Genomic DNA, 54,851 nt, shown 5'->3' on the forward strand with positions numbered 1-54,851 from the left:
TTGTTTCTTTGCGTGAAAAAAAAAAAAAAGGAAGAGATATGCGTCGAGCCCGTCAGGCACCTTACAACAAACCCCCCCCCCCCCCCCCCCCCCAGCCCCCCCCCCCCCCCCCCCCCCCCCGCGGCGGCCCTAGGCCGCCGTGGACACCATGTTGTGCGGGTCGAGCACGTACTTGCGCGCGGCACCCTCGTCGAACTCGTGGTAACCCTGCGGCGCCTGGTCGAGCGAGATGGGCGTGGCGTTGACCGCCTTCGCGATCTGCACCCGGTCGTGCAGGATCGCCATCATCAGCTCTCGGTTGTACCTCATGACCGGGCACTGGCCGGTGACGAAGCTGTGCGACTTGGCCCAGCCGAGACCGATCTTGATCGACAACGATCCGTGCTTGGCGGCCTCGTCGGCCGCACCAGGGTCTCCGGTCACGTACAGGCCGGGGATGCCCAGCGCACCGCCCGCCCGCGTGACGTCCATGAGCGTGTTGAGCACCGTGGCCGGATGCTCCTCCTCCGACTCGCGCCCATGGCCGCGGGCCTCGAAACCCACGGCGTCGACGGCGCAGTCGACCTCCGGCGCGCCGAGGATCTGCTCGATCTGGTCCTTGGGCTCGCCGGCGGACACGTCAATGGTCTCGCAGCCGAAGCTGCGCGCCTGGTCCAGGCGCTCCTTGTTCAGGTCGCCGACGAACACCACGGCGGCGCCGAGCAGGAACGCCGACGCGGCGGCGGCCAGCCCCACCGGGCCGGCGCCGGCGATGTAGACGGTCGATCCCGGACCCACGCCCGCGCTCACGCAACCGTGGAAACCCGTCGGGAAGATGTCCGCGAGCATGGCCAGGTCAAGGATCTTGGCCATGGCCTGGTCCTTGTCCGGGAACTTGAGCAGATTCCAGTCCGCGTAGGGAACCAGCGCGTACTCCGCCTGTCCTCCGACCCAGCCGCCCATGTCGACGTAGCCGTACGCCGATCCGGGACGGTCGGGGTTGACGTTCTCGCAGACGCCCGTCTTGCGCTCCTTGCAGTTGCGGCAGCGCCCGCAGGAGATGTTGAACGGCACGGACACGAGGTCGCCGGTCTTGATGAACTCGACGTCCGGCCCGGTCTCCACGACCTCGCCGGTGATCTCGTGGCCCAGCACGAGGCCCGGCGGAGCCGTGGTGCGGCCGCGGACCATGTGCTGGTCGCTGCCGCAGATGTTGGTCGCGACGGTCTTCAGGATCGCGGCGTGCGGCAGTTTGCGCCCCACGTTGGCCTGGTTCACCCCCGGACCGTCCTTGAGCTCGAACTCGGGGTAGTCGGTCTCGTGTACCTCGACCTTGCCTGGACCTTCGTAGACGACGGCTTTGTTGCCAGGCATGACGTTCCTTCCCTCGCGCAGTGGAGTGACGGTCTTCTCGGAGAGAGGGCATCACCTCCAGCCGCCGCGGCTGTGCCGCGATCTGCGGAATTCATACCTCAATGCCCGATTCTACCCGTCACGACGGGAGTCACCCAGGCGCCGGACAGGGCCGGCCTCGGCGGCACGGGCGGGCCGCCGGTTTCGCCGAGCCGGCACGCATGCCTTTTCCCACTGTCTGGGCTATGGTCGGCCTTATGACGGGACCGTGGAGAACACCACGCGGGCCCATCGCGTTCACCAGCGTGATGGGCCTGGTCCTGCTGTCCCTGTTGCTGGTCGGATCCACCTACAACTGGCACGGCGGCGGCCGTGCGTACCAACCCGGCCTCGGCGCCACGCAGACGTGGACACCGGAGGCATGGGACGCGCAACTGTCGAGCATGCCGCCGCAGACGGCGACCGGCGAGCGGCAGGTGCTGCCGTTGTGGCCGCCCCTGCGCGGTGAACGCCGCCACGAGGCCGGCCGGCTCGCGATGTCGCCCGCGCCCGGGCTCGACCCGGGCGGGATCCGCGATCCCCAGCAACTCGCGCACCGCACCGCCGGGTCGCGCAGCCCGCCGCTGATCTAGCGCTCCTGTTCTCCTGCCGCTCGCGCGGCGCCGGGCCCGGTCACGCATGCCCGGGCCCGCTCGCGAGCGCTCCTTCGGCCACCCCGGAGGTGTGCCGTTTCCCGCAAGCAAGGAGCCGAACATCGACATGGCCGACGTCAGATCAGTCCACACGCACCTGCAGCACTACGAGCGGCACCTGGCGCGGCTGGAAGAACTCCGTGAGCTGCTGCAGGACCAGCTCGCGGCCGCCCTGTCCCGCCCCCGGCCGGCGGATGCCACCCCTGGCGTCACGGCCGATCCGCGCACGTCCGAGATCGAGGCCGCGCTCGACCGCATGGACCGGGGCATCTACGGCACCTGCCGGTGCTGCGGGACTTTCATCGCCTACGAACAGCTCCTGCGGAGGCCGTACCGGAGCATCTGCGACCGGTGCGCGCTCCAGAGAGGACATCAGCATGACTGACACCAACGGAACGACCCACCTCAGCAGCGTGCAGGCCGAGACGCTGCGTCAGGAGCTCCAGGAGCAACTGTCCCGGCGCAGCAACCAGCTGACCGGTCTGCAGGCGGCGGCGCGCGAGGGCAGTGGTGCCGACGACACGTGGCAGGAACTGCTCGTCAACATCGCCGCCGCCGACCGTGCCATCGCCGAGCTCGGCCAGGCCCTGGAACGACTGTCCGAGGGCACCTACGGGCGCTGCTCGCACTGCGAGGCGGGCATCCCGTTCGAGCGGCTCAAGATCCGGCCGCTGGCCCGCTACTGCATCGGCTGCCAGCGTCGGCACGAAGCCGCCTGACGGCGCCGGGCCGGGAAGAGCGGAGTCAGCCCCGCTCTTCCCTGCGCGACCATCGGGGCGCCGGCCGGCCGTACGGTTCGGCGCGCGGGAAGTACGCGTGCCACGCGCCCGGCCGGGCCCCTGGCAGCCGCCCCTTCTCCCATTCCAGGAGGAACGGCGCGGGAACCGGCCGGCCCTTGTCGACGGCCACCACCCGCTTGCCCGCGTCCTGGGCGTCGCGCACGGCGGACGGCGTCTCGTCGCCGCGCGGCCAGTCCAGCACGGTGTGCCCGTCGCAGCCCAGCCGGTAGGCGATGATCACCGCGTGCTCGCCGTACACCAGGCACGGGCCGTGTACACCGGCGGCCCGCAGGGCGCCGGCCACCTCGACGTCGGCCTGCCGTTTGGTCACCCGGAGGGCCACGACCTTGTCGAGCGTGAGCCCCTGCATCGTGAACTGGGCGAGCAGACCGGCGGCGACGAGGCCGAACCCGGCCCGCCGCGACCTCTCCAGCGCCCGGACCGCACCGTACGCGATGGGCAGGGCCAGCAGCGCGTACGCGGGAAGCAGGAACCGGGGCGCCGCGTAACCGACGAGGAAGACGTACGGCACGGCCAGCGCCAGCCCGGTGGCGGCAGGCAGCGCGCACTCGGCCAGGAGGGCCGAGCGCCGCGCCGCGTACAGGCCGAGCAGGACGAGGACCGGGATCGTGCTCCACCACACCAGCCAGGGCAGTACGACGGGCCCGCAGTGGGCGGGCGGCCGGCACAGCAGCGGCCCGTTGAGTGCCCGGGCGTGCTCGTACAGGGAGACGTGCAGGCCCGTCTCGTTCGCCGCGCCTGCGGCCTGCCAGCGTGCGGCGAGCCCGCCGAAGCGCACGTACGCCTCCACGATCCAGTCGGCCCAGCCCGCGGCCAGGCCCGTTCCGAGCGCGATCACGGCCTTGACCCGCCGCCGGCCCGGTGTGATCAGCAGCGCCACAGCCAGCGGAAGGGCGAGCCAGACGCTGTCCGGCGGGCGCAGCAGCCCCACCGCGGCCACACTCGCCGCCAGCCCCAGCAGCGGGCCGAGCCCGCCATCCTGGCGCAGGCAGCGCACGCACCACCCGGTCGCCGCGACCGCCGAGAACGCCACCCACAGGTTCGGCATGGCCTCGTTGCCGTAGAACAGCGACGACCACAAGGACGCGAACAGCAGGGCCGCCATCGGCACGACCGGTCCTGGGCGCACCCGCAGCCAGGTGCCGAACGACACGGCCAGCGCCAGCGCCGACAGCACGCACAGGTAGATTCGCAACGCCTCCGTCGACGACGTGACCAGCACGAGGGGGGCGACGATCAGGGTGATGCCGCGGGCGCGCGGCGCGATGAACTCAGCCGCGGGCACACGCGGGTCGACCTGGCTGACGTAGACGACCTCGTCCCAGCCCAGTCCCATTCCCGGGCCGACCAGGAGCAGTTGGGCGATCCCGTAGGAGGCGGCCACCAGAACGAGCAGCACGCGCCACGGGTCGGCGCGCAGCCGTGAACGCAACGATGAACTCACCGGCATGTTCTTAGCGCGCGACGCGGGCGCGGGACGGCCGTAACGGCAGGACTTTTCCGAACGTATGCCCGCCGGTGACGCTCATCCTCGATGGGCGCGCATGTCGAGATGGAGATGCGAGCGGTGCAACCGCCGCGTCCGCAGCAGCCGCCTGATGTCCCCGGCGGACTGGTGGCTGAGCTGCCAGTGGAAATAGTTCACGTACTCGGCCACCGCCAGCAGGTAGAACAGGAACCCCGGCGCCGACCCGAACCCCGGCGCCTCGCGCGCCACGGACACCGCGAGGATGACGAGCCCGGCGATCAGGCCGGCCTCGCACAACCGGCGCAACCACCCGAAGGCGCCGATGAACGGCGGCTCCGGCAGCCGCGCGCGCAGTTGCCGGACCTTGATCGCCCAGTAGCCGCCGCCGATCAGCAGGTGCACGGCCACCAGGACGAACCCCGTCACGTTGACCGCGTTCAGCGGCGCGGGCAGGAGCACGAACGCCACCACGCCGAAGATCACGATGTTCATCGGCTCGAGCACCGCCAGGTTGCGCAAGCGGCGGACGAGCATGGTGCGGGGGATGCTCCTGGACGTCACCCTTGAGAGGATGCCTCACGCCGCCACGCGGCGCATCACTGGCCGGTCGCCCCAACGGCCGCTCTAGCGGTCACGGGCCGCCTCGACCAGCGGCGTGTCCACGAGGTGCTCGATGAGGAACCACGTCTGCAGCTCTCCCGTGCGGATGACGTCGGAGACGAGCAGGTCGTTGGTGCCGTCGTCGCCCATCTCGGCGGCGCGGGCGGCCGCGTCGTGCGCCGCCACCAGGATCGCCTCGTGCGCCTCGATCAGCCGCGACAACATCGCGGGCACCTCCTCCGCGCCGTCCGGCGGGCGCGGGATGACGGTGATCTCGGAGACGTGCCGCGGATCGCCGACGGCCACGCCGCCGAGGGTCTGCACCCGCTCGGCGAGCGCGTCGACGAGCTCGAGCTGCTCCGCGGCATGCTTGTCGAGCAGCAGGTGGAGCTGGTAGAAGGTCGGGCCGCGCATCAGCCAGTGGTGCTTCTTGTACAGGCTGTAGAGGATCTGGGTGTCCGCGAGCACCTGGTTGAGGCGCTGGCAGGAGTACATCCGCGCTTCGTACGTGAGCCCGAGCGGGAACATGCGGACCGTGCCGAACTCCTGGATCTCCACGCCGTCCTGGTGAATCCACGGCTGGCTGGACCCTTTCCGGCGAGACTTGGCGGTGCGTTTGATGGTGGCCACGGTCCGATCCTTCCTGTACGGGTCACGTCGGACCGAACATTCCCCTGGACCAGGGCGTACGAGCACCACGTTCGCCCATCAATCGGAAAAGACCCGTGCGCCCGCTACAGCAGGTCGCCGGCGCCGGAGCGGGTGAGCTCGGCGAACGCGTCGTCGACGGAGTCCACCTGGTCCAGGGCGCCCAGCTCGAGGCGCTGCGCCCCGCCGCCACCCGCGACGATCATGCGTCCGCCCGACGCCCGTGCGTGCCGGTCGGCCGAGCGCAGCGTCTCGCGCCCCGAGTCGTCGGTCTCGGTGAGGCCCTCGACGTTCACGATGAACAGCGGCGGTATCCGGGCGACCAGCACCTTGACGAGGTATTGCTGGAGGACGAGCGATGCCACCCCGGCGAGACGGCCCTTCAGGTGCAGGAGCGCGATGCGGCCGTGGCGGTCGAACCCGATGTCGAAGTCAGGATGAGCCCCGTAGGCGCCTGGTTCCATCGGGTTCATGGCATCCGTCCAGGTGGGGGGAGCGTGTTGTGCGAGCCCACCCTAGCAGTCCGTTGCTTCGCGCAACGGACTGTCGCCGCATTCCGGCCCAACGCCTCGCGCCTTTTCGGCCCGCCACCTGAACGCTTCTCGCGGACGCCGCGTATCCCGTAGTGACCCGGCGCAGCCCATGCAGGGGCCGAGCCCTGAAACCCGGAGGGGATGACGGCACATGCGACTCCGACGCAGCCGTCCGGTTATCGTCGTCTGCGGCCTGGCCGCGATGGTCCCGCTCGGCGCGTGCGCCCCGTCGTTCCCCGCGCAGAGCGCCGGCCTGCCGGATGTCGCCGCCGTGCAGACCACCGCCCCGCTGCCGACGGACACGGCGTTCCCCGAGGAGACGCGGGACGCCGCGGAGACCCCCAAGGCGGATCAGGAGGGCGATTCGGGCACGTGGCTCACCAAGTGGGGGCCGCTGTCGGAGACGGACCGCTCGCTGATCAAGAAGGTCCGGCTCGCCACCCTGTGGGAGATGGTCATCGCCCAGGAGGCGGTCCAGAAGGCGAGCACGGCCAAGGTCCGCAAGATCAGCTCCGAGATCGCGTCGCAGCACCACGAGCTCGACGAGGCGGCGCGCGACCTCGCGACCAAGCTGAACGTGGAGCTGCCCGTCAGGCCCACCGACGACCAGCAGAGCTGGATGTCCGACATTTCCGGGCGCACGGGGATCGACTACGACACCACGTACGTGAAATGGCTGCGCCTGGCCCATGGCCAGATCTTCGGCCTCATCGGCACGGTCCGCGGCAGCACGCAGAACACCCTGGTCAGGACGTTCTCCGAGCAGTGCAACGCGGCCGTGCTCAACCACCAGCGCCTGCTCGAGAGCACCGGACTCACCACGCCGGAGAGCTTCCCGACCCCGAGCGACTGACGCCGGGCAGCCCCTGTCACAGCGACCCCTCCCTGGGCGACATGACCGGGCGGCCGTCCGGCACCAGGCCCAGCGAGATGGACAGCTGGCGCGCGGCCTCACCGACGGCGGCGCCGATCTCGTGCAGCCGGGCCGCCGTGTGCGTCCGGGTCACCGACACGCTGAGCGCCGCCGTGATCAGCCCCCGGTGATCGCGTACGGGCGCCGACACCCCGGCCTTGCTGTCCTCCAGCTCGACGTCCGTCACGGCGTAGCCACACGACCGTACGTGGGCCAGGTCGGCCAGCCACTCCTCCGTGCCGCTGACCGCCGAGTCGAGCCCGGAGGGCAGGGTGGTGGCGCGCAGCAGCTCGCGTATCCGCTGGTCGTCCCAGTCGGCGACCAGGGAGCGGCCCGCGGCGGCCATGAGCAGCGGCACGGAGATGCCCTCCCAGACCCGGTGGTAGACCCGCGACGACGGCACCGACATCAGCGTCAGCACCAGGTTGCCGCGCAACACGCACAGGTAGGCGTCCTCGTCGAAGGCGGTGGCCAGGCCCCGCAGGTAGGGGGCGGCGACCTGGACCAGCCTGGCGTGCTGGGTGCGTGCGGCCAGCGCGAACAGCCGCCACCCGAGGCGGTAGCGCCGGGTGATCGGGTCGCGTTCGACCATGCCTTCGAGTTCGAGCGCGCGCAGCGCTCTGGACACCTGGCTCTTCTCCCGGCCCAGCCGCTGCGCGATCCAGCTGACACCGAACCCGTCGGCATCGCGGCCATCCCCGTGACCTGCGAGAAGTTCGAGGATCTCCATGTCCCGGCGTAGACCTGCCGAGGGCACCATCGGCTTGTCCGTCATCCCTATCCGTTCATAACAGAACCATTGCACTACTGTTGCGCTAGTTGCACCTAGTTTTGCGCTCACCGCAACTAATCGCATACGTTTGCGAACCCATGCAAGCGTAAAGGAAGCCGGTACCCCCATGAATTTCAGCGAGTACGTGGTCTCACGCTGGGACACCCTCTCGCTGGCTGCAGCCGAGCACGCCCTCGTCGTGGGGATCGCCATAGCGATCGCCACCGTGGCCGGCGTCGGGATCGGGCTCCTCGCCTATGACGCCCCGAAAGTGCGGAGCACCTCGGTGGCGATCTCCGCCGGGATCCTGACGGTCCCGTCGCTCGCGCTGCTCACCCTCCTCATCCCCATCGTCGGACTGGGCTGGGGATCCACGCTGGTCTCGCTGACCGCCTACGCGTTCCTGCCGATCATCCGCAACACCGTCACCGGGATGCGCGGCCTCGACGCGGCCACCGTCGAGGCGGGCCGCGGGATGGGCCTGAGCCGCACCCGGCTGCTGCTGCGGGTCCAGCTTCCGCTGGCCTGGCCGCTGATCCTGACCGGCGTGCGCATCTCGACGCAGATGCTGATCGGGATCGCCGCCATCGCCGCCGTCGTCGACGGCCCTGGCCTGGGCACGCAGATCTTCGAGGGCCTGTCCAGGCTCGGCTCGGTGAACTCGCTCAACGCCACCCTCGCGGGAACGCTGGGCATCGTGGTCATCGCCATCCTGTTCGACCTGTTCTTCTTCGCCGTTCGCTACATCACCACCCCGAGGGGGCTTCGTGTTCGACCGTGACACCGAAGGCGTGCGCATCGAGCTGCGCTCGCTGACCAAGCACTATCCGGGCCAGCCCGCCCCAGCGGTCGACAACGTCACCCTCGACATCCCGGCCGGCGAGCTGGTCGTCTTCGTCGGCCCCTCGGGCTGCGGCAAGACGACCACCATGAAGATGATCAACCGCCTGGTCGAGCCGACGTCCGGCGAGATCCGCATCGGCGGGCAGGACGTGCTGAGCCTCGACCCCGACCAGCTGCGCCGCCACATCGGGTACGCCATCCAGCAGGTGGGCCTGTTCCCCCACCAGACCATCGCGCAGAACATCGGGCTGGTCCCCAACCTGCTCGGCTGGACGGCCGACCGGATCTCCGCCCGCGTCGACGAGCTGCTGTCGCTGGTGAACCTGGAGCCGTCGGCCTTCCGCGACCGCTACCCCCGCCAGCTCTCCGGAGGCCAGCAGCAGCGCGTGGGCGTGGCCAGGGCGCTGGCCGCCGACCCGCCCGTGATGCTCATGGACGAGCCGTTCGGCGCCACCGACCCCATCACGCGCGAGCACCTGCAGAACGAGTTCGTCAAACTGCAGAAGCAGCTGCGCAAGACGATCATCTTCGTCACGCACGACTTCGAGGAGGCCATCAAGCTGGGCGACCGCATCGCCGTGCTGCGCGAGGGCTCGCACATCGCGCAGTACGACACGCCCGCCGCCATCCTCGCCGACCCCGCCGACGACTACGTCGCGAGCTTCATCGGGCAGGACGCCACGCTCAAGCGGCTCGCGCTGATGCGCGTGTCGGACGTGCCCGCCACGGGCTCGCCGGCCGGCCCGGGCCTGCCGCGGGTGTCCGCCGACGCCAGCCTCCGCGAGGCGCTGGACACCATGATCGCCCATGGGGCCGACAGCTGCGCCACACCGGCCGGGGTGCTCACCTACTCCGCCCTGTGCGAGGCCGTGGGCACCCGGTCCGGCGCGCAGGAAGACGTGGTGTCCAGTGACCGCTGAGACCCTGGCCGTCGGGCGGTCCCGGAAGCTCGGCCGTACGTTCGGCGCGCGCCACCTGTTCACGCCCGTCGCCCTCTGCGCCGTCCTGGTCGCCCTGTACGCCTGGGTCAGCACGCTCGAACTCGACTCGATCGAGCAGCGCAGCCTCAACCAGGCGGTGATCCTGGCCAAAGCCGTCGAGCACATCCAGATGACGGTGGCCGCCACCACGCTCGTGGTGATCATCGCGATCCCGCTGGGCATCGCCGCCTCGCGGTCCAGGAACCGGCTGATCACCCCGATCATCCTCACCGTGGGCAACCTGGGCCAGGCGGTCCCGTCCATCGGCCTGCTCGTCCTGGCCACGTTCCTCATGGGCGTCGGCTTCCAGACCGCGCTGGTCGGCCTCGTCGCCTACGCCGTGCTGCCCGTCCTGCGCAACACCATGGTCGGGGTCCAGCAGGTCGACCCGGCGCTCATCGAGGCCGCCCGCGGCATGGGCATGACCAGGGGCCAGATCCTGCGCCGGGTCGAGCTCAAGCTGGCCGTGCCCGCCATCCTGGCCGGCCTGCGCACCGCGCTGGTGCTGACCGTGGGCGTCGCCACGCTCGGCGCCTTCGTCGCCGCCGGCGGCTTCGGCGAGCTGATCGTCAACGGCCTCAAGCTCAACCGCATGCCCGTGACCATCGTCGGAGGCGTGCTCACCGCGTGCATCGCCTTCTTCATCGACTGGCTCGGCGGGCTCGCCGAGGACCTGCTCAAGCCACGCGGCATGTGACCACGCTTTCGGTAATCACCCGATCACATAGCAAGAAGGTGCTTCGAATGTTCTCCCGCCCGCTTCGACGGACGTTCACCCTGCTCGCAGCCGCCGCACTCTCGATCACGACCCTGAGCGCCTGCGGTTCCTCCGACGCCGTCGAGGCCGGCAGCGCGGGCGACGAGCTCAAGGGGACCAAGTACATCGTCGGTTCCAAGGACTTCACCGAGAACATCGTCCTCGGCAAGATCGCCGTGCACCTGCTCAAGGCGCATGGGGCCGAGATCGTCGACAAGACCAACCTCGGCGGTACGGTCCCCAACCGCAAGGCCCTGGAGTCCAAAGAGATCGACATGTACTGGGACTACTCCGGCACGGGCTGGATCGAGTTCCTGAAGAACACCAAGCCGATCCAGGACTCCGCCGAGCAGTTCAAGGCCACCGCGGAGGCCGACCTCCAGAAGAACAAGATCCACTGGATCGGCCCCACCCCGCTGAACAACACCTACGCCCTGGCCATCCGCTCCGAGAAGGCCAAGGAGCTGGGCGTCAAGACGGTCTCCGACGTGGCCGAGCTGGCCAAGACCAACCCCAAGGAAGTCACGATCTGCATCGAGACGGAGTTCTCGACCCGTGACGACGGGCTGCCCGGCCTGAGCAAGGCGTACGACATGACCATCCCCAAGGACAACATCTCCCTGCTCGACACCGGCGTCGTCTACACCGAGACCGACAAGGGCGAGACCTGCAACTTCGGCGAGGTGTTCACCACCGACGGCCGCATCGCCGCTCTCGACCTCACCGTGCTGGAGGACGACAAGAAGTTCTTCCCGATCTACAACGCGGCCATGACCCTGCGGGAGGAGACCTACCAGAAGAACCCGGCGATCGAGAAGGTGCTCCAGCCCGTGATCGCCAAGCTGGACGACGCGACCATGCAGCAGCTCAACGCGCAGGTCGACGTCGAGGGCATGGAGCCGGGCAAGGTCGCCGCCGACTGGCTGGACAAGCAGGGTTTCCTCGGCAGCGCGGCCTGACCCCCCTGATCGCGCGGTCCGTCACCTGGGGTCCATCAGGTGACGGACCGCCGGACCTGGTGGCTCGCGTCCCCGGCGCTCGCCCAGGTTGCGGGCCCGTCGGGCCGGGGGGCACGTGGCGTGCCCGCTCAGGCGTCGGGCCAGCCGAGCGGGTGGCTGCCGGCTCCCAGGGCCGGCGCCGCCGGCTCGCCGCCCGCCTCGTTGAAGGCCGTCATCGCCGAGACCAGCGCCTGGCGCTCCGCCGGCGACATGCGCGAGACGATCGCCGCGATCTCGTCCCGGCGGCGGGCTGTCACCTGGCCCACGATGCGTCTGCCCTCATCGGTCAGGCGCATCAGGCTCTCCCGCCGGTTCATCGGATTGACCTCGCGGACCACCAGTCCCGCGGCGGCGAGCCGGTCGGCCATCCGCATGGCGGTGGAGGAATTGACGTCGAGCAGCTCCGCCATGGTGACGAGTTTGGTCTCGCCGTGTCCCGAGAGCACCACGAGCATCCGGAACTGCGGCAACGTCACCCGGTCGGCGACGGCGCCGAGCGAGCGCGCCGCGATCGCGACCAGCAGCCGCGAGCCCGCCAGCACCGCCGAGATGACAGCGGCCTGATCCTCACCGTTCATCTGGGCGGATTGACGCTCTGGCATAGAACTGTTCTACACGGTCGGGGCCGTGGATCCGCAGGGCGACCCGGCTGCCGATTCCGTGGATCCGCAGGTCGCCTGATCGCGGGCCGGCCTCGACGACCACGGGGAACCCCCGCGCCACGCGCGCGGGGACGGATCCCGGAACTCCGCCCGCGGTGACAGCGGAGTCACTAATGTTGCATACTGCAAGAATGTGGAGAGCCACGTTGGGAGTCCCTCAGGTGCATGTGCCCCCTCTCCAGACCGGCCGCCGTTCCCGTCATGTGGAGACGGCCTGAGACATGGCGATGTCCAGAGACGAGCGGCGAGCGCTCGCGGAGATCGAGGAGCGGCTGGCGCACGAGGATCCCGTGCTCGACAAGCTGCTGGCGGGGCCGCGCGGCAAGGGCGTCGAGCCCGATCCGCCCCGCGGGCTCGACGCCCTGAGCACTCCGGCGGTCGTGTTGTGGGCGCTGGCCGCGGCCACCAGCGTCGTCCTGGTGCTCGCGGTGGCCATCCTGCTGTCCTACCAGGACTGGTCGGGCACGCTGCGGCCGTCTCCGACCGCGATCCCCTTCAACGGCCCCTTCCCCGGCCCCGGCGCCACCGAGCTCAACGACCAGATGAGCTGACGCCGCTCCAGGGAGCGGCGGTGGAGGCGCGTTCGACCAGGTCGGGCTGGTAGACGACCTGGCGATGTTCGTGACCGGCCGGCTGGTTGGCCTCCTCCAGCAGCATCAGCGCGGCGGTGTGGCCGAGTTGCTCGCGCGGCTGCCGGATCGACGACAGCGGCACGGCAGCCGCGGCGGCGAAGTCGATGTCGTCATAGCCGAGGATCGCCACGTCGGCCGGCACCCGCAGGCCCCGCTGGGTCATCTCCTGCAACGCCCCGATCGCGACCAGGTCGTTGGCGCAGAAGAGCGCGGTGGGGCGTTCGTCGGGAGGGAGCCCGGCGATCTCCGCGCCGGCCGTGCGCCCGGTGACCACCGTGAGGTCGGGCAGCGGGATGACGGTCAGCGCGTCGGCCGGGCCCAGCACGCTCGCCAGACCGTGGTGCCGCTCGCGCACCTGGCGGACGGTGAACGGCCCGCCGGCGAAGGCGATGCGGTGATGCCCCCGCTCGCGCAGGTGCAGCCCGGCCAGGCGCCCGCCGAGCACGTCGTCCACGGCGACGGCACAGCCGTGGCTGTGCGGGGCGGAGCTGTCGAAGCGCACCACCGGGATGCCGCGGGAGAGGAGCCGGCTCAACCGCTCCTCCTCGCCGCTGTCGTTGACCGGCGTGATCAGCACGCCCAGCGGTCGCTGCTCCTCGAACGTCTGCAGCAGCCCCGCCTCGCGGGCGGCGTCCTTGTTGCTGTTGAAGACCATGACGTTGACGTCGAGCGGCTGTGCCGCGGTCTCCACGCCCCTGAGCACGTCGATGAAGAACGGGTTGGCCAGATCGAGGGCGACGACGCCGAGGGTCCGGCTGCGACCGGCCCGTAACTGCCGGGCGGAGCCGTTGCGGACGTAGCCGAGCCTGGCGATCGCCGCCTGCACCCGCAGCCGCGTCTCGGGGGCCACCATCTCGGGCCGGTTGAGCACGTTGCTCACGGTGCCGACGGAGACCCCGGCGAGCCGGGCGACCTCTTTGATGCTCGACATCGTTCCTCGTGTCCGGTGGTCACCGCTGATCCTACCGCTTCTTCGCACGGTTGTTCCTGGACGCTGCGCCGACCCGCGTCACTGCGTGGACGTGCCTTTTGTGGGTACGTGGAGCGGACACTCGTACCGTGGGGAGGGCGGATGCGCTCATCCATCAGTCTCGGCCGGATCGGGGGGATACCGGTCGGGCTCAACGCCAGCGTGCTGGTCATCGTGGTGATCCTGCTCGTCGGGCTCGCCTTCGGCCGGTTCCCCGCGGTCTTCCCCGGCTACTCTCCCGTGGTGTACCTGCTGGCCGGGCTGGCCACGGCCCTGTTGTTCCTGGCCTCGCTGCTGGCCCACGAGCTCTCCCACGCGCTCATGGCCAAGCGCCATGGCATCGACGTGGCGCACATCACGTTGTGGCTGCTCGGAGGGGTGGCGGAGCTGCGCGGCGAGCCGCGCTCGCCGGGCGCCGACCTGAAGATCGCGGCGGTGGGCCCGCTCACCAGCCTCGTGTGCGGCGTGATCTTCGGGGCCATCGCGCTCCTCGCCGCCGCCGCCGACGGGGTGCCGCTGCTGGCCGGGATGTTCGTCTACCTCGCCGCGGTCAACGTGATCCTGGCCGTGTTCAACCTGATCCCGGCCGCGCCGCTGGACGGAGGGCGCGTGCTGCGCGCCGCCCTGTGGTCGCGGTGGGGCGACCGCACCAGGGCGGCGGTGACCGCCGCCCGCGCCGGCCGGGCCTTCGGCTACGTCCTCATCGTTCTGGGCTTCCTGCAGATCGTCACCGGCAGCGGGTTCCAGGGGCTGTGGCTGGCCCTGATCGGCCTGTTCCTCGTCAACGCCGCCAGCGCCGAGGAGCAGCAGGCGCAGCTCGGCTCCGCGCTGCACGGCGTCAGGGTCGGGGACGTCATGTCGGACCGGCTGGTCGTCGCCCACCCGGACGAGACCGTGGCCGAGCTCGTCGACCGGGTCGTCATGCGCGAGCGGCTGTCGACGTATCCGCTGGTGGAGCACGACATGCGCTTCCTCGGGCTGGTCACGCTCAACCGCGTCCGGCAGGTGCCGCCGGACGCGCGGCCGGTGACGCGGCTGCGCGACATCGCCTGCCCTCCCGGCCAGGTGCCCGCCGCCCGGCCGGACGAGGCGCTGACCGACCTGCTGACCAGGATGGGCGGGTGCGCCGACGGCCGCGCCGTGGTGCTCGACCCGGACGGGCGGCTGATCGGGCTGCTCACGCCCAGCGACATCAGCCGCGTGATCCAGACCGCCGGGCTGCACGCCGGCGACCCGTACCACGCCCCCCGGGGCGCCGACCTGACGACGCGTCATCCGGACCGGCCCCTCGACCGCTCCGGCCGCTGACCCGCCGCCGCGCAGGATAGGGCAGCCGGGTGCGCGTTCCCGCACGGGGAAACGCGCACCCGCCGGGCTTACGGTTGCCTCGCAACGCACGCCGAGAGGACGGGGAGAGTAACGTGCGAGCGAGGACTGCGGCCGTCGCGGCCGCACTTTCACTGACAGGGACCCTGGTCGCGGCGAGCCCCGCGGCGGGGTCGGCGTCGTCCACCTTCTCCTTCAGGCCCGCGGTCACCACCCATGAGGCTGGCACCGACAAGTGCCCGGGCACCGACCAGTGGTTCAGGGACTCCGCCGAAGGCAAGGGGATCGCCTGGACGTGGACCAACGGCAGGCATGTCTGCGTCCAGGTCGCCTACATGGTCAGGTACACCTGGACGACGTGCGACTTCTTCTTCTACGTCCCGCCGAAGCTCGCGACGGCGGTCGTACGGTTCCACATCCGTGGGGACGGTGACTTCCGCCCGGCACGCAGTGTCGTGCGAGGGCCGGGCATCCCGGTGAATGAGGAACCGGTCAGTGGCTGGGTGCGGATCGGAAGCGGGACCCGGGTCAGGTCGATCCACTTCACCGACGCCAACAGGCAGGACTACCGGGCGGCGCGCATCGGCTGGGGCATGGAGGCCGACAACGGGATCAAGCAGGTGTGCGGCCCTGAGCACCGCCGCCCGCTCTAGCGGACGCGGCGCCGGACAGGCGGAGCCGGCCGCGGATGTCGCCGAGGCGCTCGGCGGCGTGCGCGGCCAGCACCGGGTCGATGGTGCCCCGGTGCCGGCGCAGGCGTTCCTCCGCGGCCCGTACGTCACGTTCGACCAGCTCGAACACCTCGGCCCGCCCTCGCGCGTGGCCCTCGCGCTCGGCGGCCCGTCGGCGGCGGGCGATGAGGGCGTCCAGGTCGGCGGAGTCCTGGCGCAACATCGTCCGCACGCCCGTCGCCCCCACGGCGAAGATGGCCGGCCACACCAGGATCACGAGGTCCCGCGGCTGCGGCGGCGCGGGCAGCAGCGCCGTCCCGGCCGCGACGATGGCCGCGGACGCGGCGACGGCCGCCCACCGGTGCTCGCGGCGCAGGTCCGGCCAGGAGAAGACGACGAGCGGGATGACGAAGTCCAGGAAGTAGAGGAACGGCGCGCGGATCAGGCCGCCGCTGGCCACGTTGCTCATCAGCAGCGTGCTGGTGATCGCGTCCACGGCGCCGAAGAGCAGGGCGGCCGCGACGACGCCGGGCCGCGCCGCCGCTTTCCCCGCGCGTACGGCGAGGTGCGCGCGCCAGGCCAGCAGGAGCCCGGCGCAGGCGAGGGCGACGCCCGCGGGCCACGGCACCGCCTCGAACGACGGAAGGCAATGGGCGAGCGAGCCCAGCGTGCTCAGCCCGATGATGAGCGGGCCCAGATCGTACGGCCCGGCCACGCGTCCCGGGTCGGCCGCCAGCCGCACCGGCCGGCCGTCGACGACGAGCCGGCGCTCCTGCCCCAGCGGGCCCGTGCCACGCGCCGACACGGTGACCCGGCCGCGCGGCCGCAACTCCGTCAGCACGTGACCGAGCAGCTCGACCTGGCTGGGGACGAGCAGCAGCGTGCCGTCTCCCTCCCTGACCCTGAACTCGACGTCGTGGGTGAGGTCGGGATCGGCGCTGTTGTGCAGGACCTGCCAGTTGCGCAGGGCCGTGTCCAGGAACTCGGCGTGGTCGCCGATGCTCTCCGCCAGCCGCTGCCGCCAGGCCGCCAGCGGGGAGCGCGGCACGGGTCCCGTTCCCGCCAGCAGCGGCCATACGCGGGTGGCGGCGTCCACCACGGTGTCCCGTCCGAACGCGACGCTGCCCTGCCCGGCCAGCCGAGCCCGGCTCGCGGTCGCCTCCCGCTCGGCGTCCGCCTCCCGCAGCCGCTGGGCGAGCTGCCGGTCCAGGTAGCGGCTGATGACCACCCCGCCGAGCACGCCCGCGGCCGGCCAGAGGAACGGCGCGACGGCGGGCTGCGAACCCGCCACCACCAGGGCGACGCCGGCCGACCCGCCCACGAGCAGGGTGACGAGGACCCCTCGCCGCCAGTTGCGCAGCGCGGTCTCGAAGGCCAGCGGGCAGGCAGGCAGCGCGGCCGGGTCCAGCGGCCCGCCCACCAGCACGCACCATCCGGCGACGTCGGCGCAGTCAAGCGGCAGGCGTAACCCGAGCGGCAGGCGGCGCCGCCGCAGCAGCGCGGCCAGCGCCAGGTCGTACAGGATGAAGGCCGTCGCGAGGGCGGCGGCCTGCTCCGGCGGGAGCCGCCCCGTCGCGGCCACCGTGGCGGCCGCCATGACCCGGCTGGCGACCCGGATGTTGACGAAGAACCTCGTGGCCGCCACCCCGATGGCCGCCGGGGCGGCCATCGGTCTCACGGCCGCCGCTTGATCCGGGTGGCCCATGTCAGGAACCGCTCGATCTGCCGTAAGGAGGGCAGGTCCTGCTCGCGGTCGGGCGGCAGCCCGTCGGCGTTGACCGTGGCGATCCTGGCCACCCGGCCGAACTCCGCGCGGACCCGCTCCCATGCTCTCCCCCGCGGGTTGGCCCGCTCGGCCAGCCGCCCGGGCAGGTCCTCGGCCAGCGCGTACGCCACGGCCGCGTTCACGCGGGTCAGGCGGGAGATCCCCAGCCGCTCCTCGTCCCTGGTGCGCCCCTCCTGCCGTGGCGGGCCGGCCCCGGGCACCCGGCCGGGACGCAGCACGGCCGCCAGCATGGCCGGCGGGTCCAGCACGTCACGGCGGTCGTAGAGGAAGTCGGCCCCCGCCTCGCGCATCCGGCGGCGCACCGCCTCGTCGTAGGCGTGGCCGGTCACCACCACCACGCGCGGCCGGCCCCGCCCGCACCGCCGGCGGATCTCCTCGACCACGGCCACGCCGGGGAACTGGTCGTCGGCGCGCCGGTCGTCGGCGGCGTCGACGAGGGCTACGTCGACCTCCCGCCACCCGTCGCCGAACGCGAGGGCGCCGGGGTGGTCGAGCGCTGTCACGGCGCCGATCTCCGCGCGGTCGCGGAGGAAGGTGGTGACGCCGAGCCGGACGTAATAATCGTCGTCGACGACCGCCACCCGATGCATACCGCCTCCCCACGCGATGCTAGGCGTAACCGCCCGATCTGGCCACGCCGCCCGCGATGAGCGCCGGGGTCAGCCGGCCGCGGCTCCGGGCAGGACCAACCGGCGCCCGCTGGGATGGCGGCCCACGAGCCTGGCCTGACCCGTGGTCGTGTCGACCGCGTACATGATGGTCTGTCCCTCCACGCCGTCGAAAGCCAGCGTGACCTCCTTCCTGTTCACCCACACCGAGGTCTCGACGATCATGCCGCTCTTCGGCAGGCCGCGGATGTCGACCTTGCGCAGGGCCCGCCCGGTCTTCGTGTCGAGCAGGCTGAGCGTGCGCTTCACAAGGTCCGACGTGGGATGCTTGCCCTTCTTGGTGTCGGGGAAATGGAAGGCTGTCACCGTGCGGCCATCGGGGGCGAGCTCGCTGAACATGATGTACGCGCCGTCGAAGCGCACCGGCTTGCCTCCGCCGGTGACGGGCATCAGCCACAGGTCGGTCTTGCGGTACCGGACCAGCTCGGCGACGCCGTCCTTGATGGTGACCACCTCGTACTGGCCGGGCACCGAGACCGTCCTGCCGGTCCGCACGTCGATCAGCAGCCCCGGCTTCTTGCTGCCCTCGCGCGGGTCGAAGATCAGGTGGCGGCCGTCGTCGGAGACCGCCAGCATGGAGCCGATGTCGATCTGCTCCTCCTCCACCGGAACGGGCGAGGTCGTCTCGGAGCCGGTCACCAGGTCCCTGACCACGTGCGCCTGCGCCTCGCGGCTGTAGTAGGCGAGCATGCGGCCGTCCCTGCTGACCGCCACGGGCGCAGGTCTTTCTTCCCCGGTGACAGCGAGCGCCGCGGGCACGCGATAGGTCGTGCCCGCGCTGGTGACCACCCGCCACTCGGCCATGCTGCAGTCGGACTCCTTCCGTACGGCGTCGTACTCGCAGGGAACCAGGTGTGCGCTGCCGAGCTTGCCCACGCGGCCGTCGGGCAGGTCGAGCACCGGTTCGGCACGCCGCGGCGTGGCCGCCTCGCCGCCCCGCTGTCCCGGCACCACCACCCCCGCGGACACCGCGCCCATCACCGTGCCCATCACCGTGGCGGTCGCGACCGCGGCCAGCCCCCAGCCGGCGCGCCGCCTGCGCCTGCGGCCCGCGACGGCCGTGTCCACGAGATGCGTCAGGTCCACCATCGGCGCCTCGGCCGCGATGTCGTCCAGCGCCTTCCGCAACCGGGTCATCGGTTCACCTCCACGATCTCCGGGTCCCACAGCAGGTGCCCGAGTTCGGGCGCCAGCGAGCGCAGGCGGGCCAGCGCGTGATGGCACTGGCTCTTGACGTTGCCGACCGAGCAGCGCATCACCTCAGCGGTCTGCGCCTCGGTGAGGTCCTCCCAGAAGCGCAGCACGATCACCGCGCGCTGCTTGGGCGTCAGCTTGGCCAGCGCCTGGCGCAGCACGATCCGGTCGAGCGCGGCCTCGTCGTGCGAGGCGCCGTGCTCCGGCACACTGGAGCTCAGCAGCTCTGGACGCGGCCTGCGCCTCCACGAGATGTACTGGTTGACCAGCGCCCTTCGGGTGTACGCCTCGGGATTGCCGTCCCTGGACACCCTGTGCCAGTGGCCCACGACCTTGGCCAGCACGGTCTGCAACAGGTCCTCCGCGAGATGGGCGTCTCCCGTGAGCAGGTACGCCGTCCGCATCAGCGACTGTTGCCGGGTGAGCACGAACTCGCGGAAGCCGTCATCAGCATCCAATGTGATCTCCTCTCGCCCGTCACAACGCGACCGGCCGGGCGAAAGGTTGCAGGCTCGCGCGGGGTCAGGCCTGGCGCCACTCCGCGACGCCGCCGGGCTCGTGCAGCGTGAGGTCCGGCGCGGCCTCCAGTGCCTGCTCCTCTCCCCCGGGCGTGTACGTGACGATCAGCCGCAACGGCCGCCAGGTGGTGTTGTACGTCGAGTGGTAGACGCCCGCGGGGATGTGCACCGTGTCGCCCTCCTTGATGGTGAACTCCTCGCCGTCGTCCACCATCTGGCGGCCCTCGCCCGAGATGACGTAGATGATCTCCTCGGCGCCGGGGTGGTGGTGGCGGGCGTGTCCGCGGCCCGGGTTGACGATGACCTCGCCCAGGGTGCTGCTCGCCCCCTCGACGGCCGACGGGGTGACGAACCACTTGATCGATCCCCAGTCGAAGGCCATCGTCGGCACGCTGTCGGGGCTGACGTGCATGTCGGGTTCCTCGCTTTCAGAACGTGAGGGACTTGAAGGCCCGTACCTGCTCGGTGATGGCGCGCTCGGTCGGCAGCCGCTCGACGGACGAGGCGCCGAAGAAGCCGACCACGCCCTTGGTCCGCGACAGGACGTAAGCGGCGTCGTCCGGCTCGGCGATCGGGCCGCCGTGACAGAGCACGAGCACGTCGGGCCGGACGGCGACGGCCGCGTCACGCATGGCCTGCACGCGCTCGGCGGCCTCGTCGAGGGTCAGCGCGGTGCCGGCGCCGATGCTGCCCTTGGTGGTCAGCCCCACGTGCGGCACCAGCACGTCGGCGCCCGCCTCGGCCATGGCCCGCGCCTGGGTCTCGTCGAAGACGTAGGGGGCGGTGACGAGGTCGCGTTCGCGGGCCTGGCGCACCATCTGCACCTCCAGGTCGTAGCCCATGCCGGTCTCCTCCAGGTTCTGGCGGAAGGTCCCGTCGTACAGGCCCACGGTCGGGAAGTTCTGCACGCCGGCGAACCCCATCGCCTTGAGCTGGTCGAGGAAGAGCGGCATGACGCGGAACGGGTCGGTGCCGCACACGCCGGCGAGCACCGGCGTGTCACGCACGACCGGCAGCACTTCGGCGGCCATCTCGACGACGATCTGGTTGGCGTCGCCGTACGGCAGCAGCCCGGCCAGCGAGCCGCGCCCGGCCATGCGGTAGCGGCCCGAGTTGTAGATGATGATCAGGTCGACGCCGCCGGCCTCGGCGCACTTGGCCGACAGGCCGGTGCCGGCTCCCGCGCCGACGATCGGCTGCCCGGCCGCGACCGTGCTTCGCAGCCTGTCGAGCACGTCCTGCCTGTTCACGTGGCACCTCCGGAGATCATGTGGTGCAGCCGCTCCGCCATGGCGCGGCCGAAGGCGGGGTCGTTGACGTGCAGGTCGAGCTCCTCGACGGGCACTCCGGAGCCGCGCAGCCCTTCGGCCATGGCCTCGAAGCAGGCCTCGTCGGCCTTCGGGTCGGCGAAGGCGCCGCCGGGCGCGTCCAGGGCGGACACGCCCCGGCGGGGCACGAACAGCACGGTGGGACCGCTCGCGTCGCGGAGCTTGGCGGCCACCCGGCGGCCCAGCTCGGCCATCTCCCCTGCCGTGGTGCGCATCAGCGTCACGGTGGGGTTGTGCACGTACAGCAGGCGCTCCTCGAACTCGGCGGGCACGCTGTCGCGGGGACCGAAGTTGACCATGTCGAGCGCGCCGGGCGCGACCACCTGCGGCACGCCGTGCGCGCCGGCCGCGGTGAGCCGGTCGGGCCCCGCGGACAGGACGCCGCCCACGAGGTCGTCGGCCAGCTCGGTGGTGGTCAGGTCGAGCACGCCGGCCAGCATCCGGCTCGCCGCGAGCCCTTCGAGCGCCCGCCCGCCCGCGCCGGTCGCGTGGAAGACGAGCACCTCGTAGCCGAGCTCGGCGAGCCGTTCGCGCGCGGCGTCGACGGCCGGAGTGGTCACCCCGAACATCGACGCGCCGACCAGCGGCCGGTCGGATCCGCCCGCGGTCAGCCGGGCCCTGGCGAGCTGGTGCGAGCGGGCCATCCCCGCGGCCGCGGCGGCGGCGTTGCCGAGGACGGCTCGGGAGAGCCGGTTGATGCCCGCGATGTCGACCACGCTGTACATCATCGCGACGTCCTTCGCCCCGACGTACGGCGAGACGTCTCCCGACGCCATCGTGGACACGATCAGCTTGGGCAGGCCGATGGGCAGGTCGCGCACGGCCCGCGCGGCGATCGACGAGCCGCCGCTGCCGCCCAGCGCCAGCACGGCGTCGGCGCGGCCGTCGGCGTGCAGCCGGGCCAGGATCTCCGCCGCGCCCTGGCCCATGGTGGTCACGGCGGCGCCCCGGTCGCCGGCGTCGCGCAGCGCCCGCAGGTCGCCTCCTCCCGCCTCGGCGACCTGCTCGTTGGAGACGTCGGCGAGCAGTGTCTGGCTGGGGACGCCGACGCCGGCGTCCACCACGACCACGTCGCTGCCCAGCTCCACGAGCCGGTTGCGCAGCCACGCGTACTCCTCGCCCTTGGTGTCGAGTGTGCCGATCAGCACGACGGACGGCATGTCCTGCCACACCCCTCTGTTCGGAGACCTCCTGGATGTTGCCCGCCCCGGCGCCCTCCCACGCCTGGCCCGGCAAGGCCGGCGGGCCGGGCGTGGGAGGGCGCCGGCACCCGCCCGATAACCGGTGTCGGCGGCCGGCGGCTTTCGGATAGATTCGGCACCCCGCCGGCCCAGAACCGCAGGAGCGCACATGACCCACGACCGGGCGGCCGACTTCGCCGACGTCTTCCAGCACTTCGCCGTCGGGGAAGAGGGCAGGCCCGAGCGCTCCTTCTATCCGTACGCCCCTGTCTTCCCCGTCCGGCTGAACGGCGCCAAGGCGGTGATCAAGCGGACCACCGGCCCCGTGTCGGCCGCGGCCGCGATCGCCCGATGGGTGGAGGCGCTCGCCGGGGAGGACGTCGGCGTGGTCACCCCGCTCCCCCTGCCCGTCGACAACCCGGCCCAGGTGGGCGACCGGGTCTGGGTGGCCTACCCGTGGGTCGACGGCCGCCCGTACACCGGCTCCCCTGACGACGTCGCCGCGGCCGGCGACCTCCTCGGCCGCATCCACGCCGCCCGGCCGGCCGGCGACGGCATGCCGGAGTTCGGCTGGCCCGATCACGACGCCGCCTCGGTCGAGGAGGACGTCACCGGGCTGCGGCGGGTGCTGGGCGAGCACGCGCCTGACCTGCGCGACGAGGTGATGGCCCGCTTCGAGCCGTGGCTGGAGTCCTTCATGGCGCAGACGCTGCCGCCGGTGCGCGACGGCGGGCTCCCGCGGGCCGCGGTGTCCATGGACTACAAGGCCGGCAACCTGGTCTACGTCGACGGGGCACCCGTGCTGATCGACCCCGACAACGCCGAGTACGCGCCGCGCATCCTCGACCTGGCGCTGGCCGCCCTGCTGTTCCACAACGAGATGGCCACCGCGCCGCCCCGGCTCTTCACGGGCGGCGAGTGGTCGGCGTTCTCCTCGGCGTACCGGCGGCACGTCCGGCTCACCGAGGCCGAACTGGCCCTGTGGCCGGTGGCCGTGCGCTACATGCTCCTGGAATGGGGCGTGTGGACGCTGATCGACGCCGCCGAGTGGAACGACTGGGACGACCCCCGCAAACGCGGCTTCCTGCGCGACCTCGCCACGGTGGACCCCGGCCGGTTCCCGCTGCGCTGACGGCAGGCGCCCGGCGTCACCTGAGCGCGACGTCCCGCAGGGCGAGGGCGCGCTCCTCCCCGAGCCGGAACCCGGTCTCGCGGTGCACGGCGAGGGCCTGCCCGGCGCACTCCGCCGAGCGCCTCGGGTCGCCGAGGGCACGGTGGATCTCGGCCATGGTGGTGAGGGCGTTGCCTTCCTCGACCCGGTATCCGCCGGCGCGCGCGATGGCGAGGGCCCGGCTGACCTGCGGCATCGCCGTTTCCATGGAGCCGAGGCCGAGGTAGGCGCGGCCCAGGCCGAGCAGCGTTCTGACGATCACGTAGTTCATGCCGGCGGCGCGCGCCTGGCCCAGCACGGCGGTGTGGACGCCGGCGGCCGCCGCGTGATCGCCGGCGGCGGTGTGCACCGTGCCGAGGATGGTGGTGACCAGGCACAGCGCGTAGCCGTTCCTGACCTCCCTGGCCAGGCGCTCGGCCTGCCGCGCGTGGTCGAGGGCCAGGTCGAGGCGGCCCGCGTCGCGGTGGATCTGCGCCAGGACGCCGAGGCTCTTGGGCACCTCCACGGAGCGGCCGCTCTCGCAGTTGCTCTCGAGCCCCCGCCCGGCGAGCTGGAGCGCCTCGTCGATGTGCCCGAGCAGCCGGCGGACGCTCGCCAGGTTGGTGAGCTCGATGCCGTTGAGTCCCTCGCCGGCAGCCTCGCGCAACCTCTCGGCGTCGCGGATGTGCCCCTCCGCCTCATGCAGCGCGCCGAGCTGCAGGCAGACCGCGCCCAGGTTGGAGGCGACGACCGCCTGGGTCCTGAGCTGCCCGGCGGCGTGGTAGATCTCCCGGGCGGCGTGCAAGGTCCCCTTCGCCTCCCGCAACGCGCCCCGTTCCACGTGGACGGCGGCCAGGTTGTTGTGCGCCGCGGCCGCACCCTGCGGCCAGCCGGCCCGCCGGGCCAGCACGGCGGCCGCCTCGAAAGCCGCCACCGCCTCGGCGTAGCGGGAGCGCAGGCGGCTGGTCATGGCCAGGCTGAGCTGGGCCGTCACCTGGCCCAGCGGCTCGTTCTCCGCGGCGGCGGCCCGCATCGCGGCCTCGGCCAGCGCCTCCGCGTCGGCGGGCTCGGCCCCGAAACCGAAGTAGGGGCGCAGGACTTCGGCGATCTGCCAGGCGAAGCGGCGGGGCCCCTCGTCGGCGGCGTGCGCCGCGACGGCGACGAGGTTGGCGCGCTCGACGTCCAGCCAGGCCACCGCGTCGGCACTGCTCACCGGCTCGGGGCCGGAGCTCGCGGACGGGCTCACCGGCTCCTGGCCGGACCCCGCGGGCCGGCTCACCGGCTCCTGGCCGGACCCCGCGGAGCGGCTCACCGGCTCCTGGCCGGGCTCCGCCGCTGTCGGTGAGGTGGTGGGCGCCCAGGTCCGTGACGGGTAGGCGACGCGGGCGACGCGCGTCGCCGTCGAGACGTACCAGGAGCAGAGCCGTTCGACCGCCGCGAGCCGGTCGGCGGGCGCGTCGTCCTGCTCGGCCTGGCTTCTGGCGTGCCGGCGCATCAGGTCGTGGAAGGCGTAGCGGCGTGGCAGGTGCTCGTCGACGAGGTGCGCGGCGGCGAGCCGGTCGAGCAGGCGGGCGGCCTGCTCGGTGCCGGAGCCGGCCAGGGCCGCCGCCGCCTCGGCGGTGATGTCGGGGCCGGGCGCGAGCCCGAGCAGGCGGAACAGCCGCTGGGCGCCGGGAGCGAGCCGCGCGTACGACAGGCCGAAGGCGGCGCGCACCGCCGACTCGCCGTCGATCTCCAGGGAGCCCAGCCGGTCGGCGGCCAGCGCCGCCGCGTAGCCGGCGATCGACCAGTGCGGGTTGACCGCGATGTTGGCGGCGGCCACCCCCAGGGCCAGCGGAAGGTGGGCGCAGAGACGTACGAGCTCCACCGCGGCCTCCGGCTCGTCGGCCACGCGGTCATGGCCGACCGCGGAAGCCAGCAGGGCCAGCGCGTCGGCATGGCCGAGCACGTCGAGCTTGAGCTGCCGGGCGCCGTGGCTGGCGACGAGCCCGGCCAGCCGGCTGCGGCTCGTGACCAGCGCCAGGCAGCCGGGAGCGGCCGGCAGCAGGGGGCGTACCTGCTCGGCGGTCAGGGCGTTGTCGAGGAGCACGAGCACGCGCCTGCCCGCCAGGCACGACCGGTAGAGCCCGGCGGCCGCCTCCTCGTCCTGCGGGATCTGCTCGGCCGGGACGCCCAGCGAGCCGAGCATCCGGATGAGTGCCTCGACCGGCGCCATCGCCGGGCCCTGGGAGTGGCCGCGCAGGTTGACGTACAGCTGCCCGTCGGGGAACGAGGCGGCGTGCCGGTGGCCGACGTGCACGGCGAGGCTGGTCTTGCCCACGCCCGCGGTGCCGGCGATGGCCACGACCGCGGGCGCCGTCTCCGCCGCCAGGCACTCGGCCAGCACGGCGAGCTCGCCGTCGCGGCCCACGAACCCGCCCGAGCCCGCGGGGAGCTCCGCGGGGACCAGCAGCACCGGCGCGCCCGCTTGCCGCGCGGGACGCGGCGGCGCGCGGAGCTCCGGGTCGTCGGCCAGGATGGCCGCCTCCAGCCGGCGCAGCTCCGGCCCGGGGTCGAGCCCGAGCTCGTCGGCCAGCAGCCGCCGCCCCGTGCGGTAGACCTCCAGCGCGCCGGCCCGCCGTCCCGACCGGTAGAGCGCCAGCATGAGCAGGCCGCGCAGGCGCTCGCGCAGCGGATGCTCGGCCAGCAGCGCCTCGAGCTCGGCCGCCAGCTCGCTGTGCCGGCCGAGCCGCAGCTCCAGCTCGGCCCGCTCCTCGGCGACGGCCAGCCGCATCTCCTCCCACCGGGCCGCGGCGGCGCGGACGTCCTCCGTCTCCATCTCGGTCAGGACGGGGCCGCGCCACAGCGCCAGCGCCTCGCCGAACAGCGTGCTCGCCTCGGCCTCCCGCCCTTCCTCGGCGGCGCGTCGCCCCTCCGCGATCCTGCTCTCCGCGACCGCCGCGTCGGTCGCGGGGGCGCTCAGGCGGTAGCCCGAGCTCTCCGTCGCGATGGCACCGGGATCGGCGCCGGCCTCCCGCAGCGCCCGGCGCAGCACGGCCACGGCGATCGTCACCTGGTTGCGCACCGATGTCGGGGGGTCATCGCCCCACGCCGTGGCCAGCCGGTCGGTGCTCACGACCTGGCCCTCGGCCACCAGGAGCATCGCAAGCACCGCCCTGGCCCGCTGCCCCCGCAGCCGCACCCGCTGCCCGCCGGCCACGGCCTCGAGAGGACCCAGAATCTTGAACGCCACCTCATGCCGCGCCATCCCCGACATGCTATCGCCGGGACCGGGAGTCCTGAGGCGTCGTGCGGCCGGAGCCGTGACCTGCCGTGTTCCCGTCGCGCCGGGAAAGGGTAGGAGTCTGGCGGGCTCGCGAATCACCGTGAACGGCGTCATCGGGGGATAAGTCGCAATGGACGGTGTCTACGGGCAGCGGGTGAGTGGTCTGACCTTCGAGGTGCTGGAGCCGGCGCCCGTGGGGATCGCGGTGACGCGCGGGCCCGACCACCGGCTGCTGTACACCAACGAGGCGTACCGGTCCCTGTTCGGAGAGCGGCCGATCGGGTCCCCGCTCAGGATCGCCTTTCCGCACGTGGCCCAGGAGGACTACGTCCCCATCTTCGACCAGGTGCTCAGGACGGGCACGCCGGTGGTCCGCACCGACGCCCCCGGCGGCGAGTCCCTGGAGGACCGGGAACGTTTCTTCACATCCAGCCTCTCGCGGGTCTCCTTCGAGGACGGCACGTACGGCGTCCTCGCGGTCTTCCTGGACGTCACCGACCCGGCCACCGTGGCGCAGCGGCTCCAGGCGGTGGCCGACGAGCGCCGCCGCATCCTGCGGCGATACCAGAGCCTGGTCCGGGTCAGCGCGCAGATCGTCTGGGTGGCCGACCCCGGCGGCCTGGTGATCGAGCCGAGCCTGGGATGGGAGCGGACGACCGGCCAGTCATGGGACGACTTCCGCGACGACGGCTGGATGAACGCCGTCCACCCGGACGACCGCGCCTCCACGCAGGCGTCGTGGACCAGCGCGGTCAAGGAGGTCTCCGAGGTGTGGGAGCACGTCTACCGGCTCCGCACGACCGACGGCACGTACCGGCACTTCCAGGCTCGCGCCGTGCCGATCCAGGAGAACGGCCGTCTCGTGGAGTGGGTGGGCACCTGCACCGACATCGAGCAGCAGTGGCAGGAGCAGCGGCGCCAGCGGCTGCTCGACTCGGCCGCCGCCGCGACGGCCGACCGGACGAGCCTGGAGGGCATGCTCGGCGCGCTGGCGAACGTCATCGTGCCCGACCTGGCCGACGGATGCGGCGTGCACCTGGTGATCGACCTCGCCGACGGGCTGGCGCGAGGCGGCGACTTCGTGGCCGAGCGCATCGCCACCGCCGCCCGCACCGGGCTGCCCAGGCTCCCGCCGTTCAGCGAGGAACGCCTGGCCGCGGACAGCGGGTTCGCCGCCGTGGTACGCCGGCGAAGGCCGTTCCGCACGACATTCGCCCCCGGGTCGCCGCTGGGTGATCTCGTGCCGGCGGGCACGCGCACCTGGCTGGAGGCCACCAGGGCCAACAGCATCGCGCTCCTGCCCGTCGTGGTCGACGGCACGCTCGCGGCGGTGGTCACGGCGGCCGCCTGCGGTGACCGCGCGCCGATCGGCCAGAGCACCGTCGCCCTGCTGCGCGAGATGATCGAGCAGGCCCATGACAACCTGAGCAGCGCGATGCGGTTCCAGCGCACGCACAAGGTCGCGGTGGCCCTGCAGCACAGCCTGCTGGCGCAACCGCCGCGGGTGCCCGGCATGCAGATCGCCGCACGCTACCGCGCCAGCCCCACCGCCGCCGACGTGGGCGGCGACTGGTACGACTCGTTCGTGCTGCCCGACGGCGCCACCGTGCTGGCCATCGGCGACGTCGCGGGGCACGACCTGCGCGCCGCGGTCACCATGGGTCAGCTGCGCAACATGCTCAGAGGACTGGTCGTGGACCGGCAGGAGCCTCCTGGGGAGATCCTCGCCCGGCTGAACATCGCGATGAAGACCCTCTACGGCGAGGAGACCGCGACCTGCGTGCTGGCCAGGGTCGAGAAGGACGAGGGCGGTCACCGGCTGAACTACGCGGTGGCCGGCCATCCGCCGCCCCTGCTGGTCACCGGCGAGGGCGCGGGCCGTTTCCTCGAGGACGGCGCCAACCCGCTGCTCGGCATCCCGTACGACACCCGGTGCGTGTCCGCGCGGGAGCCGCTGCCTGCGCTGAGCACGTTGCTGCTCTACACCGACGGCCTCGTGGAACGGCACGACGAGCACCTCGACGAGGGCCTGGAGCGGCTGCGCGGGCACGCGTGCGCGCTCGCGCGCCAGCCTCTCGACCGGTTCTGCGACGAGTTGCTCAGTGCTCTGCCGCTGTCGGCCGACGACGACGTGGCCATGATCGCGCTGCGGATCCCTGAGCCGGCCGCCCGGCACGAGGTGAAAGGCAGGGCGCCGGTCGAGGACCGGTGAAGCGGTGGTCCTGGCGGACGGCCGGCTCCCACGGGGGCGTAACGGATCAGTCGTCCCGCGGTATGGCGGTGGTTCGGGCGGGATCGCCAGGGTAGCGAAGGCTGGTCGGGCTGGTGGCCGGCGGCACGCTCGTACAGGGGCCCTGGCCGGCCGATACCCGTTGAGCTGGGAAGACGGAGACCGTACATGACCACCTTCAAGCCCCGGGACGAGCCGCTCGCCTCGCCGCCGGAGCCGCCACGGCTCCGCCGCAAGGGCAGGCTCATCGCGGCCTGGCTGGCCTCGACCGATCACAAGGTGATCGGCTACATGTACTTGATCGCGTCGTTCGCCTTCTTCCTCTTCGCCGGTCTGATGGCGCTGGTCATCCGGAGCCAGCTGATCCAGCCGGACCTGCAGCTCGTCAGCCCGCAGCTGTACAACCAGCTGTTCACCATGCACGGCACGCTCATGATGCTGCTCTTCGCGACCCCGCTGTTCGCCGGGTTCGCGAACGTCGTCATGCCGCTGCAGATCGGCGCGCCCGACGTCGCCTTCCCCCGGCTGAACGCGGTCAGCTTCTGGTTGTTCCTGTTCGGCGGGCTGATCGTGGCGAGCGGGTTCTTCACCGCCTACGGGGCGGCCGACTTCGGCTGGTTCGCCTACACGCCGCTGTCGGACTCGGTCTACAGCCCCATCACGGGCGGCGACCTGTGGATCATGGGGCTGGTGCTGGCAGGTCTCGGGACCATCCTCGGCTCGGTCAACTTCATCACCACGATCATCTGCATGCGCGCTCCCGGCATGACCATGTTCCGCATGCCGATCTTCACCTGGAACGTGCTGCTGACCAGCATGCTCGTGCTGATGGCGTTCCCGGTGCTGGCCGCCGCGCTGCTCGCGCTGGAGGCCGACCGCAGGTTCGGCACCCAGGTCTACCTGGCCGAGAACGGGGGGCCGATGCTCTGGCAGCACCTGTTCTGGTTCTTCGGCCATCCCGAGGTCTACATCATCGCGCTGCCGTTCTTCGGCATCGTCACCGAGGTCATCCCGGTCTTCAGCCGCAAGCCCGTCTTCGGCTACATCGGGCTCGTGGGCGCCACCATCGCCATCGCCGGGCTGTCGATGACCGTGTGGGCGCACCACATGTTCGCGACCGGGCAGGTGCTGCTGCCGTTCTTCTCGTTCATGACGTTCCTCATCGCGGTGCCGACGGGCGTGAAGTTCTTCAACTGGGTCGGCACGATGTGGCGCGGGCACCTGAGCTTCGAGTCGCCGATGTTGTTCTCGGTCGGCTTCCTGGTGACGTTCCTCCTGGGCGGCCTGACCGGCGTCATCCTCGGTTCGCCGCCGCTCGACTTCCACGTCACCGACTCCTACTTCGTCGTCGCGCACTTCCACTACGTGGTGTTCGGCACCGTGGTGTTCGCCATGTTCGCGGGGTTCTACTTCTGGTGGCCGAAGATGACCGGCAAGATGCTCGACGACCGGCTCGGCGCCTGGCACTTCTGGACCCTGTTCATCGGCTTCCACACCACATTTCTCGTGCAGCACTGGCTGGGCGTGGCCGGGATGCCGCGGCGCTACGCCAGCTACAGCGCCATCGACGGGTTCACGGGCCTGCACCTGATCTCCTCGATCGGCGCCTTCATCCTCGGCCTGTCGACGCTGCCGTTCCTGTACAACGTCTGGCGTACGGCCCGCCGGGCCCCGCGCGTCACCGTCGATGACCCGTGGGGGTTCGGCAACTCGCTGGAATGGGCGACGTCCTGCCCGCCGCCGCGCCACAACTTCACGTCCATGCCCCGCATCCGTTCGGAACGGCCGGCGTTCGACCTGCACTATCCGCACATGTGGCACCCTCGGCACGACACGGAGATCGAGCAGGCGAAGCGCGAGACCTGAGCGACGGCGTCTAGCGGCGGACGGCCGCGTCGAGGAACAGCTCCAGGTGTGAGGCGGCGCGACGCCTGCCCTCGTCGTGCAGGTCATCGGGCCCGTGCAGGTAGGTGAGCCGGATGAACACCAGCGGCGCCAGCAGTTCCCAGGCCAGCTCGCCGCCGTCCAGCTCGCCGGCCAGCAGCCGCGCGCGCACGCGCGGCGACAGCAGGCCGCGCTCGGCCCACCGGGAGAAGATCGGGCCGAGCGTCCGCGTGCCCTGGGAGATCATCTCGTTGACGACGCCGGGGTTGTCGGCGATCTCCTCGCGCAGCAGGAGCCGGCTGAACTTGCGCGCGGCCGGCTTCTCGAAGAACTCGATCACGCGGGCGACGCACTCGCGCAGGAACGTCTCGGGGTCGTCCGGCGTCGCCTCGGGGCCGGGGAACAGCTCCACGATCACCTGCCCCACCGCGCCGGGGCCGGCCGAGGCCAGCAGCTCGTCGTAGATCGCGCGCTTGCCGGCGAAGTGGCCGTAGAGGCCGGCGTCGCTGAGCCCGGCGGCTCGGGCGATCATGCGGACGGACGTTGCGGCGTAGCCCTTCTCGACGAACAGGTCGAGGGCGACCTCCAGCAGCACGGCCCGCGTGTCCTTGGCGTCTTCCTTGCGCGGCCGTCCCGCGCGGCGCGGCCTGCCCGTCGTGGTGCTCACACCGCCGATGGTAGGCGGTCCGGCGGGCGGCACCGCGCGGCGGACACGAGGGCCGGGACCGGTCAGGCCGGCCCCGGCCCAGGTGCGGAGGGGGTCAGGGACGCCCGGCTTCGGGAAGCTCGAACCAGACGGCCTCGTCACCCGCCGTCATGGAGACACCCCAGCAGCAGGCCAGGCGGTCGAGCAGCTTCCGCGCCCGGCGAGCCGGACCGGTGCACTGCCCGACCTCGCACCTGCACCACCCGTCCTCGGCGGACAAGCTGATCACGATCTTGCCGGCGGTGTGCCGCAGCGCCTCGTCGACCAGCATGCCGACCAGTGTCTCGGCGGCCTCGACCCGGTCCCGCAGCCCCCACGCCCGCAGCCGGGTCGCGACCATCCGCCGGGCGCTCGGCACCGCCGACGGCGTCGCCGACAACTCCCAGGACACCGCCGGCTCGTCAGCGCCCCATCCGACCCACAGGGCCACATTGTCCCGAAACGCCAGAAATCGGTTCCCGGTCAGGGCATCCAGACTCATACGGGCGCTCTGCGGCTGTTCAGTGGCTCGCGGCATGGCCCCTCCCCTCTGGTGTGCACCTCACCAGCGTGCCTCCCGCCACCGGGGAAAGGGAGGTGAGAAATCCCCGTATCGCTACCCATATACGGGAACGTAGGTACGCCGCGCGCCCCCGCCCCGTCGACCGCCGGCGGTCAGCGCGAGACCGCGGCGCGCCCGCGGGTCAGCAGCACCCCCAGCGCGATCATGCCGACGCCGAGGACCAGGTGGAGCCAGTTGTCAGCGGTGTTGAGCGGAACGAAGTTGGCCGCGCTCTCCTGGTTGACGAGCAGCCCGTACAGCCAGAGCGCCAGGTAGATGATCCCGCCGACGATCAGGTAGGCGCGCGCGCCCGGCCACGACCGGGCCAGCGTGACACCGGCGATGCCGAAGAGCAGGTGCACGATGTTGTGCAGGATCGACACCTGGAAGATGCCGAGCAGCATCGCCTCGGAGTGGTGGCCGGCGAACTGGAGATCGCCGTAGTCGGTCGTGATGCCCGGGACGAAGCCGAGCACTCCGACGAGCAGGAACACCAGGCCGACGACCAGCGCGGCGAGTTGCACGGGCGAGCGCGTCGCCGACTTGTGCGAAGTACTCATGCTGAGCCTCCTTGACGTTGACCGGTTTCCCGCTACCCTCCCTCGGGCGGATAAGTCGCACCCACCTGGGCTCGCGTATCGTGTGGCGGTGCACGAGACCACAAGCGTTGGAGAGCCATGAGCACGGGTGTCAGACTGATCCGCAACGAGCGGCTGGCGCAGGACGTCGAATACGCCTACGCCTCGGCCGTGGACGCGCCGCTGCGCACCATCTGGGTGGCGGGCGCGTGCCCGCTCGACGCCAAGGGTGCGACGGTGGCGCCGGGCGACTACGCCGAGCAGGCTCACCAGGTGATGCGCAACCTCGTCACGGCGCTCGACGGCGCCGGGGCCACGCTGACGGACATCGTCAAGACCACGGTCTACGTCGCCTCCTCCGACCAGGCCGACCTGGTGACGGCCTGGCGGGTCTACCGGGAGTACATGGGGACGCACGACGTGCCCAGCACCCTGCTGGGCGTCACCGTGCTGGGCTACGACCACCAGCTCGTCGAGGTCGAAGCGGTCGCCGTGATCGCCGGCGCCTAGCCTGGCCGGGGACGTGCACGTCCATGACGTACGGCCCTCACCAACCACCGCTCCCCCCGCAACACCCCGGCTTCGCACCGCCTCCCGTCGTGATCGACGTCGGCGGGGACGCCAGGGTCAGGGCGCTGATCGGCGGCTCCGTCGCGGGAGTGATCGGACTCATCTCGATCGTCTCGGCGCTCACCGGCCAGGTGGAGGGCGGCGCGGGCACCGCGGTCGTCGCCGGGATCCTCGGGCTGATCTTCCTGGGTATCGGCCTGCTGCCGGTCATCGCCTGGCGCAGGATCGGCCGGCCGCGCCGGCTCGTCCTCGACGCCGTCGGAGTGCGCTGGGACGATCCCCAGGGCAAGCCGTGGGTCGCGCCGTGGGCCGAGCTGTCCGGGGTCGGCATCTCGCGCACGCGGCAGCGCCGCGTCGAACTCGCCGACTCCATCATGCGCAAGACGATGGTCCGCCTCGACCTCTTCCCCGCCGACCCGGGCTTCCGCTCACGCCACCAGGAGATGGAGCACCTGTGGGAGTTCCACACGGTCAAGAACGGCTACCGGCTGCCGCTCGGCTCCAACCCGAAGTACATCCCGGTCATCGAGGACGACATGCGGCGGTTCCGCCCGGCGGCGTACCTGGGGATCAAGGACGAGGGCTTCATGGTCGGCCTGGTCTGACGCCGCACGTCAGTCCCAGCCGTAGTCGAAGGGGATCCCGATGTCCAGCGACTGCGTGATGGTCAGCACCGGCTTGCCCTCCTTGCTGGTCACCGTGACGGGAATGGGCGTCCCGCACCCGATCTCGTAGCCGATCGAGAGCGGCACCGACTGCGGGTCGTAGTCGGGCTTGCACTGGCGTTGGGCCTTGGCCAGGGCCTGCCTGGCCTCGTTCTGCAGCTTCTTGTTGCCGGGCCACAGGTGGACCACCGCGATCTCGAAGGCGTCGGTGGCCAGGGCGGCGGTGTTCTTGACGGTGGTGCCCTGGTTCTCGGCGTGCGTCGAGGCCACGATGTCGACCTCGGTCATCGCGGCGCCCTTCGCGCGGTCGTGGGTCTCGTAGCCGATGGAGACGCGCTTCGTGTACGCCTGGTCGACACTGTTCACGGCCTGGCACTCGGGGTCCCTCACCTTGTAGCCGGAACGGTCCTTCTCCCCCGCCTCGTAACACCGCCACTTCAGCGCCTTCTCGATGCGGGCCAGGAAGTCGGGTCCCCGCGTCGTGGACGGGAAACAGTGCCGGCCGCGCTTCTTGCCCGGCTCGCAGGGCACCGGCGCCTCGGCCGCCTTCGGCCGGTCCGGCGTCGCGCTGGGCTCCTTCTCCCGCGTGCTGGGCCGGGTCGGCGCCACCTGCGCCACGGCGGGCTCGGCCGGCCCTCGGTTCAGCACGACCACCACCACGACCGCCGCCGCCAGCACGGCCACGGCGGCCACGCAGCCGGCGACGATCCAGAGCGTGTGGTCCTGCTTCTTGCGCGGCGCCTGGTGCGGGAAGCGCGGGTCGCCCCCGCAGTGCCGCCCGTTCCACTGGTCCACCCACCATCCCGGCGCGTGCCTGTCGGCCTGGATCGGAGCTCCGCAGCGCGCGCAGGGACTCGCTGTCATGGTGATGTCGGTTTCCTTCCCCCGCCCGGCAGGCCGTACGGCTTCCCGCGCGACCCTAGGGCCGGGCGCGCCGGGCGGGGCCTCCTTTCGAGGATCCTCGAAGCATGTGCCGGGCCCGCTTCAGGGGCCGGCCTCGTCGTACTCGACCGCGTAGTCCATGTGGGCGCGGTCCTTGAGCGCGAACGCGGCGGCCACGCTGATCAGGCCGCAGATCGCCATGTAGACGGCGATGGCGAACGAGCTCTCATAGGTGGCGTACAGCCAGACGGCGATCAGCGGGGCCGGCCCGCCCGCCGTGACCGAGGCCAGCTGGTAGCCGAGCGAGGCACCGCTGTAGCGTAACCGCCCGGTGAAGCTCTCGGCGATGAACGTGGCCTGCGGACCGTACTGGATGTCGTGGATGGGCGCCGCCGCCACGATGGCCAGGAAGACCAGCGCGGGCACGCGGGTGTCGAGCAGCGGCCAGTAGACGAACGACCAGACCACCATGGCCGCGGCGCCGATGATGTAGAGCCTCCGGCGGCCGACCACGTCGGAGATGTAGCCCCAGAACGGCACGGTGAACAGCGAGACGACGCCCGCGACGATGACGTACAGGTAGACGTCGCTCGCCTCGAAGCCGAGCGTCTTGGTGGCGTAGGTGAGGATGAAGACGGTGAAGATGTAGAACGGCGCCTGCTGACCCGTGCGCAGCAGGGCGCTCAGCACGATCTCCCGCCAGTTCTTCACGATGACCTGGCGTACGGGGACGCGCTCGACCTTGTTCTCCCGCAGGACCTTGGTGAAGACCGGCGTCTCCAGGATGCCGAGCCTGATGTAGAGGCCGACCCCGGCCATCACGATGCTGAGCAGGAACGGGATGCGCCAGCCCCAGTAGGGGTCGAGCGGCTGGAAGATCTGCAGCGCGAGATAGCCGAGCACGAGCCCGACAGGGACGCCGAACTGCGGCCAGCTGCCCAGGAACCCGCGCCGGCCGCCGCGCGTCTTGCCCCACTCGGTGGCGAGGAGCACGGACCCGCCCCATTCGCCGCCGACGCTGATGCCCTGGAGCAGGCGGAGCAGCGTCAGCAGGATGCCGCCCCAGATGCCGATCTGCGCGTACGTGGGCACCAGGCCGACGAGGGCGGTGGCGACGCCCATGGTCATGAGGGTGATGATGAGGGTGGCCTTGCGGCCGATGCGGTCACCGTAGTGGCCGAAGATCGCGGCGCCGATCGGGCGGGCGGCGAACCCGCCGAAGTAGGTGCCGAGGGCGAGCAGGAGGCCGGTCGTGGGGTCACTGGTGGGGAAGAACAGCTCCGCGAAGATGGTGCTGGCGGCGAAGCCGTACAGGAAGAAGTCGTACCATTCGATCGAGGTGCCGACGGCCGAGGCGATCACCGCCCGGACAACCTGCCGTCGCTTCTGCTGATCTGTCGCGTCGAGTCGCTGGTCCTCTGCCATCTACCGCTCCTCCGGTAGTGCCGCGTTATCCGCGACGCTACAGGACGTGTCGCCGATGGTCATCATGCTCTTTTCGCCGGTTTTCCCGTGCCTGCGCGGGTTCGCGGCGGGCGGCGGTTGGACGGGGTCGTCACGGGTAGCGACTGGGCGATGACGGAGGTGCCGAAGGGGGTTGGGTGCGATGCGTCCCATCGTCTCTGCCATGGTCGCCGTGGCGCTGGCCGCCTCCGGGTGCTCGGCGGCCGAGATCGACAGGGTGCAGTGGCGTCCGCAGAACGACGGCGCCAACGCCGACGGTCAGGGCGGTGTGCGCCTGCGCAACGTCTTCCTCCTGGGTGGCGCCCACCCGGCCCAACCGCCGCCGCGGTTCCCTCTGTACGGCGTGCTGATCAACGCCGGTGACAGACCGCTGCAACTCGAACGGATCACCGTCGAAGGGGGCGGCACGGTGCGGTTGCCCGGCCCTGTCACCCTGCGCCCCGACCAGCCCGTCGGCACGGCCGAGCAGCCGCTCGCCACGGCCAGCGGGATCCGGGGTGGCCTGGTGCCGCTGACGTTCACCTTCCGCGGTGCGCCTCCTCTGCGCGTATCCGTGCCGGTCAAGCCGCGAACGGGTCATTTCGCCCACCTGGGGACCTCGCCCCCGGTCCCGCCGTCGCCCACGTCCGCCACCACTGCCCCGCCGGCCCCGGAGACGCCGCGCTAGCCGGGGCGGCCTGGGGCGTAGCCGGCGAATCCGCCGGCCAGCATGGCCAGGGCGCGGCGGGCGGCGGCGACGGCGCGCGGCCCGAGCTGGTCACCAGGCGTGCCGTCCAGCAGGCCGGCGCGCATCAGGGCGAGTGACTCCCGGTGCACGACCATCAGCGCCTCGGCGAGAAGCCGGGGACGCATGTCGTCGGGTGCCGCGCGCTGCTCCCCGGCGATCAGGGCGCACAGGGCGTCGGCGTAGCGGGCGTGGATCCGGCGCTCGCGGGCCCGCAGCGCCGGGCTGGCCGCGACAAGGGTCGCGAACATGCGCGCCCGCTCCCCCGACGCCGGGTCCGTCGCGAGGCGCCGGTAACGCCCGAGGAGGAAACGTTCGGCGGCGGCGAGCGCCGGCTCCCCGGCCGGCCGGGCGCGCACGCTCTCCAGCAGCTCCGCCTCGAAGGCCCGGTCCTCGCCGTAGACGAGGTCCTCCTTGGTCTCGAAGTGGTTGAAGACCGTCTTCTCCGTCACCCCCGCGGCCCTGGCGACCTCCGCCACGGTGACGGCGTCGAAACCCTGGCCGGCGAACAGCCGCAGGGCCGTCTCGGCGATGCGCCGCCTGGTCTCGCGCTTCTTCAGCTCGCGAACGCCCTCGACCATCCGTCGCCCCTTCGGTACAGTGACTGAACTTACAGTCACTGTACCGAAAGGCCGACCATGCCGGTGCTCGCCGAGCTCGTCCCGATGCTGGCCAGGATCCAGGAAGCCCGTCAGCACGTACCGGACGCCTCCACCCCGGTCGCCGAGCGGCGCGCCGCCATCCATCGCGGCATGGACCAGCGGGCCGCCATGGTGGCGCGGCCCGCGCCTCCCGTGACGGTCACGGACCACGAGATCGAGGTCGACGGCGGGAGCATCACGGTGCGCGGCTACACGCCCGAACGTCCCGGGCCGCTGCCCTGCCACGTCTACGTCCACGGGGGCGGGTGGTGGCTCGGCGAGCTGCGCCACCGCGACGCCGTCTGCGGCCGCCTCGCCGCCGAGGCCGGCTGCGTGGTGGTCTCGGTCGCCCACCGGCTCGCGCCCGAGCACCGCTTCCCCGTGCCGGTCCACGACTGCCACACCGCCGTCCGGTGGGTCGCCGGCCAGGCGGACCTGCTCGGCATCGACCCCGCGCGGCTGTCGATCGGCGGCGACTCCTCTGGAGCCAACCTGGCCGCCGCCACCGCCCTCATGCTCCGCGACCAGGGCGGGCCCGCGCTGCGCGCCCAGGTGCTGGAGATCCCCGTACTCGACCTCACGGCCGGCCGGCAGGCCGTCGACCCGGGCACGGTCGTGCTGACGCCGGAAGAGCTGGCCGCGAACGTCGAGCAGTACTGCGCTCCGGAGCAGCGCCGGCACGCGTACGCCTCGCCGCTGCTGGCGGACGACCTGACCGGGCTGCCGCCCGCCCTGATCATGACGGCGGAGTACGACATCCTCCGCGGCGACGGCGAGTCGTACGCCCGGGCGCTGACCAGGGCGGGGATCGCGGCCCATGTGACCTGCTGGCCGGGGCACGTGCACGGGTCGCACGAGCTGACCGCGATGCTGGAGTCGGCACGGGAGTGGCAGGCGCGGGTCGCGGCGTTCCTGCGGGCCGAACTCGCCGCCTGACAGCACCGCGGTGCGAGCTCCGGATCAGCGGGTGCGGTAGAAGCGGACGTAGTCGAACTCGGCCTCGACAGCGGGCTGGGCCCCGCCGTGGGCGACCAGGCCGATGCGCGGGGACGTGTCCTTGCCGAACGTCCACACCCCGGCCCACGTCCACGTCTTGCCGTCACGACTCGACCCGGCGCGGAACTCGTGTTCCCCGGTCTCCCGGTCCACGTGGTGGGCGAGCCGGAGCCAGGTCGTCCTCGCCGGGGCTCCGGCGATGTTCCCGCCGTACGACAGCCGGTCGGCGAACGGCAGCTCGCGGCCGTACTCCACCTGCCGGGTGTTCCAGATGGCCACCTGGGAGAGCCGGGCGAAGTCGTCGTCGGAGGCGTAGGCGACGAGGCCCGCCTGCTGGTGGTTGCGTACGGTGTCCTCGCCCAGGTCGAGCGTCACCTTGGTCTCCACGATGTAGTCGCCGCGCGGCGGCGTGCGCAGCAGCACGCTCGCCGAGTTGCCCGTTCCCACCAGGTCGCCGTTCTGCACCGGCCAGCGCAGCGCGCCGCCGGCGACGCGGGCGGCGGGGTCCTCGCGCACCCACTGCCAGGCGCGGTCCAGGGTGCCGAACTCCTCGGCGTCGAGCTTCCTGCCGGGCTCGGGGACGGGCGCCATGCGGGTGACCGGCTTGGCGAGCCTGGCCACGCTGACGTTGTCGAACTCCGCCGTGCCCTTGGCGACCAGCCCGAACGCGCCGGACAGCGGGACGGGCGAGTCCAGGCTCACGGTGGCCTGGGGGTCTCCGAGCCGGGCCGAGGTCACCTCGGCGATGATCGTCCTGCCCTTGACGGTGACGGCCAGGTTCCGCCAGGTGGAAGCGCCTCCCGGCAGCGTGGCCGTGCGGCGCTCGCCTCCCGCCGTGACGGTCAGGCCGGAGTCCGACACCACCGCGGTGGCCGCGCCGATCCGCAGTCCCGCCGTGCCACCGGGGCGCGCGTCGGCGAGCCGGAGGTCGGTCTCGGCCCGGCGGTCGCCGCCGAGGCCCTTCCTGGACGTCAGCGTCGCCTGCTCACCACCGTCATGCCGGACATATCCGTCCTGTACGGCCCAACCCCCGGTGTCACGCCACCCGGACAGGCCGCCGGAGAACCGTTCCTCGACGTGCCCGCTCGTCACGGGCCGCTCGGAGGAGCGTTCGGACGGTCCCGCCCCGGCGCGGACGACCGGCCAGCCGTCGATCCAGTCGAGCCGGTCGAGCAGCATGGGCCGCTCGTTGACGCCGTACGGCTCGTCCAGGAAGGGGTCGTCGCGGTCGATCGCGTGGTAGAGCATCCAGTCCTGCCCGGCCAGGTCGGTCAGCTGGGCGTGGTGGCCGACGCCGATCCAGCGGTTGCCGTTCTGCGCGACCACGGGGGTGCCGCCGGCGCGGGAGGCGAGCAGAGGCTGTCCCTCCCGGTCGGTGAACGGCCCGAGCGGGCTGGTGGCACGCCCGGCCAGCACCGAGTAGCCGGTGGTGGGGCCGGCGCAGCAGTTCGCCGACGAGGCCAGCAGGTAGTAGTAGCCGTCGCGGCGCACGACGTACGAGCCTTCGAACTTGTTGTCCACGGCGACCTGGGTGGGCCGGCCGACGGGCCTGAGGCCGTCCGCGGACAGCTCGGTCACCCACACGCCGCCGAAGAACCCGCCGAAGTACAGGTACTTCTTGCCGTCCACGTCCGTGAACTGCGAGGGGTCGATCGTGTTCCAGTACGCGTCGCCGGACGGGCGCGGCGGAACCACCGGCTCGGGTGCGGGCGTCCACGGCCCCGTCGGCGTGGGCGCGGTGGCGGCGCCGATCGAGTAGTCCCATTGGTGTGGCGTGCCCGCCGAGTTGGTGACCGTGAAGTACATGACGTACCGGCCGTCGAGATAGCGGACGTCCGGCGCCCAGAGCAGGGTGCTCGGATCCGCGTACGACGGCAGGTCGTCCTGCCCGAACGCGTCGCCCACGTACGTCCACTCCACCAGGTCGCTGGAGCGGGCGATGGGCAGGCGGTGATGTTCGCCCTCTCCCTCGCGCAGCGGGTCGGAGGTGCCGTAGGAGTACCAGTAGCCGTCGAGCCCGCGGATCACGGCGGGGTCGGCGAAGGTGTCGGCGAAGTCCCGCGACACGGGATTGTCATAGGACGGGGCGCCCACCAGCGACAGGATGAGCGAGGCAACCGCTGCGATATGCATATATCAGCCTTTCAACCCACTGCGAGAGATGCCCTCGATGACGTAACGCTGGGTCAGCGCGAACAGGATCAGCACCGGAACGCTGGCCAGCACGGCGCCCGCCATGATCACCGGATAGTCGATCGTGTAGGCGCCCTGGAGGATGGACAGCCCTGGCGGGAGCGTGAAGTACTCCGGGCTGAAGATCACGAAGATCGGCCAGATGAAGTCGTTCCAGTTGGCCAGGAAGCTCAGTACCGCGAGCGTGGCCAGCGCGGGCTTCGACAGCGGCAGCGTGATCCTGGTGAAGATCTGCCAGTGGTTGGCCCCTTCGACCAGCGCGGCCTCGTCGAGCTCGCGGGGCAGGCCGAGGAAGAACTGACGCAGGAAGAACACCCCGAACGCGCCCGCCGCGCCCGGCACGATCAGCGCGGTCAGGCTGTCGAGCCAGCCCAGCTGGTCGATGATCAGGAACTGCGGGATGAGGAAGACGAACCCCGGCACCAGCAGCGTGCCGACGATGACGGCGAACATCAGCCGCTTGCCCCGGAACTCCAGCCTGGCCAGCGCGTACGCGGCCAGCGACGACACCACGAGGACGAGCAGCATGTGCAGGGTGGCCGCGATCAGGCTGTTGGCGAACCAGCGCAGCACCGGCGTCTGCGTCGTGCCTTCGAAGAGGGTCCCGTACGCCCGGGTGACCGGCTCGGTCGGGAACAACGTCGGCGGCATCCTGGTGGCCTCCGACTGGCTCTTCAGCGAGGTGCCGAGCGCCCACAGCAGCGGCGACACGAACACCACGGCCAGCGCGGCGAGCAGCGTGTAGCGCTTCACGAGCGCCTCCTGAACAGGCGGAAGTTGAGCACGCTGACCAGGATCAGGGCGAGCGTCAGCACGTAGCTCATGGCCGCGGCGCTGCCCATCTTGTACTGGCTGAGACCCTGGTCGAGGATGTAGTAGATCGCCGTCCTGGTCTCACCGCCCGGCGCCCCCTGGGTCAGCAGGTACGACTGGCCGAACATGTTGGCCGAGGCCAGGATCGTCGTGGTGACCACGAACAACGCGACGGGCCGCAGGCCGGGCAGCGTCACGTGGCGGAACTCGGCCCACCTGCCGGCGCCGTCCACCTTGGCGGCGTCGTAGAGGTCGCGCGGGATGTCCTGCATGCCCGCGAGATAGATCACGCCGTTGAAGCCGATCGTCCACCAGACGGTCACGCCGACCAGCGCGATCCACGCCCAGGGGAGCGAGGTCGTCCAGCCGATGTCGGTGCCGAGCAGCCAGTCGACCAGGCCGAGGTTCGGGTCGAGCAGCAGCCGCCACATGAGGCTGACCACGGCCACCCCCAGCACGTACGGCGCGAAGAACAGCCCGCGGAAGAACGTCCGCCCCCTGAACGGCCGGTGGAGCAACAGCGCCAGCCCGAGCGGCAGCACCACCAGGAACGGCACGCTGAACAGCGTGAAGATGCCGGTGGCCCGCATCGACATCCAGAAGTCGGCGTAGACCGCCGATTCCGGATCGAACAGGGCGGTGTAGTTGCCCAGCCCGACGAACGGCCTGGCCTCCAGCAGGTAGTCCCAGTCGTGCAGGCTGATCCAGATCCCGTAGATCGCCGGGGCCAGCACGAACACGACGAAGAGCAGCAGGTAGGGGGCCAGGAAGAGGTAGGGGGTGGCGCGTCCCGACCGGGGAACGGCGGTGGCCGTGCGGGACGCGGCACCCTTCAGGGTGAGCGAGACCATCAGGCGCCGTACTTCTTCCGGTTCTGCTCAAGGATCTTGTCCGCCTTGGCCGCCGCCTCGGTGAGGGCGTCCTTGGGGCTCTTCTTCAGCAGGATCGCCGCGTTGACGGCCTGGTCGACCACCGCGGAGGCGTCGCCGATGCCGGCCACGGGCGGCAGGAAGTACAGGTGGTCGATCTGGGAGCCGATCGCCGCCTGCTCCTTCAGCCCTTTGAACTCCGCGCTCTCGCGGATGCTCTTGCGCGCGGGCACCTGCCCGGCCTTGGCCCACTCGATGGAGTGGCCGCTGATCCAGTTGATGAACACCTTGGCGGCGGTCAGCTTGTTCTGGTCGGGCCGGCGCTGCTTGAAGATCACGAACTGGTGCGAGCCGGCCCAGGCGGCGGGCTCGGTGCCGATCTGGGGCAGCGGCGCCACGCCCCACTCCAGGTCCTCGTGCTCCCGGAGCGTGTTGATGGACCAGATGCCGTTCCAGTTGAAGGCGGCCTTGCCGTTCTGCAGGGCGATGAAGTCGGCGTCCTGGCCCACGTTCTTCGGGCTGTAGCCCTTGTCGACCAGATCGACCAGCCAGGTGAGCGCCTGCACGCCGGGCTCCTCGGCGAAGCGGGAGACGCCGGCGTCGTCGGCGAACAGCCGGCCGCCGTTCTGGTGGAGCAGGCTGCCGAACTGCATGCTCCCGGTGAAGGGGAACGGCGTGGCCCAGTGACCCTGCACCCCGGCCTTCTTCAGGGTTTCCAGCGCGGCCAGGTATTCCTCGCCCGTCTTGGGCGGGTTGTCCGGGTCGAGCCCCGCCTTGGACAGGACGGTCTTGTTGTAGAACATGCCGAGCGGGTGCACGTCGAGCGGGATGGAGTAGCGCGCGCCCTTGTAGACGCCGGCCTGCCAGACGGGCGGCGAGAAGTCCGCCTCGGTAAGGCTGAGCGAGGCGGCCAGGTCGTCGAGCGGCAGCACGACCTGCCGGGCGGCGTTGGTTGCCACGCTGTCGACGTGCATGATGCCGAGGTCGGGCCCCCTGCCTGCGGACACCGCCGCGGGCACCTTCGAGTAGTAGTCGGACCACTGATAGACGTTCATCGTGATCTTGATGTTCGGGTGGGCGCTGTTGAACTGCTCGACGAGCCGCTTCATGAAGGGCCCGTCGCCGCCGGTGAACCCGTTCCAGAAGGCGAGGGACACCGTGGGGCCCGTGTAGCTGGTGGGCGCCGCCGTGGCCGGTCCGCTCGACTGCTGGGCCGCCTGCTTCGGGCCGCCGCCCCCGCCGCATCCGGCGAGCACCATCGCTCCGAGGCCGAGGCCGAGCGCGCGTCGCCGGGTCAGGCTCTCCAGGGACATGTGAATCACTCCTGCCCATGTGATGTTGCCCCGTTCTACATCGTTGGTTCTAACGTTGTAAACAGGCAGCGCGAAAGTCGTTACAGCGTTGTAAACCGGGCACTGTAGGGTCATCGGCGGCGGAAGGGGGCCGGAGTGCGGGCACGACTCAAGGACGTCGCGGAGCGCGCCGGAGTGTCCATCAAGACCGTCTCCAACGTGGTCAACGGCCATCCGCACGTGAGCGCGGCCACCAGGGAACGGGTGCAGGCCGCCATCGCCGAGCTGTCCTACCGGCCCAACCTGTCGGCCAGGAACCTGCGGTCGGGCCGCTCCGGCGTGGTCGCCCTGGCCGTGCCCGACCTGGACAACCCCTACTTCGCCGAGCTGGCCACCCACGTCATCTCCGCCGCCGGCCAGCGGGGCTGGACCGTGCTCGTCGACCAGACCCAGGGCGACCCGGACAAGGAGCGCCTCGTCGTCGGAGGCAGCCGGTCCCACCTGATCGACGGCCTGCTGTTCAGCCCGCTCGCCCTCACCCAGCGCGACCTGACCGGGCGGGAGGACCGCACGCCGATGGTGCTGCTGGGCGAGCGCGTCGGCCGGCGAGCCCCGTACGACCATGCCGGCATCGACAACGTGGCCGCCGCCCGCGCGGCCACCCTCCACCTGGCCGAGCGGGGACGGCGCCGGATAGCGGCGCTCGGCGCCCAGCGCGCGCCCTCGGCGGCGACCGCCCGCCTGCGGCTGAAGGGCTACCGGCAGGCGCTGGCCGCCTGCGGTCTGGCGGCGGACCCGTCGCTCATCGCCCACGCCCCGGCGTGGCACCGGACGGGCGGGGCCGAGGCGATGGCGGCGCTGCTGGAGGCGGACGCGCCCGACGCGGTCTTCTGCTTCAACGACGCCCTGGCGCTCGGCGCCCTGCGCACGCTGCTCTCGCGCGGATACCGGGTGCCGCAGGACGTCATGGTGATGGGCTTCGACGACATCGAGGACGGCCGTTTCGCCACGCCCTCGCTGTCGACCGTCTCCCCCGGCAAGGCGCTGATCGCCGAGTCGGCGGTGTCGCTGCTCGCCGACCGCCTCGCCGGCGCCACGGGCGAGCCGAGAGAGGTGCGCGTCCCCCACCGGCTGACGCCCCGCGAAAGCAGCTCGTCCGGCGCGTTCCCGTGACCGGCCCGTTCCTTCATCATGCCCCTCTGACCAGCGCGTTCATTTGTCCAACGTCCGCTGGACAATGTTCGGACATTGATGGCTTGGCAGGAGCCTGGGCGGCGGGCAACAGTGGTGGGGGAAAGCACCGCGACGGCAACCGGCCCTCGACGTCGTGCGCGGCAGGACCAGGTGCTTCACCTGCTCCTACGGCGACGAGGGCATCCGCACCGTCACCGCCTCCTTCCCCCACCGCTGCGGCGGCTGACACGCCGCTCCTGATCGCCTGGGCGCTCGCCGCCGAGGCGCCTCGGGGCCCCGGCCGAGTGAATTCGCGGTGGCATCCACCCGGCCGGGGCCCGCACCCGAGAGGGCTCCCGCCAGGGGTCCGGCCGGCCAGGACACCTTTGATAACCTCGTTCCGTCTGGACGTGGTGCGGTTCTGCAGCCGCACGGGCGCTCGACCGAAGCAGGGGTGGGATGGCGGAGTCCTCCGGACCGCAGGACGAAGGCACGGGATCCCGGCGAGGGCGCCGGCCGATCCGGCCTGACCCTGGCGCCGGTCCCGTTTCCCTGCTCGCCCACCGCCTCTGGGAGCTCAAGGAGGAGGCGGGCGACCCTTCGTTCGCCGACATGGCCGGCCGGCTCGGCGCGGCGGCCTCGAAGTCGTCGCTGGCGGCCGCCGCCCGGGGCAGCGCGCTGCCGAGCTGGGAGACGACGTGGGAGTTCGTCCGCGTCCTGGCGGTCGACCGGCTCGGCCGCGATCCCGAGCAGGTCAGGCGCGAGTGGCGGAGGCTCTGGGAGCAGGCGCAGGCAGGGGAGGCCGGCGCACCGCTCGACGGTCCCGGACCACCTACCGATGGTTCCGCACCATCCTCCGGCGGCCCGGAACCGTCCTCCGGCCCGCGACCGGGCGCTCGCCGTACGCCGCCGGTCAAGAAGGCGACCGTGCTCGCCGCGGCGACCGGCGTGATCGGGGTCGCCGCCATCCTGCTCGGCTGGGTGCTGCCGCTGCTCGGAGAGAGCGACGAGAACGAACCCACGGCCCAGCCCACCCCGTCGCAGACCGTCTCGCCGCGCGACGACTCCGCCTTCGAAGGGGACGTGACCTTCCCCGACGGGAGCGTGGTGGAGCGGGGCGCCTCCTTCGACAAGGTCTGGCGCATCCGCAACGCGGGCACCGTCCCGTGGCAGGACCGCTATCTGACCCGCATGAACGACACCCCGTGCAAGGCGCCGGAACGGGTCGGGATCGGACCGGTGCTGCCCGGGGAGACGGTCGACATCAAAGTACGCGTGCGCGCCGCCGACTCCCCCGGCCGCTGCAAGATCTTCTGGAAGATGACCGACGAGGACGGCACCCCGCTGCTGGCCGGCAAGAAGCCCATCTTCCTCGACGTCACCGTCGGCTGAGACGTGGGGTCCGCACTCGTGTGAGCGCATGCTGCGCGAACACCCGGATCGGCGCTTGACGGGCCGTCAGTTCGTCGGGAACGGCAGAGCGAGGAGGTTGTAGGTCATGGCCATCTTGAAGAACATCACACCGGCCAGGGCGAGCGCCGTGTAGTACAGCCGTCCTGGCCGGCCCCACCAGCCCTTCACCCAGGCCGCCACCGCGCAGCAGGCGACCAGGACGGAGACCACGAGCCCGGCCGTGGCGACGATCGGCAGCACGGCCAGCCGGGGCGCGTAGAGAGTGGTCAGCTCTATGACCACGTTCGGGTCGGACATGGTCATGGCGATCCCGCCGACGAAGACCGTCACCAGGGCGGCGGTGATCCAGGCCATCAGCCGGGCGACACGGGCACCGGCCGGCTGCGGCCGGGCTCCGGGACGGGAACGCCCGCGCAGGACCCGGACCAAGGCCGTGATCGGCAGGGTGAGGAAGGCCAGCACGAAGACCAGGGCGCTGGAGCCCAACAGGACCATGTGCAGCATCGGCTCTTCTGACCAGGCCAGCTTCTCCAGCGCCTCGGACGGGTTCATCGAGCTGGACAGCGTGCCCTCGTCGTCGAAGGCGATCTTCGCCTGGCCGTCGCGCTCCTGGAAGAGACCCGGCCCGATCGGCACCCAGTGCTGGGTCGTCCTTTCCGGATCCGGCGAAAGGCCAGTGGTGGTGAGCGTGCCGTCGGTGTTGGCCTGGACGCTTGGCGTGGCGAACAGCGCGCTGACCTTCATGAGGCTGGTCCGGCTGGTGCGGGTAGAGCGGTAGGTGCCGGCGTAGCGCGTCATGTCCCCGCCGGAGACGGCCAGTGTGCCGGCCGGGGGCAGGGGAAAATACTGGTCGATGATCTGATTGACGAGGCTCTGACCGCTCCAGCCCGCGACCTGGCCGACGCCGTCGCCGTTGTAGACGACGTAGATCCCGAGGTCCTGCTCCGGGAGCAGAGCCATGACGTTGTGGTGGCCAGGCACCTCGCCGTCCTTATAGACAAGCCGGTGGCCGTTGCGCGAGCGCTGCTCGAAGGCGTAGCCCATACCCGGGATGCGTGGGTCCTGGGCATAGTGCTGCTCCCGAAGGCGGCGGGCGACGTTCTCGCCCATGCGCGGATCGTCGCTGAGGTGGGCGAGCATGAAGCGGCCCATGTCGGCGGGGGTGGAGACGGGGCCGGTTCCCGTGGGAGCCCAAGGGCCGTACTGGCCTTTGACCGTGGCGTAGCCCTCCGCGCTCGGGCGGTAGGCGCCGGCGAGGGCGGCGTCGAGTGCCGCGGCGTGCGGTACGGCCAGGCTGGTGGCGTTCATGCCGAGCGGCTCGAGTACGTGCTGCTCGACGTACTCCGCGTACGGCTGTCCGGAGGCGGCCTCCACGAGGTGGCCGGCCAGGGCCATGCCGTAGTTGTCGTAGGCGACGCGCGTGCCGGGCGGACGTACCCGGCGCGGTTGCCGGCCGGCCAGGCTGTCCCGCAGAGAGCCGACGTCTTCCGCATCGGCCTCGGCGAGCCCGACGATGTCGTCGTCGAAGCCAGCCGTGTACGTCAGGAGGTGTTCCAGGGTGACCGGCCGCCCTGGAAAGGTATTCTTGATCTTGAACGTGGTCAGATACCTGTTGACGTCCGCTCGCAGGTCGAGCTTGCCGTCGTCCACGAGTTGCAGCGCGGCCGTGGCGGTGAACAGCTTGGCGAGCGAACCGGTGAAGAAGCCGGTGCGCCGGGGGTCGACCGGCCGGCGCGTGGCCACGTCGGCGACACCGTATCCCTTGGCGAGGACCGTACGCCCGCCGGAGACCACGACGACCGCCGCGCCGGGAATGCGCTCCTTGGCCAACTGCTCGGGGACGATCCGGTCGACCATCTCGGCCAGTCCAGGCAGGTCGGTCATCGGCGTGACCGGGCTTGCGGATGCCGTGGCCTGGCCTGCTGTGAGGATCACGGCGCCGGCCAGTGCCGTGGCCACGATGCGGGTGAGGTGCGCTTTCATGAGCGCAACCCTGCCGATCTGTGGTGATATCGGACCAGTGTCAGGGACACCAGTGCTCTTGACGAAATGCACGATCCGTACATCTCGGTATAATTCTTCGCCGTGGTGATCATCCTGGTGGTCCTGGCCGGGGTGGCGTTCGATCCGCTGGCGCCGCTGCCCGGCGTTCCCGCGATCGTCATGGTGATCCTGCAGGTCGTCCACAGCCTGCCGCGCCCGCGCCGCCTGGTCGGCCCGTGGACCCTCGTGGCGCAGGCCTTGTTGTTCGTGTGGGCCGGGCAGGGCGCTCCCGGGCTGCTCGCCGCCTCCGTGCTCCTGATCGTGCGCGGCCCCGCGCGCTGGGTGCTGACCGGAGCCGTTGTGGCCGTCACCGGCCTGCTCAACACGGCCGACGCCTACACCTGCGTGAACGCCATGGTCAACGCACTCACGCAAGGCCTGGTGGTGTTCGGCGTCACCCGGCTGAACGACCTGCGCGCCGAACTGCACGCCGCCCGCGACGAACTGGCCGAGGCGACGGTCGCCGAAGAACGCGAGCGTGCCTCACTCGAGTTCGAAAGCGTCCTGGGCTCCAGCTTGTCGGCCATCACCGCCCTGGCGGAGCAGGGGCGTACCGGCGAGATCGTCGCCCTGGCCCGCAGGGCCGCCGCGCGTGCCAGGCAGGCTCCTCCAGCCCCGGCCCAGCCCAACGTCGACGACCTCACACCCCGGCTCGCGCTCCCCATCCTGGTGACCGCACACCTGGGGTTCCTGATCGTCTCTGCGGTGTTCCTGTGGCGTGCGGCGATGCCTCCCGCCGTCCTGGCCCTCAGCCTCCTGATCCTGACCGGGGTCACGGGCCTGCAACTGCGCCACTCATGGCCCCGGCCGCCCGGCGTCCGGCCCGCGCACGCGGCATGGACGCTTCCGCTGCAACTTGCCCTCGCCCTGGCGCCGCTGTTCTTCCCCGAGCGTCCCTACCCGCAGCTGATCGGCTTCGTCGCGGGCTCGCTGCTCATCTTGTGGACACGCTGGGCGGCATTCCCTGCGGTCGGCGCCGTGCTGGCGGCGACCGCCGTCGCGATGGCACTGCGCGGCGTCGCTCCGGCGGAAAACCTGTACTGGACGTTCAACGCTCTGGCCATCGCGGTCATGTTCCATGGCCTGGCCCTGCACACCGACATGGTCGCCCAGGTTCGCCAGGCCCGCCTGGCTCTGGCCGGGATCGCACTGGAGAGGGAGCGCCGCCGCATCGCCCGTGATGTCCACGATCTGCTGGGCTACAGCCTGTCGGCCATCGTGGTGAAGGGAGAGCTGGCCGTCCGGATGCCTGAGCGGAGTGCCGAGCAGCTCGCCGACATCACCCGCATCGCCGAGCGTGCCCTCGCCGACGTGGCCGCCATCCCCCGCGACCGCGGCCAGAAGTTGTCGCTGGCGACCGAGCTGGCCTCCGCCCATGAGGTGCTGTCCGCCGCGGGAGCCGGTGTCCACGCCGATCCCGTCGTCGGACTCCCCTCCGAGATCGACGCGCTGCTGGCCACGGTGCTGCGCGAGGCGGTCACCAACGTCCTGCGCCACAGCCGTGCCCAGCTCTGCCGCATCGAGCTCACCTCGCAGGACGCCATCGCATGCCTGCGGATCGCCAACGACGGCGTCACCGACACCGGCGCCGCCCCGCCCGGCCAGGGCCTGCGCAACCTGACCCAGCGGGTGAGCGCCCACGGCGGCACCCTGCGCGCCTCCCATGTCCCCGGAGGGTATGAGCTCCTCGTCCTACAGCCAACCGGCTTCGGTCGCGATGCGGACGGCGTCGAGCCGGTTGCGCGCACCTAGCTTGGTGACGATCGCCCCCAGGTAGTTGCGCACCGTGCCTTTGGACAGGTAGAGCGTCGAGGCGATCTCCGAGGCCTCCATGCCACCTGCCGCCATCCGCAGCACCCCGATCTCCCGCTCGCTCAGAGGGTTCGGTCTGCTCATGATCGCCTGCGCGGCCAGATCCGGGTCGAGCACGCGCTCTCCCGCGACCACCTTGCGGATCGCCTCCGCCAGCTGCGCGGGGGGCGCGTCCTTGAGCATGAACCCGCTGGCCTCGGACGCCAGCGCCTGGCGCAACGTCTCCGGCCGCCCCAGCGATGTCAAAATCACCACCCGGCACTCGGGCAACCGCTCCGCCAGGACACCGGCCGCAGCGAGCCCGTCCAGCTCACCGGGCATGAGCACGTCGAGCACCGCCACGTCCGGCCGGTGCTCCAGGGCCGCCGCCACCGCCGCATCCCCCGAGCCCACCTCGGCGACGACCGTCAGATCGCTCTCCAACTCCAGCAGCGCGACGATGGCCCCGCGGACGAGCTCCATGTCCTCCGCCAGCAACACCCGAATCACGATCGTCCGTCCTTCCCGTGCCCAAGGGACGCAGGGTTCGTCATCTCTGCCCCGCCTCCGAACCTGAGTGCGGCGCTCCCGGTCAGCCAGACGCGCTCCCCCACCACTGCGTCAAGGTGACCGAGCATACGGAGGGCGAGCGCGCCGGGGTGAGCCCGGGCATCCCGGCGCCGGCCTTGGCACTCCGCCCCGGCTCCTGCCGCGGTCGAAGATGCGGTCGTCGTGGCGGACGCCGGCCGAAGCCTGTGTGTCCTGCCCGTTCCTTCGCACGGCGACCGTCCTCGCGCAGGCCACGTAGCTCCATACCACCGTAATAGGGGCGATTTGGGACGTCTCCCGGACGCGTGGCGCACATACCGTTGCGGCACCCCACCCCCGAGGAGGCCCCCATGCCACGATCCCTCCGTCTCATGCTCTCCTTAGCCGTCGGCCTCGCGATCCTGCTGGTCAGCTCGCCCGCGCAGGCCGCATCCATGGTCAGGGTGATCCGGTACGACGCGAGCCGCGCGGCCGAGTTCGTGAGCGCCGTGGACCGGGCGGCGCAGGTCTGGAACTCCAGCGTGTCGAACGTCCGGCTCGTCCGTGGCACACCCGCCGACTTCGTCGTGTACGCCGACAACGGCTGGCCGCGGGCGCTGCCCACCGGGCTGGGCCGCGGCACGATCTGGATGGGCCGGCAGGCGACCGGCCAGGGCTACGACCCGCTGCGCATCGCCGCCCACGAGATGGGCCACATCCTGGGTCTCCCGGACCGGCGCACCGGCCGGTGCTCTGACCTGATGTCGGGGTCGAGCGCGCCGGTGAGCTGCACGAACGCGAACCCGAGCAGCGCCGAGCGGGCCGAGGTCGACCGCAACTTCGCCGGCGCGACCCCGCGGATCGAGTTCGGCAGGCTGCACGTGGACCGCTGACCCTCCGTCCGGCCGGGTGGCCTGGAAGCCGAAGGACGTGGCGGGTGCGAGCGCGCCGTCTCCTCCCCATCGTCCAGCCCGCCCGCGGTGACGTGCCGCTCATCGTCGACGCGGACGCCCGAGCACGGCTCGCAAGAGGGGCCGATCAACCCCTTTCCTGACAAGATCGTGCGATGTATGTTCGGGGCGAAGGAAAGTTTCAAGCATGGAGGAACGTTGGGCAAGAAGCTTCACATGCTGGCGTTACCGATCGCCGCCGCCGCTCTGGCCGCCCTGGCGACCCCGGCCCAGGCGGCCGACGGGTACGACCGCTGCCGTGACGGCTATTACTGCATGTTCTCCGGCCTCGACGGCACGGGCGACCTCATCGAGATCAACGCCGACACCCCCGACCTCGCCGCCCTGGGCATGGCCGACCGCGCCAAGTCCGACTGGAACCGTACCGACTCGTGGATCCACCTGTTCTCCGAGGCCGATTACGGCGGCTGCTCCGCGGTGACCAGCCCGCGCGACCAGGGGAACTTCTACCCCGACTTCCGCGACTTCTTCGACTCCGTCCGCTTCGACGGCCCGAACGGCCCGTCCTGCCAGACCACGCTCAAGGGCACCGTCACCGACTCGCACGGCTGATCAACGCCTGAGCGCCTCCAGGAAGCGGTCGGCCTCCGCGGCGAGCCGCGGCAGGTCGGCCGCCGGGTCCTGGGAGCGGGCCAGCAACATCCCGCCCTCGCACAGGGCACCGAAGACGAGCCGGGCGCGGACGGGCAGATCACCGTCCGCGGCCTGGCCGCCCGCGACCGCCACGCGCAGGCCGTCGTGCAGGACCCGCAGCAGGTGATCGTGCTCGATCGCCCGCACGGTCTCCCAGCTCAGCACCGACGGCGCGTCCAGCAGCACGATCTGCCGGAACCCCGGGTCGAGGCAGTGCTCCAAGAAGGTGCGGCAACCGCGCCGCAGCGCCTCCATCGGCTCGCGTTCCTCGCCCGCCGCCCGTTCCAGCGCGGCGCAGACCTCCTCCAACTCGCGCACGAACGCGGCGCGGAACAGGGCGACCTTGCCGCCGAAGTGGTGGTAGGCGGCTCCCTTGGTGACGCCCGCGGCGGCGGCCACCGCGTCGATCGACGTGGACGCGTACCCCCCGGCGCCGAACATCTGGCGAGCGGCTCGCACCAGCCGCCCCGTGGTCTCGTCTGAGCGCTCTGCCTGCGTGCGGCCGGCCATCGTTCTCCCCTTGACTTGCATACTCGCGGTACGTAACTTCGAGGCTAGTTACGTACCCTCAGTATGGAACATGGAGGCGAGCCGTGTCCGCACCGCAGCACATCGCCGTCTACGGCGCCACCGGCCACACCGGGCGCCTCGTGGCGGCCGAGCTCCATGCCCGCGGCCGCGAGGTCATCCTGGCCGGGCGCGACGAGGGCGGGCTGAAGGCCCTGTCCGGCGAGCTCGGCGGCGCGCCCGTGCACCGGGCCGCGCTCGACGACCCCGCCGCGTTACGACGGCTCGCCGAGCGGGCCGCCGTGCTGATCCACTGCGCGGGCCCCTTCACGCACACCGGCGGTCCCGTCGCCACCGCCGCGGCCGAAGGCGGCTGCCACTACGTGGACCACGCCCTGGAGCAGCACCACACGAAGTGGATGTTCGACGCCATGTCCGAGCCGGCCCGGCGGGCGGGCATCACCATGGTCACGGCGATGAGCTTCTACGGCGGCCTGGGAGACCTGCTCGCCGGCGCCGTGGCGGCGGGCATGACGGGCGTCGACCGGGTGATCACCGCGTACGCGGTGAGCGGCTGGCGGCTGACCACGGGCGCCAAGAGCACGGCGGAGCTGCTGTTCGCCGACACCCGGCGCATCACCTACGCCGACGGCGCCCAGCACATCGGCTACGTCGAGCCGCGCAACGCCGTCTTCCCCTTCCCTCCGCCGCTCGGCCCGCGCACGATGATCGCGCCCGTCCCGTTCTCCGAGGTGCTGACCGTGCCCAGGCACGTGCCGGCGCGGCAGGTCGAGGCGCAGCTCACGGCGCACACGTTCCAGGAGGAGCAGGTGTTCGCCAGCGAGCACGTCGACGCCGCCACCAGGGCGGGCTCCGACTTCACCGTGGCCACACAGGTGATCGCCGAGGACGGGGGCCGCGCGGGGCGGGCGAGCGGCCGTGACCTGTGGCGGATGAGCGCGCTGACCTCCGTGGAGGCCGCCGTGCGCCTGGCAGACGGCGCGGGCCCCGCCTCCCCCGGCGTGTACGGCCCGGCCGAGGCGTTCCCCGCCGAGCCGTTCCTGCGCGACCTGGAGCGGCTCGGGCTGTTCACCCTGAACCTGCCGGAGGAACGATGATCCTCGTCACGGGCGCGGCGGGCGGGCCGCAGGGATCCACCGGCCGGCACGTCGCCGAACTGCTGCTGGAAAGCGGCGTGCAGGTGCGGGCGTTCGTGCGCTCCGACGACCGCCGGGCCGGCGAGCTGCGCGAGCGCGGCGCGGAGGTGGTGGTCGGCGACCTGCGGGAGATCACCTCGGTACGGCAGGCCGTGCGCGGCGTCCATCGGGCGTTCCTCACCTACCCGGTGACGGCGGGCCTGCTGGACGCCACGGCCGTGCTGGCGGCGGCGGCCAGGGAGGAAGGGCTGGAACGGGTCGTCGACGTGTCGCAGCTGGACGCCTCACCCGAGGCGCTGACGCCCCGCATGCGCCGGCACTGGGTGGCCGAGCAGGTCCTCGACCGGGCCGGAGTGGGCGCGGTGCACCTGCGGGCCGCGGTCTTCTTCGAGAACCTGGCCGTGGCCGCCGAGGGCGACCGGCTGGCGCTCCCGCTGGGGCCGCGCGACACGCGGATCCCCCTCGTCGCCGCCGCCGACGTGGCCAGGGTTGCGGCCGGCCTGCTGCTCGACCCGGCGCCCGCCGACCCGGTGTGCCTGGTGACGGGGCAGATGGCGACGATCGGCGAGGTGGCCGACGCCTTCGGGGCGGAGTACGCCGACGTGCCGCCCGAGGAGTGGCAGGCCAGGGCCATGAAGGTCTACGGCGACCCGTACACGGTCGAGCACCTGACGCACCTGTGGGCGATCTTCCGCCTCATCGGGTCCGGCGACCACCCGCTCTACCGGGTCACCGAGAGCATCGAGCGCTACGGCGGCCGGCCGCCGACCACGCTGCGCGAGTTCCGGCGCTGATCGCCGCAGGCGCACGCCCCAACCTACTGCTGCATGTTGTCGAACGATGAGGCGCCAGCACTCAACCTGGAGGCCCCATGGGAGCAGCCGGTACCATGGGGTACCA

General features: G+C 71.7%; 54 protein-coding genes. 25 read left to right on the forward strand and 29 right to left on the reverse strand.

The annotated features are described in order from the left end of the window. Nucleotides 1-129: 129 nt before the first annotated feature. Nucleotides 130-1,353, reverse strand: a complete 1,224-nt coding sequence (fdhA, locus tag ACZ6SA_RS00500; protein ID WP_465825808.1) for a formaldehyde dehydrogenase, glutathione-independent — start codon at nt 1,351-1,353, stop codon at nt 130-132. 236 nt (nt 1,354-1,589) lie between these two features. Here fdhA and ACZ6SA_RS00505 point away from each other — a divergent pair, with 236 nt between their 5' ends. The 3 genes from ACZ6SA_RS00505 (at nt 1,590) to ACZ6SA_RS00515 (ending at nt 2,743) form a co-directional block, all read left to right on the forward strand. Next, entirely contained in the window at nt 1,590-1,964 is a 375-nt protein-coding gene (locus tag ACZ6SA_RS00505) for a hypothetical protein (protein WP_465825809.1), read from the forward strand. A gap of 91 nt (nt 1,965-2,055) precedes the next feature. Then, entirely contained in the window at nt 2,056-2,409 is a 354-nt protein-coding gene (locus ACZ6SA_RS00510) for a TraR/DksA family transcriptional regulator (protein WP_443150645.1), read from the forward strand. Next, entirely contained in the window at nt 2,402-2,743 is a 342-nt protein-coding gene (locus ACZ6SA_RS00515; protein WP_347642170.1) for a TraR/DksA family transcriptional regulator, read from the forward strand. The genes ACZ6SA_RS00510 and ACZ6SA_RS00515 overlap by 8 nt, the downstream gene beginning before the upstream one ends. 25 nt (nt 2,744-2,768) lie before the next feature. On the opposite strand, the gene ACZ6SA_RS00520 is transcribed toward ACZ6SA_RS00515, so the two are convergent. The 4 genes from ACZ6SA_RS00520 to ACZ6SA_RS00535 all read right to left on the reverse strand — a co-directional run bounded on the left by ACZ6SA_RS00520 (nt 2,769) and on the right by ACZ6SA_RS00535 (nt 6,004). Further along, nucleotides 2,769-4,268 carry a hypothetical protein gene (locus tag ACZ6SA_RS00520; protein ID WP_465825812.1) on the reverse strand — a complete coding sequence of 500 codons (1,500 nt, stop codon included), beginning with the start codon at nt 4,266-4,268 and terminating at the stop codon, nt 2,769-2,771. An 81-nt stretch (nt 4,269-4,349) separates the two neighbouring features. Next, nucleotides 4,350-4,853 (reverse strand): hypothetical protein, encoded by a 504-nt coding sequence (locus ACZ6SA_RS00525; protein WP_465825814.1) that lies wholly within the window; start codon nt 4,851-4,853, stop codon nt 4,350-4,352. Between the two features lie 63 nt (nt 4,854-4,916). Continuing rightward, nucleotides 4,917-5,522, reverse strand: a complete 606-nt coding sequence (locus ACZ6SA_RS00530; protein ID WP_347642167.1) for a Dps family protein — start codon at nt 5,520-5,522, stop codon at nt 4,917-4,919. Nucleotides 5,523-5,626: 104 nt separating this feature from the next. Further along, nucleotides 5,627-6,004, reverse strand: a complete 378-nt coding sequence (locus ACZ6SA_RS00535; protein ID WP_347642166.1) for an STAS domain-containing protein — start codon at nt 6,002-6,004, stop codon at nt 5,627-5,629. Nucleotides 6,005-6,224: 220 nt separating this feature from the next. Between ACZ6SA_RS00535 and ACZ6SA_RS00540 the strand changes: the two genes are divergently transcribed. Then, a complete protein-coding gene (locus tag ACZ6SA_RS00540; protein ID WP_465825815.1) occupies nt 6,225-6,926 on the forward strand; it encodes a DUF4142 domain-containing protein in 702 nt (233 codons plus the stop codon). A gap of 16 nt (nt 6,927-6,942) precedes the next feature. On the opposite strand, the gene ACZ6SA_RS00545 is transcribed toward ACZ6SA_RS00540, so the two are convergent. After that, nucleotides 6,943-7,761: an IclR family transcriptional regulator gene (locus ACZ6SA_RS00545; RefSeq protein WP_347642164.1), complete on the reverse strand. Its 819-nt coding sequence runs from the start codon at nt 7,759-7,761 to the stop codon at nt 6,943-6,945. Nucleotides 7,762-7,885: 124 nt separating this feature from the next. On the opposite strand from ACZ6SA_RS00545, the gene ACZ6SA_RS00550 reads away from it, so the two are divergent. Genes ACZ6SA_RS00550 through ACZ6SA_RS00565 form a run of 4 tightly spaced genes read left to right on the forward strand, consistent with a single transcriptional unit; the run spans nt 7,886 to nt 11,297 of the window. Beyond that, nucleotides 7,886-8,539 (forward strand): ABC transporter permease, encoded by a 654-nt coding sequence (locus ACZ6SA_RS00550; protein ID WP_347642163.1) that lies wholly within the window; start codon nt 7,886-7,888, stop codon nt 8,537-8,539. Then, entirely contained in the window at nt 8,526-9,521 is a 996-nt protein-coding gene (locus ACZ6SA_RS00555) for an ABC transporter ATP-binding protein (RefSeq protein WP_443150641.1), read from the forward strand. The genes ACZ6SA_RS00550 and ACZ6SA_RS00555 overlap by 14 nt, the downstream gene beginning before the upstream one ends. After that, the gene (locus tag ACZ6SA_RS00560; RefSeq protein ID WP_347642162.1) at nt 9,511-10,278 is read left to right on the forward strand and encodes an ABC transporter permease; all 768 of its coding nucleotides are present in this window, start codon (nt 9,511-9,513) and stop codon (nt 10,276-10,278) included. The genes ACZ6SA_RS00555 and ACZ6SA_RS00560 overlap by 11 nt, the downstream gene beginning before the upstream one ends. Before the next feature lie 47 nt (nt 10,279-10,325). Then, the gene (locus ACZ6SA_RS00565; RefSeq protein ID WP_347642161.1) at nt 10,326-11,297 is read left to right on the forward strand and encodes a glycine betaine ABC transporter substrate-binding protein; all 972 of its coding nucleotides are present in this window, start codon (nt 10,326-10,328) and stop codon (nt 11,295-11,297) included. A 128-nt stretch (nt 11,298-11,425) separates the two neighbouring features. Here ACZ6SA_RS00565 and ACZ6SA_RS00570 read toward each other — a convergent pair whose 3' ends face one another. After that, entirely contained in the window at nt 11,426-11,938 is a 513-nt protein-coding gene (locus tag ACZ6SA_RS00570; protein WP_347642160.1) for a MarR family winged helix-turn-helix transcriptional regulator, read from the reverse strand. Between the two features lie 281 nt (nt 11,939-12,219). Between ACZ6SA_RS00570 and ACZ6SA_RS00575 the strand changes: the two genes are divergently transcribed. Next, complete coding sequence (locus tag ACZ6SA_RS00575) at nt 12,220-12,549, forward strand: DUF3040 domain-containing protein (RefSeq protein WP_347622585.1); 330 nt, start codon at nt 12,220-12,222, stop codon at nt 12,547-12,549. On the opposite strand, the gene ACZ6SA_RS00580 is transcribed toward ACZ6SA_RS00575, so the two are convergent. Continuing rightward, nucleotides 12,530-13,561, reverse strand: coding sequence for a LacI family DNA-binding transcriptional regulator (locus ACZ6SA_RS00580; RefSeq protein ID WP_465825818.1), 1,032 nt, complete (start codon nt 13,559-13,561; stop codon nt 12,530-12,532). The two genes, ACZ6SA_RS00575 and ACZ6SA_RS00580, sit on opposite strands and share 20 nt — an antisense overlap. Nucleotides 13,562-13,702: 141 nt before the next feature. On the opposite strand from ACZ6SA_RS00580, the gene ACZ6SA_RS00585 reads away from it, so the two are divergent. Together ACZ6SA_RS00585 and ACZ6SA_RS00590 are read left to right on the forward strand one after the other, a co-directional pair. Continuing rightward, nucleotides 13,703-14,908 carry a site-2 protease family protein gene (locus ACZ6SA_RS00585; RefSeq protein WP_465825819.1) on the forward strand — a complete coding sequence of 402 codons (1,206 nt, stop codon included), beginning with the start codon at nt 13,703-13,705 and terminating at the stop codon, nt 14,906-14,908. A gap of 113 nt (nt 14,909-15,021) precedes the next feature. Next, nucleotides 15,022-15,579 carry a hypothetical protein gene (locus tag ACZ6SA_RS00590; RefSeq protein ID WP_465825821.1) on the forward strand — a complete coding sequence of 186 codons (558 nt, stop codon included), beginning with the start codon at nt 15,022-15,024 and terminating at the stop codon, nt 15,577-15,579. Here ACZ6SA_RS00590 and ACZ6SA_RS00595 read toward each other — a convergent pair. The 7 genes from ACZ6SA_RS00595 to ACZ6SA_RS00625 all read right to left on the reverse strand — a co-directional run bounded on the left by ACZ6SA_RS00595 (nt 15,539) and on the right by ACZ6SA_RS00625 (nt 22,251). After that, the gene (locus ACZ6SA_RS00595; protein ID WP_465825822.1) at nt 15,539-17,275 is read right to left on the reverse strand and encodes a hypothetical protein; all 1,737 of its coding nucleotides are present in this window, start codon (nt 17,273-17,275) and stop codon (nt 15,539-15,541) included. The genes ACZ6SA_RS00590 and ACZ6SA_RS00595 overlap by 41 nt on opposite strands. Then, a complete protein-coding gene (locus ACZ6SA_RS00600; RefSeq protein WP_465825823.1) occupies nt 17,272-17,973 on the reverse strand; it encodes a hypothetical protein in 702 nt (233 codons plus the stop codon). Before ACZ6SA_RS00600 ends, ACZ6SA_RS00595 begins: the two co-directional genes overlap by 4 nt. Before the next feature lie 69 nt (nt 17,974-18,042). Continuing rightward, nucleotides 18,043-19,188 carry a hypothetical protein gene (locus tag ACZ6SA_RS00605; protein ID WP_465825824.1) on the reverse strand — a complete coding sequence of 382 codons (1,146 nt, stop codon included), beginning with the start codon at nt 19,186-19,188 and terminating at the stop codon, nt 18,043-18,045. Next, a complete protein-coding gene (locus ACZ6SA_RS00610) occupies nt 19,185-19,703 on the reverse strand; it encodes a SigE family RNA polymerase sigma factor (protein WP_465825826.1) in 519 nt (172 codons plus the stop codon). The genes ACZ6SA_RS00605 and ACZ6SA_RS00610 overlap by 4 nt, the downstream gene beginning before the upstream one ends. 64 nt (nt 19,704-19,767) lie before the next feature. Further along, nucleotides 19,768-20,175 carry a cupin domain-containing protein gene (locus tag ACZ6SA_RS00615; RefSeq protein ID WP_465825827.1) on the reverse strand — a complete coding sequence of 136 codons (408 nt, stop codon included), beginning with the start codon at nt 20,173-20,175 and terminating at the stop codon, nt 19,768-19,770. Between the two features lie 16 nt (nt 20,176-20,191). Further along, entirely contained in the window at nt 20,192-21,013 is an 822-nt protein-coding gene (locus ACZ6SA_RS00620) for a phosphoenolpyruvate hydrolase family protein (protein ID WP_347642150.1), read from the reverse strand. Further along, nucleotides 21,010-22,251: a Tm-1-like ATP-binding domain-containing protein gene (locus tag ACZ6SA_RS00625; RefSeq protein ID WP_443150635.1), complete on the reverse strand. Its 1,242-nt coding sequence runs from the start codon at nt 22,249-22,251 to the stop codon at nt 21,010-21,012. Before ACZ6SA_RS00625 ends, ACZ6SA_RS00620 begins: the two co-directional genes overlap by 4 nt. A 190-nt stretch (nt 22,252-22,441) precedes the next feature. Between ACZ6SA_RS00625 and ACZ6SA_RS00630 the strand changes: the two genes are divergently transcribed. Next, nucleotides 22,442-23,404: a phosphotransferase enzyme family protein gene (locus tag ACZ6SA_RS00630; protein WP_465825828.1), complete on the forward strand. Its 963-nt coding sequence runs from the start codon at nt 22,442-22,444 to the stop codon at nt 23,402-23,404. A gap of 16 nt (nt 23,405-23,420) precedes the next feature. Here ACZ6SA_RS00630 and ACZ6SA_RS00635 read toward each other — a convergent pair whose 3' ends face one another. Beyond that, nucleotides 23,421-26,669, reverse strand: a complete 3,249-nt coding sequence (locus ACZ6SA_RS00635; RefSeq protein ID WP_465825830.1) for an AfsR/SARP family transcriptional regulator — start codon at nt 26,667-26,669, stop codon at nt 23,421-23,423. 148 nt (nt 26,670-26,817) lie between these two features. Here ACZ6SA_RS00635 and ACZ6SA_RS00640 point away from each other — a divergent pair, with 148 nt between their 5' ends. Both ACZ6SA_RS00640 and ctaD read left to right on the forward strand, forming a co-directional pair. Then, nucleotides 26,818-28,899, forward strand: coding sequence for a SpoIIE family protein phosphatase (locus ACZ6SA_RS00640; protein ID WP_465825831.1), 2,082 nt, complete (start codon nt 26,818-26,820; stop codon nt 28,897-28,899). A 186-nt stretch (nt 28,900-29,085) separates the two neighbouring features. After that, complete coding sequence (gene ctaD / locus ACZ6SA_RS00645) at nt 29,086-30,783, forward strand: aa3-type cytochrome oxidase subunit I (RefSeq protein ID WP_465825833.1); 1,698 nt, start codon at nt 29,086-29,088, stop codon at nt 30,781-30,783. Nucleotides 30,784-30,793: 10 nt separating this feature from the next. On the opposite strand, the gene ACZ6SA_RS00650 is transcribed toward ctaD, so the two are convergent. The 3 genes from ACZ6SA_RS00650 to ACZ6SA_RS00660 form a co-directional block, all read right to left on the reverse strand. Next, nucleotides 30,794-31,468, reverse strand: a complete 675-nt coding sequence (locus tag ACZ6SA_RS00650) for a TetR/AcrR family transcriptional regulator (RefSeq protein WP_347642144.1) — start codon at nt 31,466-31,468, stop codon at nt 30,794-30,796. A 94-nt stretch (nt 31,469-31,562) separates the two neighbouring features. Then, complete coding sequence (locus ACZ6SA_RS00655) at nt 31,563-31,898, reverse strand: hypothetical protein (protein WP_465825835.1); 336 nt, start codon at nt 31,896-31,898, stop codon at nt 31,563-31,565. A 263-nt stretch (nt 31,899-32,161) separates the two neighbouring features. Further along, nucleotides 32,162-32,608, reverse strand: coding sequence for a DUF4383 domain-containing protein (locus ACZ6SA_RS00660; protein WP_465825837.1), 447 nt, complete (start codon nt 32,606-32,608; stop codon nt 32,162-32,164). A gap of 117 nt (nt 32,609-32,725) precedes the next feature. Between ACZ6SA_RS00660 and ACZ6SA_RS00665 the strand changes: the two genes are divergently transcribed. After that, nucleotides 32,726-33,136 carry a RidA family protein gene (locus tag ACZ6SA_RS00665; RefSeq protein ID WP_465825838.1) on the forward strand — a complete coding sequence of 137 codons (411 nt, stop codon included), beginning with the start codon at nt 32,726-32,728 and terminating at the stop codon, nt 33,134-33,136. Nucleotides 33,137-33,225: 89 nt separating this feature from the next. Then, nucleotides 33,226-33,801 (forward strand): hypothetical protein, encoded by a 576-nt coding sequence (locus tag ACZ6SA_RS00670; RefSeq protein WP_465825840.1) that lies wholly within the window; start codon nt 33,226-33,228, stop codon nt 33,799-33,801. A gap of 9 nt (nt 33,802-33,810) precedes the next feature. Here the strand turns inward: ACZ6SA_RS00670 and ACZ6SA_RS00675 are convergent, their stop codons facing one another. Together ACZ6SA_RS00675 and ACZ6SA_RS00680 are read right to left on the reverse strand one after the other, a co-directional pair. Then, a complete protein-coding gene (locus ACZ6SA_RS00675; RefSeq protein WP_465825841.1) occupies nt 33,811-34,725 on the reverse strand; it encodes a hypothetical protein in 915 nt (304 codons plus the stop codon). Nucleotides 34,726-34,845: 120 nt separating this feature from the next. Next, nucleotides 34,846-36,168, reverse strand: coding sequence for an MFS transporter (locus ACZ6SA_RS00680; RefSeq protein ID WP_347642138.1), 1,323 nt, complete (start codon nt 36,166-36,168; stop codon nt 34,846-34,848). Between the two features lie 181 nt (nt 36,169-36,349). Here ACZ6SA_RS00680 and ACZ6SA_RS00685 point away from each other — a divergent pair, with 181 nt between their 5' ends. Continuing rightward, on the forward strand, nt 36,350-36,874 hold the full coding sequence (locus ACZ6SA_RS00685) for a hypothetical protein (protein WP_347642137.1): 525 nt from the start codon (nt 36,350-36,352) through the stop codon (nt 36,872-36,874). Here the strand turns inward: ACZ6SA_RS00685 and ACZ6SA_RS00690 are convergent. Further along, nucleotides 36,871-37,512: a TetR/AcrR family transcriptional regulator gene (locus tag ACZ6SA_RS00690; RefSeq protein WP_347642136.1), complete on the reverse strand. Its 642-nt coding sequence runs from the start codon at nt 37,510-37,512 to the stop codon at nt 36,871-36,873. The genes ACZ6SA_RS00685 and ACZ6SA_RS00690 overlap by 4 nt on opposite strands. Before the next feature lie 57 nt (nt 37,513-37,569). On the opposite strand from ACZ6SA_RS00690, the gene ACZ6SA_RS00695 reads away from it, so the two are divergent. Continuing rightward, entirely contained in the window at nt 37,570-38,508 is a 939-nt protein-coding gene (locus tag ACZ6SA_RS00695) for an alpha/beta hydrolase (protein ID WP_465825844.1), read from the forward strand. Nucleotides 38,509-38,532: 24 nt separating this feature from the next. Here the strand turns inward: ACZ6SA_RS00695 and ACZ6SA_RS00700 are convergent, their stop codons facing one another. The 4 genes from ACZ6SA_RS00700 to ACZ6SA_RS00715 are packed head-to-tail and all read right to left on the reverse strand — an operon-like array spanning nt 38,533 to nt 43,756. Beyond that, nucleotides 38,533-40,701 (reverse strand): family 43 glycosylhydrolase, encoded by a 2,169-nt coding sequence (locus ACZ6SA_RS00700; protein ID WP_465825845.1) that lies wholly within the window; start codon nt 40,699-40,701, stop codon nt 38,533-38,535. 3 nt (nt 40,702-40,704) lie between these two features. Next, nucleotides 40,705-41,514 (reverse strand): carbohydrate ABC transporter permease, encoded by an 810-nt coding sequence (locus ACZ6SA_RS00705; RefSeq protein ID WP_347642133.1) that lies wholly within the window; start codon nt 41,512-41,514, stop codon nt 40,705-40,707. Then, entirely contained in the window at nt 41,511-42,425 is a 915-nt protein-coding gene (locus ACZ6SA_RS00710) for a carbohydrate ABC transporter permease (RefSeq protein ID WP_465825847.1), read from the reverse strand. The genes ACZ6SA_RS00705 and ACZ6SA_RS00710 overlap by 4 nt, the downstream gene beginning before the upstream one ends. After that, on the reverse strand, nt 42,425-43,756 hold the full coding sequence (locus ACZ6SA_RS00715) for an ABC transporter substrate-binding protein (RefSeq protein WP_465825848.1): 1,332 nt from the start codon (nt 43,754-43,756) through the stop codon (nt 42,425-42,427). Before ACZ6SA_RS00715 ends, ACZ6SA_RS00710 begins: the two co-directional genes overlap by 1 nt. A 135-nt stretch (nt 43,757-43,891) precedes the next feature. Between ACZ6SA_RS00715 and ACZ6SA_RS00720 the strand changes: the two genes are divergently transcribed. Both ACZ6SA_RS00720 and ACZ6SA_RS00725 read left to right on the forward strand, forming a co-directional pair. After that, a complete protein-coding gene (locus ACZ6SA_RS00720; RefSeq protein WP_465825849.1) occupies nt 43,892-44,908 on the forward strand; it encodes a LacI family DNA-binding transcriptional regulator in 1,017 nt (338 codons plus the stop codon). 459 nt (nt 44,909-45,367) lie between these two features. Further along, nucleotides 45,368-46,300, forward strand: coding sequence for an NBR1-Ig-like domain-containing protein (locus tag ACZ6SA_RS00725; protein ID WP_465825851.1), 933 nt, complete (start codon nt 45,368-45,370; stop codon nt 46,298-46,300). A gap of 66 nt (nt 46,301-46,366) precedes the next feature. On the opposite strand, the gene ACZ6SA_RS00730 is transcribed toward ACZ6SA_RS00725, so the two are convergent. Continuing rightward, a complete protein-coding gene (locus ACZ6SA_RS00730) occupies nt 46,367-48,304 on the reverse strand; it encodes a serine hydrolase (protein ID WP_465825852.1) in 1,938 nt (645 codons plus the stop codon). Between the two features lie 102 nt (nt 48,305-48,406). Here ACZ6SA_RS00730 and ACZ6SA_RS00735 point away from each other — a divergent pair, with 102 nt between their 5' ends. Continuing rightward, nucleotides 48,407-50,116: a sensor histidine kinase gene (locus ACZ6SA_RS00735; protein WP_347642127.1), complete on the forward strand. Its 1,710-nt coding sequence runs from the start codon at nt 48,407-48,409 to the stop codon at nt 50,114-50,116. On the opposite strand, the gene ACZ6SA_RS00740 is transcribed toward ACZ6SA_RS00735, so the two are convergent. Beyond that, nucleotides 50,057-50,665: a response regulator transcription factor gene (locus tag ACZ6SA_RS00740; RefSeq protein ID WP_347642126.1), complete on the reverse strand. Its 609-nt coding sequence runs from the start codon at nt 50,663-50,665 to the stop codon at nt 50,057-50,059. The two genes, ACZ6SA_RS00735 and ACZ6SA_RS00740, sit on opposite strands and share 60 nt — an antisense overlap. Before the next feature lie 389 nt (nt 50,666-51,054). Here ACZ6SA_RS00740 and ACZ6SA_RS00745 point away from each other — a divergent pair, with 389 nt between their 5' ends. Further along, complete coding sequence (locus ACZ6SA_RS00745) at nt 51,055-51,576, forward strand: snapalysin family zinc-dependent metalloprotease (protein ID WP_347642125.1); 522 nt, start codon at nt 51,055-51,057, stop codon at nt 51,574-51,576. A 234-nt stretch (nt 51,577-51,810) separates the two neighbouring features. Then, complete coding sequence (locus tag ACZ6SA_RS00750; RefSeq protein WP_347642124.1) at nt 51,811-52,206, forward strand: peptidase inhibitor family I36 protein; 396 nt, start codon at nt 51,811-51,813, stop codon at nt 52,204-52,206. On the opposite strand, the gene ACZ6SA_RS00755 is transcribed toward ACZ6SA_RS00750, so the two are convergent. Then, nucleotides 52,207-52,797 (reverse strand): TetR/AcrR family transcriptional regulator, encoded by a 591-nt coding sequence (locus tag ACZ6SA_RS00755; protein WP_347642123.1) that lies wholly within the window; start codon nt 52,795-52,797, stop codon nt 52,207-52,209. It abuts the gene before it with no gap. Between the two features lie 83 nt (nt 52,798-52,880). Here ACZ6SA_RS00755 and ACZ6SA_RS00760 point away from each other — a divergent pair, with 83 nt between their 5' ends. Then, a complete protein-coding gene (locus tag ACZ6SA_RS00760) occupies nt 52,881-53,912 on the forward strand; it encodes a saccharopine dehydrogenase NADP-binding domain-containing protein (protein ID WP_465825855.1) in 1,032 nt (343 codons plus the stop codon). Then, complete coding sequence (locus tag ACZ6SA_RS00765) at nt 53,909-54,745, forward strand: NmrA family NAD(P)-binding protein (RefSeq protein WP_465825857.1); 837 nt, start codon at nt 53,909-53,911, stop codon at nt 54,743-54,745. Before ACZ6SA_RS00760 ends, ACZ6SA_RS00765 begins: the two co-directional genes overlap by 4 nt. Nucleotides 54,746-54,851: the final 106 nt, after the last annotated feature.

Source organism: Nonomuraea sp. NPDC049378, assembly GCF_055586745.1.

What these genes read in the sequence shown, in the direction of transcription:
- fdhA (WP_465825808.1), bottom strand. Translation starts at nt 1,353, where the DNA reads ATGCCTGGCAACAAAGCCGTCGTCTACGAAGGTCCAGGCAAGGTCGAG.
- ACZ6SA_RS00505 (WP_465825809.1), top strand. Translation starts at nt 1,590, where the DNA reads ATGACGGGACCGTGGAGAACACCACGCGGGCCCATCGCGTTCACCAGC.
- ACZ6SA_RS00515 (WP_347642170.1), top strand. Translation starts at nt 2,402, where the DNA reads ATGACTGACACCAACGGAACGACCCACCTCAGCAGCGTGCAGGCCGAG.
- ACZ6SA_RS00535 (WP_347642166.1), bottom strand. Translation starts at nt 6,004, where the DNA reads ATGGAACCAGGCGCCTACGGGGCTCATCCTGACTTCGACATCGGGTTC.
- ACZ6SA_RS00540 (WP_465825815.1), top strand. Translation starts at nt 6,225, where the DNA reads ATGCGACTCCGACGCAGCCGTCCGGTTATCGTCGTCTGCGGCCTGGCC.
- ACZ6SA_RS00545 (WP_347642164.1), bottom strand. Translation starts at nt 7,761, where the DNA reads ATGACGGACAAGCCGATGGTGCCCTCGGCAGGTCTACGCCGGGACATG.
- ACZ6SA_RS00550 (WP_347642163.1), top strand. Translation starts at nt 7,886, where the DNA reads ATGAATTTCAGCGAGTACGTGGTCTCACGCTGGGACACCCTCTCGCTG.
- ACZ6SA_RS00565 (WP_347642161.1), top strand. Translation starts at nt 10,326, where the DNA reads ATGTTCTCCCGCCCGCTTCGACGGACGTTCACCCTGCTCGCAGCCGCC.
- ACZ6SA_RS00570 (WP_347642160.1), bottom strand. Translation starts at nt 11,938, where the DNA reads ATGCCAGAGCGTCAATCCGCCCAGATGAACGGTGAGGATCAGGCCGCT.
- ACZ6SA_RS00575 (WP_347622585.1), top strand. Translation starts at nt 12,220, where the DNA reads ATGGCGATGTCCAGAGACGAGCGGCGAGCGCTCGCGGAGATCGAGGAG.
- ACZ6SA_RS00580 (WP_465825818.1), bottom strand. Translation starts at nt 13,561, where the DNA reads ATGTCGAGCATCAAAGAGGTCGCCCGGCTCGCCGGGGTCTCCGTCGGC.
- ACZ6SA_RS00585 (WP_465825819.1), top strand. Translation starts at nt 13,703, where the DNA reads ATGCGCTCATCCATCAGTCTCGGCCGGATCGGGGGGATACCGGTCGGG.
- ACZ6SA_RS00600 (WP_465825823.1), bottom strand. Translation starts at nt 17,973, where the DNA reads ATGCATCGGGTGGCGGTCGTCGACGACGATTATTACGTCCGGCTCGGC.
- ACZ6SA_RS00605 (WP_465825824.1), bottom strand. Translation starts at nt 19,188, where the DNA reads ATGACCCGGTTGCGGAAGGCGCTGGACGACATCGCGGCCGAGGCGCCG.
- ACZ6SA_RS00615 (WP_465825827.1), bottom strand. Translation starts at nt 20,175, where the DNA reads ATGCACGTCAGCCCCGACAGCGTGCCGACGATGGCCTTCGACTGGGGA.
- ACZ6SA_RS00625 (WP_443150635.1), bottom strand. Translation starts at nt 22,251, where the DNA reads ATGCCGTCCGTCGTGCTGATCGGCACACTCGACACCAAGGGCGAGGAG.
- ACZ6SA_RS00630 (WP_465825828.1), top strand. Translation starts at nt 22,442, where the DNA reads ATGACCCACGACCGGGCGGCCGACTTCGCCGACGTCTTCCAGCACTTC.
- ACZ6SA_RS00635 (WP_465825830.1), bottom strand. Translation starts at nt 26,669, where the DNA reads ATGGCGCGGCATGAGGTGGCGTTCAAGATTCTGGGTCCTCTCGAGGCC.
- ACZ6SA_RS00640 (WP_465825831.1), top strand. Translation starts at nt 26,818, where the DNA reads ATGGACGGTGTCTACGGGCAGCGGGTGAGTGGTCTGACCTTCGAGGTG.
- ctaD (WP_465825833.1), top strand. Translation starts at nt 29,086, where the DNA reads ATGACCACCTTCAAGCCCCGGGACGAGCCGCTCGCCTCGCCGCCGGAG.
- ACZ6SA_RS00660 (WP_465825837.1), bottom strand. Translation starts at nt 32,608, where the DNA reads ATGAGTACTTCGCACAAGTCGGCGACGCGCTCGCCCGTGCAACTCGCC.
- ACZ6SA_RS00665 (WP_465825838.1), top strand. Translation starts at nt 32,726, where the DNA reads ATGAGCACGGGTGTCAGACTGATCCGCAACGAGCGGCTGGCGCAGGAC.
- ACZ6SA_RS00675 (WP_465825841.1), bottom strand. Translation starts at nt 34,725, where the DNA reads ATGACAGCGAGTCCCTGCGCGCGCTGCGGAGCTCCGATCCAGGCCGAC.
- ACZ6SA_RS00680 (WP_347642138.1), bottom strand. Translation starts at nt 36,168, where the DNA reads ATGGCAGAGGACCAGCGACTCGACGCGACAGATCAGCAGAAGCGACGG.
- ACZ6SA_RS00685 (WP_347642137.1), top strand. Translation starts at nt 36,350, where the DNA reads ATGCGTCCCATCGTCTCTGCCATGGTCGCCGTGGCGCTGGCCGCCTCC.
- ACZ6SA_RS00690 (WP_347642136.1), bottom strand. Translation starts at nt 37,512, where the DNA reads ATGGTCGAGGGCGTTCGCGAGCTGAAGAAGCGCGAGACCAGGCGGCGC.
- ACZ6SA_RS00695 (WP_465825844.1), top strand. Translation starts at nt 37,570, where the DNA reads ATGCCGGTGCTCGCCGAGCTCGTCCCGATGCTGGCCAGGATCCAGGAA.
- ACZ6SA_RS00700 (WP_465825845.1), bottom strand. Translation starts at nt 40,701, where the DNA reads ATGCATATCGCAGCGGTTGCCTCGCTCATCCTGTCGCTGGTGGGCGCC.
- ACZ6SA_RS00710 (WP_465825847.1), bottom strand. Translation starts at nt 42,425, where the DNA reads ATGGTCTCGCTCACCCTGAAGGGTGCCGCGTCCCGCACGGCCACCGCC.
- ACZ6SA_RS00715 (WP_465825848.1), bottom strand. Translation starts at nt 43,756, where the DNA reads ATGTCCCTGGAGAGCCTGACCCGGCGACGCGCGCTCGGCCTCGGCCTC.
- ACZ6SA_RS00725 (WP_465825851.1), top strand. Translation starts at nt 45,368, where the DNA reads ATGGCGGAGTCCTCCGGACCGCAGGACGAAGGCACGGGATCCCGGCGA.
- ACZ6SA_RS00730 (WP_465825852.1), bottom strand. Translation starts at nt 48,304, where the DNA reads ATGAAAGCGCACCTCACCCGCATCGTGGCCACGGCACTGGCCGGCGCC.
- ACZ6SA_RS00745 (WP_347642125.1), top strand. Translation starts at nt 51,055, where the DNA reads ATGCCACGATCCCTCCGTCTCATGCTCTCCTTAGCCGTCGGCCTCGCG.
- ACZ6SA_RS00750 (WP_347642124.1), top strand. Translation starts at nt 51,811, where the DNA reads ATGCTGGCGTTACCGATCGCCGCCGCCGCTCTGGCCGCCCTGGCGACC.
- ACZ6SA_RS00755 (WP_347642123.1), bottom strand. Translation starts at nt 52,797, where the DNA reads ATGGCCGGCCGCACGCAGGCAGAGCGCTCAGACGAGACCACGGGGCGG.
- ACZ6SA_RS00765 (WP_465825857.1), top strand. Translation starts at nt 53,909, where the DNA reads ATGATCCTCGTCACGGGCGCGGCGGGCGGGCCGCAGGGATCCACCGGC.